General features: G+C 33.2%; 50 protein-coding genes, 1 riboswitch and 1 other annotated feature (1 of these 52 running past the window's edge). Of the genes, 10 read left to right on the top strand and 40 right to left on the bottom strand.

Annotation, left to right across the window (positions count from 1 at the left end; genetic code table 11):
• The 3 genes from arsB to HMPREF3058_RS06475 form a co-directional block, all read left to right on the top strand.
• Positions 1 to 935: the 3' portion of an arsenite efflux transporter membrane subunit ArsB gene (arsB, locus tag HMPREF3058_RS06485; RefSeq protein ID WP_002445751.1), read on the top strand. It extends 358 nt beyond the left edge of the window; only the last 935 of its 1,293 coding nucleotides appear in the window; its start codon lies off the left edge, out of view; its stop codon occupies positions 933 to 935.
• A gap of 16 nt (positions 936 to 951) precedes the next feature.
• Entirely contained in the window at positions 952 to 1,350 is a 399-nt protein-coding gene (arsC, locus tag HMPREF3058_RS06480; RefSeq protein ID WP_002445750.1) for an arsenate reductase (thioredoxin), read from the top strand.
• Positions 1,351 to 1,720: 370 nt separating this feature from the next.
• Complete coding sequence (locus HMPREF3058_RS06475) at positions 1,721 to 3,223, top strand: glycosyltransferase (protein WP_002491411.1); 1,503 nt, start codon at positions 1,721 to 1,723, stop codon at positions 3,221 to 3,223.
• Positions 3,224 to 3,587: 364 nt separating this feature from the next.
• On the opposite strand, the gene sdrG is transcribed toward HMPREF3058_RS06475, so the two are convergent.
• The 4 genes from sdrG to tadA form a co-directional block, all read right to left on the bottom strand.
• Positions 3,588 to 6,500, bottom strand: coding sequence for an MSCRAMM family adhesin SdrG (sdrG, locus tag HMPREF3058_RS06470; RefSeq protein WP_070731218.1), 2,913 nt, complete (start codon positions 6,498 to 6,500; stop codon positions 3,588 to 3,590).
• Positions 6,501 to 6,942: 442 nt separating this feature from the next.
• Positions 6,943 to 7,509, bottom strand: coding sequence for an NADPH-dependent FMN reductase (locus HMPREF3058_RS06465; protein ID WP_002490265.1), 567 nt, complete (start codon positions 7,507 to 7,509; stop codon positions 6,943 to 6,945).
• Positions 7,510 to 7,513: 4 nt separating this feature from the next.
• Positions 7,514 to 8,392: a Cof-type HAD-IIB family hydrolase gene (locus HMPREF3058_RS06460; RefSeq protein ID WP_002486812.1), complete on the bottom strand. Its 879-nt coding sequence runs from the start codon at positions 8,390 to 8,392 to the stop codon at positions 7,514 to 7,516.
• Between the two features lie 167 nt (positions 8,393 to 8,559).
• Positions 8,560 to 9,066, bottom strand: coding sequence for a tRNA adenosine(34) deaminase TadA (gene tadA, locus HMPREF3058_RS06455; protein ID WP_002491445.1), 507 nt, complete (start codon positions 9,064 to 9,066; stop codon positions 8,560 to 8,562).
• 66 nt (positions 9,067 to 9,132) lie between these two features.
• Between tadA and HMPREF3058_RS06450 the strand changes: the two genes are divergently transcribed.
• The 4 genes from HMPREF3058_RS06450 (at position 9,133) to HMPREF3058_RS06435 (ending at position 12,865) form a co-directional block, all read left to right on the top strand.
• Positions 9,133 to 9,750 carry a deoxynucleoside kinase gene (locus HMPREF3058_RS06450; RefSeq protein ID WP_002456016.1) on the top strand — a complete coding sequence of 206 codons (618 nt, stop codon included), beginning with the start codon at positions 9,133 to 9,135 and terminating at the stop codon, positions 9,748 to 9,750.
• Complete coding sequence (locus HMPREF3058_RS06445; protein ID WP_002491461.1) at positions 9,743 to 10,405, top strand: deoxynucleoside kinase; 663 nt, start codon at positions 9,743 to 9,745, stop codon at positions 10,403 to 10,405. The genes HMPREF3058_RS06450 and HMPREF3058_RS06445 overlap by 8 nt, the downstream gene beginning before the upstream one ends.
• Before the next feature lie 154 nt (positions 10,406 to 10,559).
• A riboswitch (TPP riboswitch) is annotated at positions 10,560 to 10,659 on the top strand.
• Between the two features lie 100 nt (positions 10,660 to 10,759).
• Entirely contained in the window at positions 10,760 to 11,512 is a 753-nt protein-coding gene (locus tag HMPREF3058_RS06440) for a 3-oxoacyl-ACP reductase (RefSeq protein ID WP_002491425.1), read from the top strand.
• Between the two features lie 48 nt (positions 11,513 to 11,560).
• Positions 11,561 to 12,865 carry an NtaA/DmoA family FMN-dependent monooxygenase gene (locus tag HMPREF3058_RS06435; protein ID WP_002499559.1) on the top strand — a complete coding sequence of 435 codons (1,305 nt, stop codon included), beginning with the start codon at positions 11,561 to 11,563 and terminating at the stop codon, positions 12,863 to 12,865.
• Positions 12,866 to 12,953: 88 nt separating this feature from the next.
• On the opposite strand, the gene HMPREF3058_RS06430 is transcribed toward HMPREF3058_RS06435, so the two are convergent.
• From HMPREF3058_RS06430 to HMPREF3058_RS06405, 6 genes are all read right to left on the bottom strand, one after another.
• Complete coding sequence (locus HMPREF3058_RS06430) at positions 12,954 to 13,649, bottom strand: HAD family hydrolase (RefSeq protein ID WP_002491423.1); 696 nt, start codon at positions 13,647 to 13,649, stop codon at positions 12,954 to 12,956.
• Between the two features lie 369 nt (positions 13,650 to 14,018).
• Positions 14,019 to 15,713 carry a CDP-glycerol--poly(glycerophosphate) glycerophosphotransferase gene (locus HMPREF3058_RS06425; protein WP_002491421.1) on the bottom strand — a complete coding sequence of 565 codons (1,695 nt, stop codon included), beginning with the start codon at positions 15,711 to 15,713 and terminating at the stop codon, positions 14,019 to 14,021.
• A 16-nt stretch (positions 15,714 to 15,729) separates the two neighbouring features.
• Positions 15,730 to 16,761 (bottom strand): alcohol dehydrogenase catalytic domain-containing protein, encoded by a 1,032-nt coding sequence (locus tag HMPREF3058_RS06420; RefSeq protein WP_002445745.1) that lies wholly within the window; start codon positions 16,759 to 16,761, stop codon positions 15,730 to 15,732.
• Positions 16,754 to 17,470, bottom strand: a complete 717-nt coding sequence (locus tag HMPREF3058_RS06415) for an IspD/TarI family cytidylyltransferase (RefSeq protein ID WP_002491432.1) — start codon at positions 17,468 to 17,470, stop codon at positions 16,754 to 16,756. The genes HMPREF3058_RS06420 and HMPREF3058_RS06415 overlap by 8 nt, the downstream gene beginning before the upstream one ends.
• Before the next feature lie 269 nt (positions 17,471 to 17,739).
• Positions 17,740 to 18,816 (bottom strand): branched-chain amino acid aminotransferase, encoded by a 1,077-nt coding sequence (locus HMPREF3058_RS06410; protein WP_002458636.1) that lies wholly within the window; start codon positions 18,814 to 18,816, stop codon positions 17,740 to 17,742.
• 458 nt (positions 18,817 to 19,274) lie between these two features.
• Complete coding sequence (locus HMPREF3058_RS06405; RefSeq protein WP_002491479.1) at positions 19,275 to 20,231, bottom strand: NAD-dependent epimerase/dehydratase family protein; 957 nt, start codon at positions 20,229 to 20,231, stop codon at positions 19,275 to 19,277.
• A gap of 260 nt (positions 20,232 to 20,491) precedes the next feature.
• Between HMPREF3058_RS06405 and HMPREF3058_RS06400 the strand changes: the two genes are divergently transcribed.
• The gene (locus HMPREF3058_RS06400; protein WP_002499557.1) at positions 20,492 to 20,701 is read left to right on the top strand and encodes a hypothetical protein; all 210 of its coding nucleotides are present in this window, start codon (positions 20,492 to 20,494) and stop codon (positions 20,699 to 20,701) included.
• A gap of 87 nt (positions 20,702 to 20,788) precedes the next feature.
• Here the strand turns inward: HMPREF3058_RS06400 and HMPREF3058_RS06395 are convergent, their stop codons facing one another.
• The gene (locus tag HMPREF3058_RS06395; protein WP_002491426.1) at positions 20,789 to 21,739 is read right to left on the bottom strand and encodes an ornithine cyclodeaminase family protein; all 951 of its coding nucleotides are present in this window, start codon (positions 21,737 to 21,739) and stop codon (positions 20,789 to 20,791) included.
• Positions 21,740 to 21,993: 254 nt separating this feature from the next.
• Positions 21,994 to 22,503 carry a GNAT family N-acetyltransferase gene (locus tag HMPREF3058_RS06390; protein WP_002499556.1) on the bottom strand — a complete coding sequence of 170 codons (510 nt, stop codon included), beginning with the start codon at positions 22,501 to 22,503 and terminating at the stop codon, positions 21,994 to 21,996.
• 531 nt (positions 22,504 to 23,034) lie between these two features.
• Between HMPREF3058_RS06390 and HMPREF3058_RS06385 the strand changes: the two genes are divergently transcribed.
• Positions 23,035 to 24,204 carry a M20 family metallopeptidase gene (locus HMPREF3058_RS06385; RefSeq protein ID WP_002494717.1) on the top strand — a complete coding sequence of 390 codons (1,170 nt, stop codon included), beginning with the start codon at positions 23,035 to 23,037 and terminating at the stop codon, positions 24,202 to 24,204.
• 124 nt (positions 24,205 to 24,328) lie between these two features.
• Here HMPREF3058_RS06385 and tuf read toward each other — a convergent pair whose 3' ends face one another.
• The 28 genes from tuf to HMPREF3058_RS06245 form a co-directional block, all read right to left on the bottom strand.
• On the bottom strand, positions 24,329 to 25,513 hold the full coding sequence (gene tuf / locus HMPREF3058_RS06380; RefSeq protein ID WP_001832289.1) for an elongation factor Tu: 1,185 nt from the start codon (positions 25,511 to 25,513) through the stop codon (positions 24,329 to 24,331).
• A 218-nt stretch (positions 25,514 to 25,731) separates the two neighbouring features.
• Entirely contained in the window at positions 25,732 to 27,813 is a 2,082-nt protein-coding gene (gene fusA, locus HMPREF3058_RS06375; protein WP_001832287.1) for an elongation factor G, read from the bottom strand.
• A 119-nt stretch (positions 27,814 to 27,932) separates the two neighbouring features.
• Complete coding sequence (rpsG, locus tag HMPREF3058_RS06370; protein ID WP_001137495.1) at positions 27,933 to 28,403, bottom strand: 30S ribosomal protein S7; 471 nt, start codon at positions 28,401 to 28,403, stop codon at positions 27,933 to 27,935.
• A 70-nt stretch (positions 28,404 to 28,473) separates the two neighbouring features.
• On the bottom strand, positions 28,474 to 28,887 hold the full coding sequence (gene rpsL, locus HMPREF3058_RS06365) for a 30S ribosomal protein S12 (RefSeq protein ID WP_001833079.1): 414 nt from the start codon (positions 28,885 to 28,887) through the stop codon (positions 28,474 to 28,476).
• 91 nt (positions 28,888 to 28,978) lie between these two features.
• Positions 28,979 to 29,239, bottom strand: a complete 261-nt coding sequence (locus HMPREF3058_RS06360) for a ribosomal L7Ae/L30e/S12e/Gadd45 family protein (protein ID WP_002475490.1) — start codon at positions 29,237 to 29,239, stop codon at positions 28,979 to 28,981.
• Positions 29,240 to 29,566: 327 nt separating this feature from the next.
• A complete protein-coding gene (rpoC, locus tag HMPREF3058_RS06355; RefSeq protein WP_162152231.1) occupies positions 29,567 to 33,163 on the bottom strand; it encodes a DNA-directed RNA polymerase subunit beta' in 3,597 nt (1,198 codons plus the stop codon).
• Between the two features lie 158 nt (positions 33,164 to 33,321).
• Entirely contained in the window at positions 33,322 to 36,873 is a 3,552-nt protein-coding gene (gene rpoB, locus HMPREF3058_RS06350) for a DNA-directed RNA polymerase subunit beta (protein WP_001833083.1), read from the bottom strand.
• A 215-nt stretch (positions 36,874 to 37,088) separates the two neighbouring features.
• The gene (locus HMPREF3058_RS06345; protein WP_002496963.1) at positions 37,089 to 37,697 is read right to left on the bottom strand and encodes a class I SAM-dependent methyltransferase; all 609 of its coding nucleotides are present in this window, start codon (positions 37,695 to 37,697) and stop codon (positions 37,089 to 37,091) included.
• 191 nt (positions 37,698 to 37,888) lie between these two features.
• A complete protein-coding gene (gene rplL / locus HMPREF3058_RS06340) occupies positions 37,889 to 38,257 on the bottom strand; it encodes a 50S ribosomal protein L7/L12 (RefSeq protein ID WP_002491456.1) in 369 nt (122 codons plus the stop codon).
• A 37-nt stretch (positions 38,258 to 38,294) separates the two neighbouring features.
• Positions 38,295 to 38,795 (bottom strand): 50S ribosomal protein L10, encoded by a 501-nt coding sequence (gene rplJ / locus HMPREF3058_RS06335; RefSeq protein ID WP_001832306.1) that lies wholly within the window; start codon positions 38,793 to 38,795, stop codon positions 38,295 to 38,297.
• 39 nt (positions 38,796 to 38,834) lie between these two features.
• Positions 38,835 to 38,982: a sequence feature (ribosomal protein L10 leader region), on the bottom strand.
• Between the two features lie 87 nt (positions 38,983 to 39,069).
• Positions 39,070 to 39,765: a 50S ribosomal protein L1 gene (rplA, locus tag HMPREF3058_RS06330; protein ID WP_001832314.1), complete on the bottom strand. Its 696-nt coding sequence runs from the start codon at positions 39,763 to 39,765 to the stop codon at positions 39,070 to 39,072.
• A 213-nt stretch (positions 39,766 to 39,978) separates the two neighbouring features.
• On the bottom strand, positions 39,979 to 40,401 hold the full coding sequence (rplK, locus tag HMPREF3058_RS06325; protein ID WP_001832298.1) for a 50S ribosomal protein L11: 423 nt from the start codon (positions 40,399 to 40,401) through the stop codon (positions 39,979 to 39,981).
• A gap of 330 nt (positions 40,402 to 40,731) precedes the next feature.
• Complete coding sequence (nusG, locus tag HMPREF3058_RS06320) at positions 40,732 to 41,280, bottom strand: transcription termination/antitermination protein NusG (RefSeq protein WP_002458643.1); 549 nt, start codon at positions 41,278 to 41,280, stop codon at positions 40,732 to 40,734.
• A 10-nt stretch (positions 41,281 to 41,290) separates the two neighbouring features.
• A complete protein-coding gene (secE, locus tag HMPREF3058_RS06315) occupies positions 41,291 to 41,473 on the bottom strand; it encodes a preprotein translocase subunit SecE (RefSeq protein WP_002438679.1) in 183 nt (60 codons plus the stop codon).
• A gap of 62 nt (positions 41,474 to 41,535) precedes the next feature.
• Entirely contained in the window at positions 41,536 to 41,679 is a 144-nt protein-coding gene (gene rpmG / locus HMPREF3058_RS06310; RefSeq protein ID WP_001832285.1) for a 50S ribosomal protein L33, read from the bottom strand.
• Between the two features lie 123 nt (positions 41,680 to 41,802).
• A complete protein-coding gene (locus HMPREF3058_RS06305; RefSeq protein ID WP_002499553.1) occupies positions 41,803 to 42,378 on the bottom strand; it encodes a sigma-70 family RNA polymerase sigma factor in 576 nt (191 codons plus the stop codon).
• 69 nt (positions 42,379 to 42,447) lie between these two features.
• Entirely contained in the window at positions 42,448 to 42,975 is a 528-nt protein-coding gene (locus tag HMPREF3058_RS06300) for an NYN domain-containing protein (RefSeq protein ID WP_001832317.1), read from the bottom strand.
• Positions 42,972 to 43,721 carry a 23S rRNA (guanosine(2251)-2'-O)-methyltransferase RlmB gene (gene rlmB / locus HMPREF3058_RS06295; protein WP_002458646.1) on the bottom strand — a complete coding sequence of 250 codons (750 nt, stop codon included), beginning with the start codon at positions 43,719 to 43,721 and terminating at the stop codon, positions 42,972 to 42,974. The genes HMPREF3058_RS06300 and rlmB overlap by 4 nt, the downstream gene beginning before the upstream one ends.
• 7 nt (positions 43,722 to 43,728) lie before the next feature.
• Entirely contained in the window at positions 43,729 to 44,115 is a 387-nt protein-coding gene (locus HMPREF3058_RS06290; RefSeq protein WP_002458647.1) for a Mini-ribonuclease 3, read from the bottom strand.
• 4 nt (positions 44,116 to 44,119) lie between these two features.
• Positions 44,120 to 45,520, bottom strand: coding sequence for a cysteine--tRNA ligase (cysS, locus tag HMPREF3058_RS06285; RefSeq protein ID WP_002491468.1), 1,401 nt, complete (start codon positions 45,518 to 45,520; stop codon positions 44,120 to 44,122).
• Positions 45,504 to 46,133 carry a serine O-acetyltransferase gene (gene cysE / locus HMPREF3058_RS06280; protein WP_002438669.1) on the bottom strand — a complete coding sequence of 210 codons (630 nt, stop codon included), beginning with the start codon at positions 46,131 to 46,133 and terminating at the stop codon, positions 45,504 to 45,506. Before cysE ends, cysS begins: the two co-directional genes overlap by 17 nt.
• 408 nt (positions 46,134 to 46,541) lie before the next feature.
• Positions 46,542 to 47,996 (bottom strand): glutamate--tRNA ligase, encoded by a 1,455-nt coding sequence (gltX, locus tag HMPREF3058_RS06275; protein ID WP_002491462.1) that lies wholly within the window; start codon positions 47,994 to 47,996, stop codon positions 46,542 to 46,544.
• Positions 47,997 to 48,405: 409 nt separating this feature from the next.
• The gene (locus HMPREF3058_RS06270; RefSeq protein ID WP_002491417.1) at positions 48,406 to 49,464 is read right to left on the bottom strand and encodes a PIN/TRAM domain-containing protein; all 1,059 of its coding nucleotides are present in this window, start codon (positions 49,462 to 49,464) and stop codon (positions 48,406 to 48,408) included.
• Positions 49,465 to 49,517: 53 nt separating this feature from the next.
• Complete coding sequence (radA, locus tag HMPREF3058_RS06265) at positions 49,518 to 50,891, bottom strand: DNA repair protein RadA (protein WP_002458651.1); 1,374 nt, start codon at positions 50,889 to 50,891, stop codon at positions 49,518 to 49,520.
• Between the two features lie 706 nt (positions 50,892 to 51,597).
• Entirely contained in the window at positions 51,598 to 54,051 is a 2,454-nt protein-coding gene (locus HMPREF3058_RS06260) for an ATP-dependent Clp protease ATP-binding subunit (RefSeq protein WP_002458652.1), read from the bottom strand.
• 13 nt (positions 54,052 to 54,064) lie between these two features.
• Positions 54,065 to 55,072 carry a protein arginine kinase gene (locus HMPREF3058_RS06255; protein WP_080033635.1) on the bottom strand — a complete coding sequence of 336 codons (1,008 nt, stop codon included), beginning with the start codon at positions 55,070 to 55,072 and terminating at the stop codon, positions 54,065 to 54,067.
• Positions 55,062 to 55,625 (bottom strand): UvrB/UvrC motif-containing protein, encoded by a 564-nt coding sequence (locus HMPREF3058_RS06250; protein WP_002491465.1) that lies wholly within the window; start codon positions 55,623 to 55,625, stop codon positions 55,062 to 55,064. The genes HMPREF3058_RS06255 and HMPREF3058_RS06250 overlap by 11 nt, the downstream gene beginning before the upstream one ends.
• Before the next feature lie 20 nt (positions 55,626 to 55,645).
• A complete protein-coding gene (locus HMPREF3058_RS06245) occupies positions 55,646 to 56,107 on the bottom strand; it encodes a CtsR family transcriptional regulator (protein WP_001832288.1) in 462 nt (153 codons plus the stop codon).
• Positions 56,108 to 56,263: 156 nt separating this feature from the next.
• On the opposite strand from HMPREF3058_RS06245, the gene HMPREF3058_RS06240 reads away from it, so the two are divergent.
• Positions 56,264 to 57,478, top strand: a complete 1,215-nt coding sequence (locus HMPREF3058_RS06240) for a NupC/NupG family nucleoside CNT transporter (RefSeq protein ID WP_002458655.1) — start codon at positions 56,264 to 56,266, stop codon at positions 57,476 to 57,478.
• Positions 57,479 to 57,671: the final 193 nt, after the last annotated feature.

Genomic DNA, 57,671 nt, shown 5'->3' with positions numbered 1-57,671 from the left:
TGACGCCTATTGTTTTAGCAATGATAAGAAATTTAGGTTTCAATAATAAGTTAGTATTTCCTTTTATTATAGCTTGTGGGTTTATAGCAGATTCCACCTCATTGCCACTTGTTGTAAGTAATTTAGTTAACATTGTATCAGCAGATTACTTTGGTATTAAATTTGTTGAATATTTAATGCGTATGTTTATACCTAATTTATTTTCTCTATTAGCTAGTATCTTAGTTTTATGGTTTTACTTTAGAAAATCCATCCCTAAAACTTTTGATATATCAAGTATTTCTGAACCTAAAGATGCTATACGAGACACACGATTATTTAAAATTTCATGGATTATTTTAGCTTTATTACTTATAGGTTACTTAGTGAGTGAGTTCATACATATACCTGTATCATTTATCACTGGAGCTATAGCTGTGATTTTTATATTATTAGCGCGTCAGTCTAATGTAGTGCATACGAAACAAGTTATCAAAGGGGCTCCGTGGAATATCGTGATATTTTCTATCGGTATGTATCTTGTTATTTTTGGCTTAAAGAATGTAGGGATGACATTGATTTTAGCAGATATTTTATCATCAATAGCTCAGCACGGACTTTTTAGCAGTATTATGGGCATGGGATTTGTATCCGCATTTCTTTCAGCAATTATGAATAATATGCCTACCGTACTTATTGATGCAATAGCCATCGATCAATCGCATGCTATAAGTTCTATAAAAGAAGGAATGATTTATGCCAATGTGATTGGAGCAGATTTAGGACCAAAAATCACACCCATTGGATCTCTTGCTACATTATTATGGTTACATGTTTTAGTTCAAAAAGGAGTTAAAATTTCTTGGGGTACTTACTTTAAAACGGGTATTGTAATTACTATACCTGTATTATTCTTTACTTTGTTAGGTCTTTACCTAACACTTATTATCTTTTAAATTAGGAGATTTTTTTATGCAAAAGAAAACTATTTATTTTATTTGTACTGGTAATTCTTGTCGCAGTCAAATGGCTGAAGGTTTTGGAAAATTAATATTAGGTGATAAATGGAATGTATATTCTGCTGGCATTGAAACACATGGTGTTAATCCGCATGCTATAAAAGCTATGAAAGAAGTCGGTATTGATATTTCACATCACACTTCTGACCTGATAAACAATGACATTTTAATAGCGTCTGATATAGTTGTCACATTGTGTAGTGATGCAGATGCAAACTGTCCAGTTTTACCTAAAAACGTCACTAAAGAACATTGGGGATTTGATGATCCTGCTGGTAAAGATTGGTCAGAATTTCAACGTGTAAGAGATGAGATTAAAGCAGCGATCGAAACATTTGCTCATAGAGTGTAACTTAACTCAAAACTTAAAACTCACTATTATTTATACTTTTCAACAAATTTAACAACATACTTCGCTATCATACTGATGAGTGAAACTACAATAACAGAAATATACTAAGTGGAGTAATCATGATAAACAACTAAAATCGTTTATTGTGGGTGCTATCACAATAGTTGTATTCACACACAATAAATTTTATTATAAGCTCGTTTGTAAGTGACTCGTTATTTTAAATTTTTTGATTATAAAGAGGTAAATATAGTTAGTAGTATGTATTTTCGTATAAATTATTTTTAAATGTTTATTAGTTTTATTAATATTATAAGTTTTTATTATGTTACAATGTTTGTAAAATAAACTTAACTATATGAGGTAAATTATGTACTATTTTGTAGGTAATAACATCGGTCATAAAACTGCTGGTATAGAAAAAGCAATGATTAATCGATTAAACCTATTTAAAGCATATCATTATCAAGCTAAAATCTTATTACTAGCATGGAATCGCTATTTAACTCAAACAGCATCGCAATATATTAATAGCGAAGATTATATAAACATGTATGATTATTTTCAAGAAGCAAGTAACGTAACATCAGTGTTCAGTAAAAATTGGATTCATTACTGGAGAAATGAATGTGGCTATACTATAAAACCTGTTTCTGAGACAAATGACGTTCGGATTTATGATCAACAACAATTTATAATGTATGCGCATTTTGCTGATGAAGCTTATCAAAAAATTGATTATATTAATTACTTTGATACATCTAGAAGAAAAATAAAAAGAGAGTTATACGATACACGTGGATTTTTAAGTTGCGTTAGAGTTTTATCAACGGACCAAAAAATACAAGCAGAGTACTATCTTTCTCCTCAAGGAAACGTGAAAATTGAAAAGTATTATGATATTAATTCAAATCATCCCTATGTGGCAAAAAAGATTATATTAAATCATTTAGGTAAAACGCACTTTTTAAACAATGAAACTGAGCTAGGTGCTTTTTTTATTGAAACAATATATCAAAGTAATGACTTATTCTTTAGCGATCGTAACCTTGTTACATCACATATATTTAACATAGTTGCATCTTACATCCCTGTTATTGCAGTGTTACATAGCACTCATGTTAAAGATGTTACTGATTTAACGCATTCACCAATCAAAAATGTTTATAAAGGGGTTTTTGAACATTTACAAAGGTATAAAGCCATCATTGTTTCAACACAACAGCAAAAAGCTGACGTAATTGAGAGAATCAGAGGAGTCATTCCAGTATATGCTATTCCAGTTGGTTATTCATCTTTTGAAATGAACGATGACTATAATAAAAATAACTATGTTTTACCTAAAAAAATTATTTCTGTCGCAAGATACTCACCTGAAAAGCAATTGATACAACAAATTGAACTTATTAATAGGCTTAAAGATACGTTTCCAAATATCGAACTACATATGTATGGTTTTGGTAAAGAAGAACAACATTTAAAAGAACGCATTCAAGAATTAGGACTAGAAAAACACGTAATATTAAGAGGTTTTTTAAAAGATTTAACTGATGAGTATCAAGATGCATATCTAAATTTAATAACAAGTAATATGGAAGGCTTTTCCTTAGCATTATTAGAATGTGAATCACATGGTGTACCTTCTATCAGTTATGATATTCAATATGGTCCAGGTGAATTGATACAGGACGGTAAGAATGGATATTTAATAGAAAAGAATAATCAACACATGCTATTTGAAAAAGTAAAATTATTGCTCAACAACCCCCAACTTCAACAATCTTTTTCTCACCATTGTATTGAAACTGCACAAAAGTATTCTCAAACACAAATCATGTTACTGTGGAAAAATTTACTTCAACATTTTAACTAAAGCATAAAAACATAAGTCAAATTTTGCTATGAAGTCATTTATCATTAAATGGTTTCATAGTATTTTTTTGTATTACATAAAAGAATTTTTATTCATTCGATAAAAAGGAACCATGAATTCATTTAAAATTCACGGTTCCTCTATTAAATCACTGTCAGATTGTGAGTTACATCTGTTTCTCTAAAAATTATACATTTCAGTCATTTTTAATAAAAATGACCTTGTTTGCATCGTCTTTTTCACAAGATATGATAAACGTGAAAGTTATATTATAGTTTTAATCAACACCTTATATTTGTTGGACTAAATATACTTTCTATTCAAATGTCGTATCTGCTTCTTTCACTAATTTCATTTGAATAATTTAATTTTTATTTTTTCTATTTTTGCGACGCTTCCCTAATAATAACGCTCCTAAACCTGCAAATAAAGCTCCAAGTAATGTGCCTTTAGAATCATGATCTTCATTAGCTCCTGTATCCGGTAATTTATCTTTTGTATTCTTATCTGAGCTATTGTCTAATCCTGAGTCACTGTCTGAGTCGGAGTCGCTATCGGAATCTGAATCACTGTCTGAATCTGAGTCACTATCGGAATCTGAATCACTATCTGAGTCTGAATCGCTGTCTGAATCTGAATCACTATCGGAATCTGAGTCGCTGTCTGAGTCGGAATCGCTATCGGAATCTGAGTCACTGTCTGAGTCTGAATCACTATCGGAATCTGAGTCGCTATCTGAGTCTGAATCACTATCGGAATCTGAGTCGCTGTCTGAATCTGAGTCACTGTCTGAGTCTGAATCCGATTCGTCATCATAGTATCCATTATCTATACTAAAGTCATCATGATCAGTAATTGTTACATGGACTTCTTCCCCATCAGCATCCTGTTCGTCATCATCACCAGAATCTGTTGTTGTTTGAGTCATACCTGAAGGTTTATCAAAATGAACAATATAATTACCACTATTTAAATTATCAAATTGATACTTTCCATTTTCATCAGTTGTTGTTGTACTAATGATATTTCCGTTTTCATCTTTTAACGTCACTTTTACTCCAGGGATTCCTTTTTCATCATCACCTTGAATACCATCTTTATTAGTGTCATACCATACATAGTTCCCTAAGCTATATTTAGGTGTTTGATAAAATCCGCTATCAATAGTCATATCGTCTTGTCCGTTAATAGTTACCCATACAGAATTGCCTTCTGAGTCTAGTGCAGGATTTGTTCCTGAATGTTTAAGCGTCGGCGTATATCCTTCCGGTGTTTCGAATGTAATTTTATAAGTCAATCCGTTTTTTAACCCATCAAATTGATATTTCCCCTCTTCATCTGTTCTGACTGATTTTGAAGTTCCATCAGGATACGTCAAAGTTACCAATACATTACTAAGCGGTTTTTCATTATCATTTGTATTTTGAATACCATCTTTATCTACATCTTCCCATACGTAATCTCCGATTTTATAAGTTTTTTCAGGAGGCAAGTCACCTTGTCCTTGACCTGAACTTGTAGAGAAAGCAATTGTATTATCATAGGATGCTGTTCTAAACTCACCAGTATACTCATTTATAGTCGTTTGCATTGTCACAGTTTGCTGTATCGTCGTGTAATCGTCCTTATTAGGGTCATATTTACTAATAACTTTAATAATATATGGTGAATCTATATTACCAAAATTAATATTCACGTCATTATTATTTCCTAATTGGGCATAATCATCATTTGTGACATCTTCATATTCACTGTAATCATAAATTCTGTTACTATCTGGTAAATTTTGATTATCTCCAACCTTATAAACTTTAATGATTGTACTATCGTCGATAATTGTTGAACCTTCATCACCATTCCCTGAAATATTTACATTTGTTTCTTTGGCTGAATAACGAAGAGGGTTAATATAAATCGTTTGCTCAACTGTATGGTTTTTCGTATCTATGTTTGTGAACATACTTTGAAGGTTAGCAGTCCGATTTTCGTTAGGTTTTTGATATTCAACCGTAATTGTTTTATTTACTGATGAAAGGGCCGTCTTATATTCTACATCTAACTTAGTGTTATTATTTGGAACCTTTGATTTATCAATGTATGATGTTAATTTAAGGTGCGCTTTGATATTTTCATATTTATCTACATAATCTGTAAAAGTGTAGGTAATTTGTTTATTTGTGTTGTCATAAGTACCTGTAGCGATGATTTCTCCAGAATTATCTTTTATTTTTGGTATTGCAAAACTATCGGTTAAATCTGATGGAACTGTATTCTTATCTATATTCACTGTCATCGTATCACCAGATTTCACCTTATCATCTACTTCAAAAGTTACATCATAGATTAAGTTTTCAGCATCATGTGCTTTAATAATACCATCACTATCATCATATCCTTCAGTAATACTTTGATCAGTAACTTTAATTAAATGATTAACATTCGAACCTTGTTCTGCTGCTAATTGATTTACGGTTACACGCTTGATGGGTGATTGGGCAGATGTTGTAGATAATGGTCTAGCCTTATTTTCATATTCATTTATTGGTAAATTTAATAACTCATCTTGATTTGAAATTTTTTCATCTATATTTCTATAGCTAGACGGCTGACTTGTTGTTGAATCTTCTCTTACTTTATTAGGTTGCTCTATAGTATTCTCTTCTTTATCGGATTCAGTGTTAATTTCTTTTATTTTAGAGTTAGCAAAATCTGATACGCGTGAATTTTCTTCATTATCACTTGTTTGAATAGATGCTTCACTATTTATTGTTGTATGAGATGGTTGTTGGGCAGTATCCATTGATGAATTTGAGGATTCGACTGATGAGGGTTCTTTTACCACTTCTTCTTTAAGCTGAGTATTATCTTGAGGGGTCTTTTGTAAAAATGTTGCTTCGTTTTCATCTACATTTGTTGTTGACTGTGTTATATCTTTAGAGCGATTTTCTATGGCATCGTTGCTATTCGTTTCTTCTTTTTTATTTATTTGGTTATCATCATCGGTGTTTATTGACTGACTATTATTGATTACATCATTCTTTTCTTCATTACTGGACTGATCATTGCTATCTGATAATTCATCATCCGTATTCGAATCTTTAACGTCTTGTACTGTATTCTCCTCAGCTTTGGCCTCATTATGACCTAAACCAAACAATAATGTTGCACCTATTACAATAGACGCTGTACCTACTGTGAATTTTCTAATTGCATATTTATTGGATTTATTTGCTATAGGTTTCTTTTTAGTTAGTAAATTATTTTTTTTATTAATCATAAAAATTCCTTATCTTTGACTATTTCAATGTAATTTTCAAGTAAAAATCGTTTCTAGAGTAAAATACAATATAGTATATAAGTCTTTTTTGCAATATTTTTTAAATATGTTAACAAACATTTAATAAACAGTTAATTAATTCGCTCTACATTTCTTAAAATTCTAATAACATAAATAGTTGAAATTATTACTATATTCATCAAAAAAACTGTCACCAAACTATTTCAAATGATAAAAATATAAATAACCGCTGTGTTTCATATTAGTATTATGCACATCTCTGTCACAGTGTTTTATGGAATATTTTAAAGTTAAATCTCAAAAATCATGTATATGTTTTATTAAGGCAATAAATATAAAGACTCCCTTTAATGTTTACTAAAAACATCAAAGGGAGCTAATTTAATGATATTGCTTGATAAAAACAAATCATAAAATATGATTATTTTAAGTGTTCATATGGACTATTTGTTACGAAAGATACAATTTGATCAACGAACAATTTTGCGCGTAGTTGAAATTCATTATCTTCTAAGTATAAGGTACCATCTTCTAATTTAGCATAATCAGAGTCATGTGTAGCAATTTGCGTTGGTACAGCAATACCAAGTAAACTACGTACGATGACTCTTAAGTGTGATAATGGCTCAGAACTTACTATTCCTCCACTATTGCAAATGAGTCCCACGGGTTTCATTTTGAAATGGTCCATATTAAGGTGGTCAAGTGCATTTTTAAGAATACCTGAAAACGATCCATGATAATTTGGCGTTCCTAAAATTAAGAAATCTGCTTCCATTGCTTTATTTTGTAAAGATTTGACATTGTTTTTAATTTCATCAACTGCTTGTGTTGTACCAGCAAAATCCAATTGATGAATGGGTTTCTCAGCTAGGTCAAAGATTTCCACCTCAACATCGTGTTCACCGAGTTGCCCTTTTAAATACTTCGATAAAGCGTTCGTATGAGACCCTATTTGAGCACTCCCTATAATAATTAAACCTTTCATTATTTTACACCTCTAAATTATTTTCCTCTTTTAATATTTTCATGATTGCTTTTCCAACTCCACTATTTTCGTTGGTTTCTGTGACATATTTAGCAATATGTTTAACTTCGTCTGTAGCATTATTCATTGCTACTGGATAACCTACTCGTTCTAGCATCGAAATATCATTTAAATTATCTCCTATTGCTACCACATCTGTTAAATTTATACCCAATTGATGAGCAATAGCTGATAAGGCAATGCCTTTTTGAGCGTCTGAATGAGTGATTTCTAGATTACCTCTTGATGATGAGGATACTGCTAAATTTGGTGATGATGCTAACTCTTGACCCACTTTGTCGATTTTACTTAAATCTGCATCAAAAGCTAACACCTTCATAATAAGTTCTCCAGGAATATCTTCAATTGAATCATAATTATCTACAACTTTTAAAGTACCGTTATCTATGCGTTTTTGTATATTATTTCGTATCTTGGCTACATCTGCTTTTTGACCCGCACGTTCTGCAATATCTATATAGATTGCTAAATCACGTTTAGGATCTTCTGTATATATGCCACGGTTTGTGTAAATTTGATAATAAATATGATTATTTTTAAGTGCTGTCGTAATTTTGTGTACTAAATCATGATTAAGATGCGATGTACTCGTTATATTAAATGATTCATCACGAACTTCTGCACCATTCAAACATATGTAAGGTACTTTTAAGTCTGTTTCAGCAACAGGTGTTTGTGCCTCGTAAAACGCTCTGCCAGTTGCAATAACTACTGTAATGCCGTTCGCTTGCGCAAATTTTATCGCTTCTTGATTCATAGTGGTGATTTCATGACCAGCGTTAAGTAATGTTCCATCCATATCAGTTGCTATTAGCTTTATCATTAGTTGACCTCGTTTCCACTTATTTTAAAGTGATGCTATATGAATTTTTTTAATTGATTTAAAATTAATGTGTGTAGCATGTGTCTTAACTTCATCATTGTTATATGTTATCACACAATCTTTAACGATTTACTAGACTTCAAAAATACGTTTATTTATGTACGACATCATTTTAACAAATTTATATCCTTTTGTATCTTCCCCTGTTTTTCTGCTTTTTTCTTTTCACGTATTTCCTTAAAAAAACTTCTCAATAGTTCTGCACACTCTTCTTCTAAAATTCCTTTTTCTACGATTGCCCTATGATTAAACTGGGGTTGTTCTAATAAATTCATAAGACTTCCTGAACAACCTCCTTTGGGATCAGTAGCACCATACACAACCTTGGGAATACGGCTCATAATAATAGTGCCCGCACACATGACACAGGGCTCTAATGTAACATACAACGTACATTCTTCTAATCTCCAACTGCCGACAACTTCTGACGCCCGTTCTATCGCTATGTGCTCTGCGTGGGCAGTAGGTTGCTGCAATGTTTCCCTTAAATTATGTGCACGTGCAATGACTTGATCCTCTTTAACAATAACTGCTCCGATTGGAACTTCTCCTAATGCTTTGGCTTTGTATGCTTCATTAATTGCTAAGCGCATGTAATCATGATTTTTTTTCATATGTGTTGGAACACCTCACTTATGGTACAATACTCATTGTCTATCTTAACATTTGGAGAAGTGATTATGAATAAACCATTTATTGCAATCGAAGGACCTATAGGTGTTGGTAAATCCTCTCTTGCTCATCGTTTAAGCAAGACGTTTGGTTTTTATGAAGAGAAGGAAATTGTTGATGAAAATCCATTTCTATCTGATTTTTATGATGATATAGAAAAATGGAGTTTTCAAACTGAAATGTTCTTTTTATGTAACAGATATAAACAGATTAGAGATATTGAGTCGCTAAATCAAGGTATAGTTAGCGATTATCACATTCATAAAAATAAAATTTTTGCTAAAAATACTTTAGATGCTAAAGAATTTGATAAATTCAGTCGTATTTTTGATATTTTAACTGAAGATATCGAAATGCCAAATACAATTATCTTTTTAGATGCTGATTTAGATGTATTAAAATCTAGAATTGCACAACGTAATCGTAGCTTTGAATCTCAAATAGAAGATGACTATTTACTTACTTTAAAAAAAGATTATCTTGCTTATTATGAATCATTAAAGAATGACGGTGCAAATGTCATTCGAATTGATACGTCGCAACAAGATTTCGTTAAAAATGATTACGATTACCAAAATATTTTAAATTTAGTAAAACCTATGATTGGAGAAAATAAAGATGAATAATTATGGTATTCCTAAAAATGCAGTAATAACCATTGCTGGTACTGTAGGGGTTGGTAAATCTACGTTAACACAAGCACTTGCTGACAAGTTAAATTTTAAAACTTCCTTTGAGAATGTAGACCATAATCCTTATTTAGATAAATTTTATCATAATTTTGAACGTTGGAGCTTTCATCTTCAAATTTACTTTCTTGCTGAACGTTTTAAGGAACAAAAACGCATGTTTGAGTATGGTGGCGGATTCGTTCAAGATCGTTCAATTTATGAAGATGTGGATATTTTTGCAAAAATGCACGAAGAACAAGGAACAATGAGTGCTGACGACTACCACACGTATTACGAATTATTTAATGCAATGGTTATGACACCTTATTTTCCAAAGCCTGATGTTCTGATTTATCTAGAATGTGATTATGATGAAGTGATTGATCGTATTCAACAGCGGGGACGTGACATGGAAATCAATACAGATCCAGAATATTGGAAAAAACTATTTAAACGGTATGAAAATTGGATTAACAATTTTAATGCATGTCCTGTTGTTCGACTTAATATTAACGAATATGACATACACGAAGACGTAGACTCCCTTGATCCAGTCATTGATAAAATTGCTCAAGTTATTAAAGCATACCGACAAGTGGATACGAGATAATATATCTAATTATAGAAAGTTAGAGCTCATATTTATATACTTTCACAAGTTATTTCATATACCTTTTACTCAAATATTAAAATAACAGATATAGCTATTATTAAGAATGTTGACAATATTTTATAAAAATTCTATGTTTATACTATAAGTGAATTATATGCACTAGGGGTGTTTTTTAACTGAGATGGATATCATCCAAACCCTTTGAACCTGAACTAGCTTATACTAGCGGAGGAAAGTGTTGAATCTCATCTAATTATCATTCTGTCTTTATATATTGATTTGGATGCACAACTTTTCTCATGAAGGTTGTGCATTTTTTCTTATACAAATAAAAATATTGGGGGCATGAAGATGAAAAAAACTGCAATTATCACAGGAAGTAGTCGTGGATTAGGCGCTAAAATTGCAATAACTTTACTAGAAAAAGGCTACAATGTTGTTGTTAATTACAAACAAAATAAGGATAAAGCTGAAAAATTAATTAGAAATTATAATCAAAGTAGGGCTATAGCTCTTCAAGCTGATGTGACAGACAGAAACGATGTGAATCGAATGATTCAAACTGCCACACAACATTTTGGAAAAATAGATATAGTCATTAATAATGCACTTGTTGGTTTTAAATTTGATCCAAATCAGCAAAAATCGTTTAAAGATTTAACTTGGGAAGATTATCAACAACAACTTAATGGTACTTTAAAAGGAGCATTTAATGTGACTCAAAGCGTCATACCACAATTTATAGAACAACAAAGTGGATGCATTGTTAGCATTGGAACCAATTTGTATCAAAATCCAGTCGTACCTTATCATGAGTATACAACAGCAAAGGCAGGTCTCATTGGCTTTACTCGTAATATTGCTGCAGAACTTGGACAATATGGTATTACAGCAAATGTTGTTTCTGGAGGATTACTCAAAACGACTGATGCAAGTGCAGTCACTACACCTGAAGTGTTTGATTTAATTGCTCAAACTACACCTCTTAGAAAAGTAACATCACCTCAAGATGTAGCCAATATGGTCGTATATCTCGCTTCAGATGAAGCACGTGGCGTAACAGGTCAAAATATTACCGTTGACGGTGGTTTAACAATGAACTAATTGTTTGTGTATTTTTTACAAAAAGATAATAATTAATGAGGTGTTCATATGACAAATAATCACTTTCTTAACATAGGTGTGTTACTGTACGGATGTGGTCATCATCAAGCGGCATGGCGTACGAAAGATTCTAATATTGAGGATATCGGCAACATATCTTATTATCAGCATTTAGCTCAAATAGCTGAAAAAGGTCTTTTGGATATCGTCTTTTTTGCAGATAATCAAGCCTTTAATGCAAGTGATAATACTACTATGCCCGCTTTTTGGTTTGATCCTATAATTAACTTATCAGCTATTGCACAAGTTACATCACATATAGGATTAGTGCCAACAATATCGAGTACATTTTCAAATCCATTCACCGCTTCTCGTCAATTATTAAGTCTAGACTACTTATCTCATGGCCGTGTGGGTTGGAATTTAGTCACATCCATGACAGATATTGAAGCCCAAAATCACAGTCTTCAATGCTTACCAGAAAGACATGAGCGCTACAAAAAAGCAGATGAATTTGCATCGGTAATGAATCAGCTATTCACTTCTTGGTCAACTGCATCTTATGTACCAGATAAAAACAACAACAAAATTATTGAGTCTAAAGATATTAAACCTTTTTATCATGAGGGAGACTATTTTCAAGTACGAGGACCACATACAACACCACAAAGTCCTCAAGGTAAACCAGTATCTATGCAAGCCGGTGCGTCAAAAGAAGGTATTGCATTAGCAGCAAAATATGCTGATGCTGTTTACTCTGTTTCATGGGATATCAAGCAAGCACGTAGTTATAAAAAGAAATTGTCTGATGCTATTTCTAAAACTCAACATCCAGATAGAAAAATTAAAATTTTCCCTGGTTTAGTAACTTATGTAGGTGAAACCCATGAAAAAGCATTATCAAAAAAAGCAGAACTTGATCAAAAATTACCCATTGAAGATGCTTTAAAGCAACTCAGTTTTTTTGTTCAACAAGATTGTTCAGATTGGGAATTAGATGAACCAGTTCCTCCCTTACCTCCTGTTAAAAATTTCAAAGGTCCAATTGGTCGATATGAAACAGTTTTAGCCATTATAAAAGATAAACAACCGACTGTAAGAGAATTATTAGGTTACTTAAGTGCCGGTGGTGGTCATCTTACTCTTATAGGTACACCTGAGGAGATAGTGGATGAGATGGAGCAGTGGTTTAATGAAGGCGTTGCAGACGGCTTTAATCTGATGCCACCTTCATTACCCCATAGCCTTGAAGATTTTGTAAAATACATTATACCAGAACTACAACGTCGTGCTTTATTTAAAAATTCTTATAATCAATCTACACTACGTACATTATTAAATCTCGACTCATAAAACCGATGTTTTTTTGTATTATTAAAAGAAAAAGGACGTAGACGTGCGAATCGACTCACACATCTACGTCTTACTCAATTTTAAAATTTTATTTTCCGTATTGCTCTATAACTTGTTTAACATCTTTTGCACTATTAATGATGACATCTGCGTCGTAGAGTTCCTCTTTTTTAGCCACGCCTGTTAGCACACCGATAGCTAATCCTAAATTTGCATTAATCGCGGTTTTCATATCGTTGGCCGTATCTCCTACTATTGCTACCTTTTCTGGTTCAACATCAAAAGCATTAAATAGTGGATCTAAAACTTTAGGATGTGGCTTTTCTTCTGCGTGTGTCTCTGTAGAAATTACTAAATCAAAGAGATTTCTAGTTTGCGTTTCCTCCAGAAATTGATCGACTCCTTTTTTAGTATCACTTGTTACTATACCTATGTGATATCCTTCATTTCTAAGAGCTTGAATAGTTTCTTGTACACCATCAATCCAATTGTTTTCAGGCACTCTTGAATCAATGAGTTCCTGACTCGTATCCTTTGTCCAATCTGATGTTTCTTTACCTGTTACACCATTAAAAGACTCTATAATTTCACCTAATGAACCCGATCCCATAACAGAATCTGGCTTAATTTTTTTATCGATAATGCCTAATTGGCGATGTGCCGCTTCCTTATCATGTACTGGAAAGGTTTCTAAAAGTTGATCAACGAGACGTACGCCAATTTTTTCCCAACTACTGTCAAACTCAATCAATGTACCATCTTTATCAAATAATATCCATTCCACTTTTAATTCTCTCCTGAAAATGATTTTTATATTAATTATAGTTACATCAACTATTATATTATAGATTGCATGACAATTATAGGAAACTGAACTTTATTTAAGTATAAAAACTAAAATTGGGTTCAAAATTAAAAATGGCTATTTTTCTTTAGGTACTTTTATTAATTAATACATACTTTAAAAGACTCTATTCATAATACGTATTGTACATCACTAATCTAGAACTTGCTAAAAACGAAATGACTTAACTATACTTTGAAAATTTACTAGACATAACTAGATTTAGAGTTGTTTCACTATGATATAAATTTTCTAACTTGTTATTTATCTATTGTTACAATTAGCATAAATTAGAACCTTTAAATTCTTTTACTGAAAAAATTTGTTAAATAAATCTTTAACTAATCGTTCACTCGATTTACCATCTTTATATTTAAAATTCTTATTTAAAAACGGTTTTACCTTTTCAAATTCAAAATCATTATTTTCTAACGCTAAAATAAGTTCATCAAAAGTTTTCACTATTTTACCAGGAACAAAGGTTTCATAAGGTTCATAAAAATCTCTCGTGTAAATATAATCTTCCAAATCAAAAGCATAAAAAAGCATTGGTTTTTTAAAAACTGAAAATTCATAGATTAAAGAAGAATAATCAGAGATTAAAATATCCGTAATGAACAATACATCATTTACTTCGCGGTAATTTGAAATATCTAAAAAATATTTATTATAAATTGCTGGGATATTTAATTTATTTCTAACAAAAGGATGCATTTTAAACAAAACAGTAGCTTGATGTTTTTCACAATAACTAGCTAATCTTGCAAAATTAATTTTAAAGAAAGGATAGTGTGCTGTGCGATGTCCACTTCCTCTAAATGTAGGTGCAAAAAGAATGACTTTTTTATTTTTTATAATTGGTAATTTTGTTTCTAAACTTTGTTTAATGCGTGTTTTATAAGATTCATCGAACAAGACATCCGTACGTGGAACACCTGTTGGAATAACCTTATGTTCTTCAATTCCAAAAGCTTCAGCATAGTAAAGAATATCATTATTTGACGAAACATAAGCTTTACTATAATTCCTATGGCCAATAGAGTCTATGAAAGGTCCTCCCTTTTTCCCAGTTCTACTAAATCCTACAGTCTTGAAAGCACCCACGGCATGCCATACTTGAACTATTTCTTGGTTTTCTCTAAATTGAAGTTTATATATCATCGGATGATAATCATCAACCAAAATATATTTAGATTTTCCTAAAAAATATGGGAATTTTAATTTATCAATAAACGATCTCCTATTTGCTATATTAGGTTTAAAAATGGAATGAATGACAAGTGTTTTGTCCAATTGTTGTTTAAGCATTTCTTCGTATATAAATTTAAAATTTCCTGACATATTTGCTCTAGAATCTGATGTAAACAAAACATGATTTTTATTATTCTTATATACTGTTTTGGAAATGTTAAATATCGACAAATAGATTTTATCTCTCACATTGAAACTAATTTTCTTCAAAGTTTTATGTAATATGAATGATAAATGCTTAAGTTTACTTATTTTCTTTATTTCAGATTTATATTGAACTTTAAAAATAAACTCATTAACTTCTTGGGAAATTGCTGGAACAATGACGTAAGATTTAATCTCTTTGTTATTATATCTTTGAAAACTCTTACCATATTTTTTTAATAAATAACTTTTTTGTAACGATTGGGTCTCAAGTGAGTCGTAATCTCTTAACTCCTCTAAAGTCATTTGCTTTTTTTTATCATTCAAAAATTTTGGATTAATTTGGCAGACGTATTCATCTTCTTGTCGGTTGATTAATATATAATTACCTGTACTTAAAAAATTGCCTTTTTCTAAAATAGCAATATTAAATCTTGCCTCAAAAGTTGATTCTTGAATATTAACATGATTAGCATTTAATAGCTTTGTTTCTGTTAGGTTTCTAAGAAGGAAATTTCTTGTAGGTTTTACTCCGTCAAAATGTCCTTTGACGTAGAGTTGGACACGTTCCCAATAAATGTCATCTATAAATATATTTTGCTTTGTCATAGTTGTTTCCTTTTCTTTAAATATTCCATTTTAAAACTGTTTTTCCCCATGCGTTAGAAATATCATATTCGAACGCTGTAATGAGGTCTTCTATGGTATTTATTTCAAATTCTTTACCTTTAAGTAATGCTAATTGATTAAGAACTTCAGGATATTTACGATACAATTCAATAGTTTTTTCAAAATCCTTTAAACCACTTCTGCTACTACCAATTATAGTTAAACCTTTTTCTAAAACCATTCTTGTATTCACTTGTATAGACAATTCGCTCACTCCTAATAAAGCGATACTCCCTTCAGGATTAATAATATTGATAATTTGTTCAATAGCCTGCTGACTTCCTTTACCACCCACACATTCAAATGCATGATCAATTTTGATATGTTGAGGAATATTGTCAATTTGAATGATTTCATCTACAAATGAAAAACGGCTTAATTTATATAATGTTTTTCCAAAAACTATAATTTTAGTAGTAGGATATAGTTTTTTTAGTAAAACTGCAGTGATATATCCTAAATTACCGTCCCCCCATATCCCCAATGATTCAAATTGTGGTATTGCTTTTGCTTTAAAACGATCTATTGCATGAACACTAACTGTAACTAATTCAGTATACGACGCTACACTCAAATCAATTTCTTGTGGTAAAGTGACTACTCTATCAGGTTTCATGACTATATAATCTTGCATAAAACCATCATAACCACTTGACTTAAAATGACTAGAAGTTAAATAATTTTCTGCAATGATATTATGCGATTTAGACGGTGTATTGGGAATCATAACAACTTTAGTTCCATTTTTTAGTCGATGTTCAGAGTCGTATACAATTTCACCTACACTTTCATGAATCAATGACATAGGTAATTTCTTAGATAAAATTTTGCTATCTCTATTTCCACAATAATATCTCAAATCGGCTGCACAAATTGACAAATATAAGGGTCGAACAATAACTTTGCTATTATGATTATGTAAATCAATAGTTTTAAATGTTGCTTCAAATTGTCTTGGACTTACTAATTGATATACTTGATTAATCATTATCAACAGCTCCAGTAATAATTGAATTCGCAACTTTTAAATCATATGGTGTTGTAATTTTTATGTTAAATAACTCTCCTTTGACTAATTTTACTGGCTTACCCAATTCTACGAGTATTTTACACGCGTCAGTTAATATTTCCTTTTGAGATTCAGTTAACGATAAATAGCTATCCTTTAACTCTTTTATTTTAAAAGTTTGAGGCGTCTGTCCTTGATACATCTCACTTCTAATTGGAATCTCAGAAATAAATTGTGCATCATTTGAAGAAATGATAGTATCAACAGCATTAACAACCGTATCTACAGCGCCATATTGACTAGCATATTCCACATTCTCTCTAATAATTCGATTTGTTAGAAATGGTCTAACTGCATCATGGGTAACGATTATATCTTCATCATTTAATTTTTTATGTTGCTCAATGCTTTCTATAATATTCATTATAGTGTGATTTCTGTCGTCGCCGCCTTGTATTACTTTTATTTTCTTATCGTCTAATCGATAATTGTTTAGCAAATCGAGCATATAATTGATCCACTTTTGAGGCGTGGCAATAATGATTTCATCAAAGTCCTTATACATTAAAAATTTTTCTACTGTATGAATAATAATAGGTTTTCCTTGTAATAATAAAAATTGTTTGGGTAATGGAACATTTCCCATTCTAGAACCAATACCACCTGCTAATATACCCGCATAAATCATTTTATCTCTCCTTATTCTTAGTTGTGTAAATAAAAAAAGACAGAAAAAACATACGTTAAAAAGTTTCTCTGTCTAAATTTAATTGATTTATATTCATTTTATATCAATTGTATTTTACCACACACAACAAAAATATGAAGTGATTAATTAATTAAAAAATATTTTTATATAAACGGATTTTAAAAAGCAGATCGAAATTTAAAAAATCAATCTGCCAAATAATAAATATACTATAGATGCTATTTAATAAATAATTGAAAACTCTATTGTTAATACTTAGGAACTTCTACTCTCCATCCGTATTTATCTTCCAATTTGCCACTTTGAATACCAGTATATGTGTCATATAATTTTTGAGTGATTTTACCAGGTTCATTGTTATTAATAACAATTTCTCTATCTTCATAGCGAAGTGTACCTACAGGAGAGATAACAGCTGCTGTACCTGAACCAAATACTTCTGTAAGTTCACCTTTATCATATGCGTTAAACAGCTCTTCTATAGAAACTCTTCTCTCTTCAACTTCATAACCTAAATCTTCAGCTAATTGAATAATTGACTTTCTAGTAATACCAGGCAAGATACTACCGTTTAATGCTGGCGTAACTACTTTGCCATTTTCTACGAAGAAAATATTCATACTACCAACTTCTTCAACATATTTTTGTTCAACACCATCAAGCCATAATACTTGGTCATAACCTAATTTATTAGCGTTTGTTTGTGCGAGTAAGCTGGCCGCATAGTTACCTGCAACTTTAGCGAAACCTACACCTCCGCGTACTGCACGTACATATTCATCTTCGACATAAATTTTAGTTGACTTTAATGTGTCACCACCATAATAAGCCCCTGACGGAGATAAAATAATTAGTAATTTATATTGATGTGAAGAACGTACACCCAAAATACCTTCAGTAGCAAATACAAAAGGACGAATATATAACGACTGACCTTCGCCTTCAGGTACCCAATCTCGTTCAACATCGATAAGCTGCTTCAATCCTTCTAATAATGCTGCTTCATCAACTTCTGGCATTTCTAAACGTGCTAAAGAATTATTAATACGTTTGAAATTTTGGTCTGGACGGAATAATACAACTTCGCCATTATGTTTATAAGCTTTAAGGCCTTCAAAAACTGCTTGCCCATAATGTAACCCTTGCGCTGCTGGTGAAATTTCAAATGGTGCGTACGGCACAATCTTCATATCATGCCATCCTTGATCAGCGTCATAATCAACACTTAGCATATAGTCTGTGAAATATTGTCCAAATCCCAAGTTTGCTGTATCAGGCTTTTCTTTTAAAGACTCTCTTTTTTCGAATTTTATTTTTTCTGACATGACTGTTGCCTCCTAATATAATTCCAATTAAATAGATACACTAAATTATATCAATCGTGATTCTACTATTCAATGAATTTTCTAAATATTCAAAATAGATATTCACTTTATTATGTATACAGTATAAGTAAAACACTACCTTTATTAAGTTACAAGTTATGTTATTATCAACACTTAATTTTTCCGTAATTAAATTTGTGTTCTAATCGAAAATTAGCTTCTTTAAAAGTAAACTTGGAACTAAGATAGAGTTTTCTTTACCCTACATCCTATCATTCACTTTGACCATTTGAATCTAAAAAAATATCTGTATGAGGGGATATATAAATCGGACAATTTGTGCAATGTAGTTACTCGACAAACTGATTCGAACTTCACTTGTCATTCATTTTTTTGAAGTAGTATCTTTTATTAAAGTTTTAAAAGATAGCTACATATTTTAAAAAGTACGTATGGGCTCAGTATTCTTTTTGTTTTTTCTCAATTGCCTCTAACATCACTTTAGTCATAGTTGGTAAATCATATTTAGGATCAAATCCCCACTCATCCTCAGCACAGCTCGTATCTATACTATCTGGCCAACTTAATGCAATATCTTGACGCTCTAAATCAATGTCATAGTCTAAGGTAAAATCTGGATAGTATACTTGTATAGCTTGTTTTAACATTTCAGGTTCAATACTCATTGCACTTAAGTTATAGCCATTTCTTGTTTTTAATTTAACACTGTCTTCTTCCATTAATTTGATAATCGCATCAATAGCGTCTTCCATGTACATCATATCCATATAAGTGTAACGATTAATATAGCTTGTATAATGTCCTTTTTTAACTGCCTCAAAATACATATCAACTGCATAATCCGTTGTGCCACCGCCAGGTTCTTTAACATGTGAAATTAACCCAGGAAATCTAACGCTACGTGTATCCACTCCAAATTTGACATAATAATACTGACATAATAATTCTCCAGTTACTTTGTTTATACCATACATAGTCGTTGGTTGTTGTATTGTTAATTGAGGTGTATTTACTTTAGGTGTCGAAATACCAAAAGCTCCTATTGAACTTGGCGTAAAAAATTTTAATTGATACCTTCTTGCTGCTTCAAGTGTATTTATAAGTCCCCCCATATTCAAATCCCAGGCAACTAGTGGTTTCTTTTCCGCTGTAGCAGAAAGCAGTGCAGCCATATGCATAAGTGTATCGGCATTGAAATATCTCACTGTTTCAAATAAACGATTTCTATCTGTAACATCTAAGATTTCAAAAGGACCGTCTTTAACTGGAGAGTGTGGTTCTGGCTTTCTTATATCAGTAGCTAATACATTTTCAGTTCCATATCTTTCTCTACACTTAATAACTAATTCAGTACCAATTTGACCGAGTGCTCCAGTGATTATTATTTTTTTCATAAACTAATCTCCTTATATTAAAATATAAAACACAGCCTTTGTAGAATGAACAATCCATTTACTTAAATAAAATATAATAATATGACGGTAATTTCTTTATAAAATATGCCCTTTATTTGCAAAGTCACGCGTGCGTTAGTCTGACGTTTGTCTGAGGGTACAGTGACTGACGACTAAAAAGGTGGATTTGAACTTTGTTAGTAACATACGATAAAATACATACTAAAAGAATTGAATGATAGAGAGGATTTGTATTGTAGATGAAAAGAAGCTCATACATACGTCATCAATCAAATTTAATTATATCTATGAATATTTTCGTTATTTTTATAATTGTAGATATCAATGTACTTATTTATAAACATCAAGTTGCACCTTTGCTATTATCAAGTATCAGTTTAATTATTTTTATCATGTTATTTGTAGTTGCATTGTTCAAATGTATAACTAATTATAAACATCAATCCTAGATAAAAGTAATTTCTCTATCGTCAGATAAAAAATAAATAGAGCAGTTACGACTCTACCTGCTCTATTTTCACTAACATTGATTTAACCTAAGATTGTATTAATTTTTTATAAAAATATTGTGCCACAATGATATCCACAATTGCTAGACCGACCGATTTAAAGACTGTCACTTCTTCTTCAGTTTCGCGACCCACTTTTTTACCAGAAATAATGTCGCCTAATTCACTATGTAGCATATTTTTAGTTAATATTCCTTCTGATTGAGGAATTTTTAAATCACCTGTTTCTTCTAAAGCTGCTTCCATAGATTCAACAACAATTTTATTAGCAACAAGCATTGTTTCTGAAGGTATTTCTTGCATATCTGGTTTAAAGGATCCGACTGCATTTAAATGCACGCCTGGATGTAAAGAATGGGTATAAACGGGCTGACTTGCATTTGTTGCTGTAACTACAATATCTGCACTGTCTATCGCTTCATCTGCCGATTTAAATACACTCACTTTAATATTAAATCGATTTCGTATATTTTGAGCAAAATTTTCTGCTTTTTCAAACGTTCTACTAGCGATGTGAATGTTTTCAATATCCCTAACAGCAAGTATCGCTTCAATCAGACCTTCAGCTTGTACACCTGCCCCTATTACACTAAGTGTTTTAGCGTTTTCTTTTGCTAGATATTTAGTAGCTACACCTGAAATTGCACCTGTTCTTACTTTAGTAAGAAAACCACCATCTAATATAGACAATGTTTCTCCTGTTTCATAGTCACTTAAAATAACCGATCCAGTAATAGTCGCTTTCTCTTTTTTTGAATTTTCAGGTGCAAATGAGACTGTTTTAAGTCCAACGATATTTAATTCATCGGATAATGCTGGCATCACTAAATAACGATTTTGCTCATTAAATGGCAAAACATATCTTAATGGTGTTATCGTCTTATTCTCTGAAAAAGCTTGCAAAGCTTTTTCTACTTCTAAAATGACTTCATTCATGTTTAATAATTGAGCTTGTGTTTGCTCATCTATATATTTCATTATTATGAATCCTCCTACGCGTTTAATATATTATAATAGGATTATTTAGATGATTAACTTTTTCACAAAGTGTAATATAACAAGATGTTGTTAAATCATAATTCTCTATTAAAATTCTTTTGCTATAAATAAACTTAAAAGTCTAAGCTCCCATCTCAAATAATATTGACTTTAAAAAGCTCTATTTTTCTAATCATTTTAAAAATAAAAATCATATATTTAGCTTTATCACAATATCTTCTTAATAATCATGATTATTTTGTATTAGGTATATGATATCGATGAACAGGTTTACCATTTTTTTTAATATAGGATTCAATTTGATATCCACCACATTTCTTCATCACTGTTTGAGAAGCAAAATTAAGTGGATTACATGTCATAAGTACGACCTCTACATTTAATCTCTTAAGTTCATCTAAAGCCTTTTCTAGAAGGATAGTAGCGTAACCTTTCCCTCTATAAGATTTAGCTACACCGTATCCCACATGACCACCAATATTTGATAGTTTATCATTTAATTGATGTCTGATATCAACAGCACCTATAATAATTGAATCTTTAAAATAAAATAGTGTTGTAGTCGGTACAAAGCCCTCATCAACTTCACTAGAATTAAGCCGATCAACCATATTGTTAAATGAATTATAATTGGCAATGTCTGTATTCCCTGGTATCACTTTTTCCTCATTTTCATACCACTCTTGAATATAATAATAGTATGCCTCTTTATCTTGATAGGTTATTGGTCTGATTTCTTCCACTTAAATACCCCATATCTTATATTATTGATAACTCTATTTTAATGTGACTAAGTATGAACATCAAAAATTATAACAAACTGTCTCATCATAATTTTCTTACTTTTTAATTTTTCCCACTCCTAATAAGCTATAATTACTAATTCTAATATTCCTTTAGCAAGATGTTCATATTATATTAAAATGTCTCATACCAATTAAATTCTTAGAAATATGACTAATTCACATCACTTCCTAGTATTTTAGTATTCTACATATTTTTGAATACTTTTACATAAACATTATCTTTTATTGTAACAGTTGATAACAAAAACTTTATGGATGATTTATTCTTATTAATTTAAGTGTGGTTTTATGATTTATGTTGTATTTTTATGAGGGCTATCCCTTTATATTTAATCATTTTAATGTTTCCAAATGTTATGAGATAGTGTGAAAAAATGTTAGATATCGTATTAACAAAACAAAGTCTATTTAAGCTAAAATAATAATGATATACTAATATCAATAATTAAGATGGAAGAAGTGATACATGTGTTTGATTGGTTTCAATTAGCAAGTAATAAAGAAAAGAGAATGGTGCAATTACGACGATATTTGCATCAATACCCAGAACTTTCTTTTGAGGAAAAACGCACGCATGATTTTATTGTAAATCAATTGAGCCAATTAGCATGCACAATAGAAACACCAGTTGGACGTAATGGAATAAAAGCAACTTTTAAAGGATCTGATTCAAATGGCCCAACGATTGCATTGCGAGCAGATTTCGATGCATTACCTGTTCAAGAATTAAATGATGTACCCTATCGTTCAAAAAATAAAGGGTGCATGCATGCTTGTGGACATGATGGCCATACAGCTATTTTACTTGGAGTAGCTGAAATTGTTCACGAACATCGTCATTTATTGAAAGGTAATGTTGTTTTTATATTCCAGTATGGTGAGGAAATTATGCCAGGTGGTTCTCAAGAAATGATTGATGATGGCTGTCTACAGAACGTCGATAAAATTTATGGCACACACTTATGGAGTGGTTATCCGTCTGGGACAATCTATTCTAGGCCTGGAGCAATAATGGCTTCACCAGATGAATTTAGTGTAACTATATATGGAAAGGGTGGTCATGGTGCGAAACCACACGAAACAATCGACCCTATTGTCATTATGGCTGAGTTTATTTTAAGTGCCCAAAAAATTATTTCTCGAACAATTGATCCAGTAAAGGAAGCTGTTCTTACTTTCGGAATGATTCAAGCAGGATCAACAGATAGTGTTATTCCAGATACAGCTTTTTGTAAAGGGACTGTACGTACTTTTGACACAAAATTACAAAGTCATGTTCAAAATAAAATGGATAAGCTCTTACAAGGTTTATCTTTATCAAACGATATTACTTATGAATTGGAATACATTAAAGGTTATTTACCTGTACACAATCATCAACAATCATATGATGTAGTCAAACAAGCTGCTAATGATTTACATTTAAGATTTAATGAGTCAGACTTAATGATGATTGGTGAGGATTTTTCACATTATCTTAAAGTACGACCTGGTGCATTCTTCTTAACTGGTTGTGGTAATAAAGACAAAGGCATTACTGCACCCCATCATAATCCTCATTTTGACATTGATGAATCTTCATTAAAATATGCAGCCAGTGAATTTTTAAAAATATTAGAAATTGAAAATGTTTTTTAATAAGAGGATAACTAAGTATATTAAATCATTTAAATAAAATAGCATAATGAACAATGAATGAATTATATTCAGATATATAACAAAAAAGACTCCCTAATGGGAGTCTTTTTTGATGAATAATATATTATTCAAAAATTTCAGTTACAACGCCTGATCCAACAGTACGTCCACCTTCACGAATTGAGAAACGAGTTCCGTCTTCGATAGCGATTGGAGCGATTAATTCAACTGTCATTTCAACGTTGTCGCCAGGCATAACCATTTCTGTACCTTCTGGTAAGTTTACAACACCAGTTACGTCAGTAGTACGGAAATAGAATTGTGGGCGATAGTTAGTGAAGAATGGAGTGTGACGTCCACCTTCATCTTTAGATAATACGTATACTTCAGCTTTGAATTTTGTGTGTGGTGTAATAGAACCAGGAGCAGCTAATACTTGACCACGTTGTACGTCTTCACGTGCAACACCACGTAATAAAGCACCGATGTTGTCACCAGCTTCAGCGTAGTCTAATAACTTACGGAACATTTCTACACCAGTAACAGTTGTTTTAGAAGTTTCATGCATACCGATGATTTCAACTTCTTCACCAACTTTGATTTGACCACGTTCAACACGGCCTGTAGCAACAGTACCACGACCAGTGATTGAGAATACGTCCTCAACTGGCATCATGAATGGTTTGTCAGAATCACGTTCTGGAGTTGGAATGTAATCATCAACTGCTTGCATTAAGTCTAAGATTTTTTGTTCGTATTCAGCATCGCCTTCTAATGCTTTTAATGCAGAACCAGCGATTACAGGTACATCGTCACCTGGGAAGTCATATTCGCTTAATAAGTCACGAACTTCCATTTCAACTAATTCTAATAATTCTTCGTCGTCTACCATGTCAACTTTGTTTAAGAATACAACTAATGCTGGTACACCAACGTTACGTGATAATAAGATGTGTTCACGAGTTTGTGGCATTGGACCGTCAGCAGCAGATACAACTAAGATACCGCCGTCCATTTGAGCTGCACCAGTGATCATGTTTTTAACATAGTCAGCGTGTCCTGGGCAGTCAACGTGAGCATAGTGACGTTTGTCAGTTTGGTATTCGATATGTGCAGTATTGATTGTAATACCACGTTCTTTTTCTTCTGGAGCGTTGTCAATCATATCGTATGATTGTGCAACAGTGTCACCATTTTTAGCTAATACAGTTGCGATAGCAGCTGTTAAAGTTGTTTTACCATGGTCAACGTGACCGATAGTACCAATATTGGCATGTTCTTTTGAGCGATCAAATTTTTCTTTTGCCATTATTAAATCTCTCCTATTCTTAATAAAAGTTATTTCAAATTTATCTCTCATGATAGTTTCTCACCATCATGAGAAGAAAATTGATTGAGTATAGCATAAAAGAATTTATAATTTTTTTATAATGCATTTACCCCTAAAAATCAAATCATAAAAATGTCAGCTTATAAATAAGCTCAACCTGTATTTTAACCTAGCTTAGCTAGTCTTAACAAGTTATATTATTCACCTTTATTTTTCTTGATGATTTCTTCAGCAATTGATTTAGGAACTTCTGCATAGTGGTCAAAGTACATTGTGTAAGTACCGCGACCTTGCGTGTTAGAACGTAATGAAGTTGCATAACCAAACATTTCTGAAAGTGGTACATATGCGTTAACAACTTGAGCATTACCACGTGGTTCCATACCGTCTACACGTCCACGACGAGCAGTTACGTCACCCATGATATCACCCATATACTCTTCAGGCATTTCGATAGTAACTTTCATCATTGGTTCTAAGATAACTGGATCACATTTTTTAGCAGCTTCTTTAAGCGCTAATGAAGCAGCAATTTTGAAGGCCATTTCAGATGAATCGACATCATGATAAGAACCATCAAATAATTTAGCTTTAACATCAATTAATGGATAACCAGCTAAGACACCATTTTCCATAGCATCTTTAAGACCTTGTTCAACTGATGGAATGTATTCACGAGGAACTACACCACCAACAATAGCGTTTTCGAATTCGAAACCGCCACCTGTTTCGTTAGGAGTGAATTCAATGTGAACATCACCATATTGACCACGACCACCAGATTGACGTGAGAATTTACCTTGAACTTGTGCAGGTTGTTTAAATGTTTCACGATAAGAAACCATTGGAGCACCTACGTTACATTCAACGTTGAATTCTTTCTTCATACGGTCAACTAAAATATCTAAGTGTAATTCACCCATACCACCGATGATAACTTGTCCAGTTTCTTCATCTGTGTGTGCATGGAATGTTGGGTCTTCTTCTTGTAATTTAACTAAAGCTTGAGTCATTTTATCTTGGTCAGCTTTAGATTTTGGTTCAACTGATAAGTGGATAACTGGTTCTGGGAATTCCATTGATTCCAAGATAATGTCATTTTTCTCTCCACATAAAGTATCACCAGTACCTGTTTCTTTAAGGCCAACTGCAGCTGCAATTTCACCTGAGTAAACAGTGTCAATTTCTTGACGTGAGTTCGCATGCATTTGTAATAAACGTCCAACACGTTCACGTTTATCTTTAGAAGAGTTCTTCACATATGACCCTGAAGACAATGTTCCAGAGTATACACGGAAGAATGTTAATTTACCAACATAAGGGTCAGTCATAACTTTAAATGCTAAAGCAGCAAATTCTGCTGAATCATCTGGTTTAGCAACAACTTCTTCATCAGGGTTGTTCGCACGATGACCAATAATTGGTTTAACATCTAATGGTGAAGGTAAATAATCAATTACTGCGTTAAGCATTAATTGAACACCTTTGTTTTTGAACGCTGTACCACAAAGTACTGGGTAGAATTCTACGTCAGTAGTAGCTTGGCGGATAGCATCTTTTAATTCATCAACTGAAATCTCTTCATCCCCAAGATATTTCTCCATTAAATCGTCGTTGTTTTCAGCAACAGCTTCAATTAATTGAGCACGAGCTTCTTCAGCTCTCTCTTTATGATCTTCTGGGATTTCGATTTCATCGATTTCTGTACCTAGGTCGTTTGTATATTTAAAGCATTTCATTTCTACTAAGTCAATGATTGCTTCAAATTCATCTTCTGCACCAATAGGTAATTGGATAGGTGCTGCATTTGCTTGTAAACGATCATGTAAAGTGCTTACTGAATATTCAAAGTTCGCACCTAATTTGTCCATTTTGTTTACAAAAACAATACGAGGTACACCATAAGTTGTTGCTTGACGCCAAACTGTTTCAGTTTGAGGTTCTACCCCTGATTGTGCATCAAGTACAGTAACGGCACCATCAAGTACACGTAATGAACGTTCAACTTCAACTGTGAAGTCTACGTGTCCAGGAGTATCGATGATGTTTACACGGTGACCTTGCCATTGTGCAGTTGTAGCCGCAGATGTGATAGTAATACCACGGTCTTGCTCTTGTTCCATCCAGTCCATTTGTGAAGCACCTTCATGTGTTTCACCAATTTTATGGATACGACCTGTGTAGTAAAGAATACGTTCAGTCGTAGTTGTCTTACCAGCATCAATGTGAGCCATGATACCGATATTACGAGTATTTTTCAAAGAAAAGTCTCTTGCCATGTATTTTTTCTCCTTCCAGTATTTACTGAATAAGTACTATAGATATGGCGATGCCCTAAGCATGAGCCATTTATTGGTAAACCACATAACGGAACACACTCAGGGTAATAGCTTTAATCTTACCAGCGGTAGTGAGCAAATGCTTTGTTCGCTTCAGCCATTTTGTGAGTGTCTTCACGTTTTTTGACTGCACCACCTGTATTATTTGCAGCATCTAAGATTTCGTTAGCTAAACGATCTTCCATAGTTTTTTCACCACGAAGACGCGCATAGTTTACTAACCAACGTAATCCAAGAGTAGTACGACGTTCTGGGCGCACCTCAACTGGTACTTGGTAGTTAGAACCACCTACACGACGAGCTTTAACTTCTAATACTGGCATAATATTATTAATTGCTTCTTCGAACACTTCTAATGCATCACGACCACTACGTTGTTCAACAAGATCAAATGCAGAATAAAGAATTCTTTGAGCTGTTCCACGTTTACCGTCTAACATAATTTTGTTAATTAATTTAGTAACTAACTTAGAGTTATGAATTGGATCTGGTAATACATCTCTTTTAGGTACTGATCCTTTACGAGGCATAATCTAAATCCTCCCTTCCTATTATAGTATATTATTAAAAGATATATTTAAAATTTACGTAATCTTAAACTTAATTTTTTGGTTTTTTAGTTCCGTATAATGAACGTCCTTGTCTACGTCCATCAACACCTGAAGTATCAAGTGCACCACGTACGATATGGTAACGCACACCAGGTAAGTCTTTCACTCGTCCACCACGAACAAGTACAACACTGTGTTCTTGTAAGTTGTGTCCGATACCAGGAATGTATGCGTTAACTTCAATGTTATTTGATAAACGCACACGTGCATATTTACGTAACGCAGAGTTAGGTTTTTTAGGTGTCATTGTACCTACACGAGTACATACACCACGTTTTTGAGGTGAGTTTAAGTTAGTAAATTGTTTCTTTTTACTATTGAAACCTCTGTTTAAAGCTGGTGAATCTGATTGTTTCGTTTTGCTTTTTCTTGGTTTACGTACTAATTGGTTAATAGTTGGCATTGAATATGTCCTCCTCTCTTCGTTTTTTTAATCCCACACATCCAGGTGGTTCATTTTAAGGTTAAATAAAATTTAGTAAGTAAAACACTTACTAATTCTCACTTATTAATGCAACTATTGTCGCATTAACATTAATACCTACATATTTTCCTAACGCATGTTGGCTAGAAAAAAATGAGACTGGTATGTTTTTATGATTGATATAGCTTAACACGCGAGTTAGTAAATGAACTTCAACGTCTTGAGCAATAATCAATGATGTAACTTGATCTTTCTTTAACGCTTTAAGCGTTTCTTTAAGACCAACTACATATTGTTGTTTGTTAAAGCGTGCAACTTTTTCATTAGACATCTACATATCCTCCAAAGTTCTGCTTGCATCAACCTTTAATATATTAACATTATTTGTTACTAATAGTCAACAACTTATATTTGCATTTATAAATAAAATACAAAGCACTTCAAAATTTCATAGTAATTATTACAACATCTATAATTTATAGCAAAAAGAAGAGAGTGGGACATAAATTAAGCTAAACGCATCGTCCCACTCTTGAATGATATCTCTAGCACAAATATTTTCGTCTGAAAATCTCTGTACTAGAATTTTATGGTTCATAATTTTCGGCCTAATGCATGATTTGTGATAATGTCATAAATCAAAGTCTAATTAGACTCATTAATCTATCGTTTCAACTTCTTCACTTGTTTCTGTTACTGGTGCAGTAGCTTTATCGTATTGAATATCACTATAACGTCTCATACCAGTACCAGCAGGAATTAACTTACCAATAATAACATTCTCTTTAAGACCAAGTAAATCATCACGTTTACCTTTAATAGCTGCATCAGTAAGCACACGTGTTGTTTCTTGGAATGAAGCTGCTGATAAGAAGCTTTCAGTTTCCAGAGAAGCTTTAGTAATACCAAGTAATACTGGTTTAGCTGTAGCTGGACGTTTACGATGTTTGAATGCATCTCTGTTAGCGTCAGTAAAGTTATGAATATCAACTAGTGAACCTGGTAATAATTTAGTGTCACCAGCTTCAATGATGCGAACTTTACGTAACATTTGTCTTACCATAACTTCAACGTGTTTGTCGTCAATTTCAACACCTTGCATACGGTAAACTTTTTGTACTTCTTTTAATAAGTAACTTTCAGTTGCATTTAAGCCTGCTACAGATAAATAGTTTTTAGGTTCAATTGAACCTTCTGTTAGAACTTCACCACGTTCAACAGATTGACCTATTTCAACTTTAAGTCTTGAAGTACCTGATGCTAGATAAGATCTAGTTTCATTAGCACCTTTAACAATTATTTCTTGTTGGCGATCTTTTGCTAACTTAATATCATCAACTACACCTTCGATTTCAGTAATCACAGCTTGACCTTTTGGATTACGTGCCTCAAAGATTTCTTGGATACGAGGAAGACCTTGAGTGATGTCACTTCCTGCTACACCACCAGTGTGGAATGTACGCATTGTAAGTTGGGTACCTGGTTCACCGATAGATTGAGCGGCAATTGTACCAACTGCTTCACCCACTTCAACTTTTTCACCAGTAGCAAGGTTTTTACCATAACATTTTTCACATACACCATGACGTGTGTTACATGTAAATGCTGAGCGTATATACATTTGCTCAATACCTGCATCAGTGATTTGTTTTGCAATATCTGGTGTAATTAATTCGTCTGGGCGAATAATTACTTCGTCTGTTTCAGGATGTCGAATTGTTTCTTTAGAATAACGACCTTCGATACGTTCGATAAATGGTTCAATCATTTCAGTTCCTTCTTTTATATCAGAAACTAATAAACCACGGTCTGTACCACAATCTTCTTCACGAACGATAACATCTTGTGCTACATCAACAAGACGACGAGTAAGGTAACCAGAATCAGCTGTTTTAAGTGCTGTATCGGCAAGACCTTTACGCGCACCGTGTGTAGAAATAAAGTATTCTAATACCGTTAAACCTTCACGGAATGAAGATGTGATTGGTAATTCAATAATCTTACCAGATGGTGCTGCCATTAATCCACGCATACCAGCTAATTGAGTGAAGTTTGATGCATTACCACGGGCACCAGAATCACTCATCATAAATATTGGGTTAGTTTTTTCAAGAGACTGCATTAATTCGCCTTGAATTTGGTCTTTTGCGTCAGTCCAAATTTCTACAACAGCATTGTAACGCTCGTCTTCAGTGATTAAACCACGATTATACTGTTTAGTCACACGTTCAACTAATTTTTCATGTTCATCTAAAATGTCTTGTTTATCTGGAAGTACAACAATGTCAGAAACACCAACAGTAATACCAGCTTTAGATGAGAATTTGAATCCTAAATCTTTCATTCTATCAAGCATCATTGAAGTATCAGTAATGCTAAATCTATTGAATACTTCTGCGATGATATTTCCTAAGAACTTTTTGTTGAAAGGTTCAATAAGTTCTGTATTATCAAAGTATTCTTTTAGTCCACCTTCACCTAATTGTGTAGGATCAACAAAGTATTTATCAGGTGTCGTTCTTTCTAGGTTAGCTTGACTTGGTTCATTAATGTATGCAAATGAATCAGGAATAATTTCATTGAAAATAATTTTACCTACTGAAGTAGCTAAAATTTTGCTATTTTGCTCATCAGTAAACGTTGGATTATTAAATGAATTAGCATGAACACCAATACGAGTGTGTAGATGTACATAACCATTTGCATAAGCTTTTAAAACCTCATTAGTATCGCTAAAGATTGCACCAGTATTCACGGCATCTTTTCGCTCTAATGTTAGGTAATAGTTACCTAAAACCATATCTTGTGATGGTGTTACAACTGGCTTACCATCTTTAGGGTTTAGGATGTTTTGTGCTGCAAGCATAAGCATACGTGCTTCAGCTTGAGCTTCTTTTGATAATGGAACGTGAACAGCCATTTGGTCACCATCAAAGTCTGCATTATAAGCAGTTGTAACAAGAGGGTGAAGGCGAATTGCACGACCTTCTACTAGAGTAGGTTCAAATGCCTGAATACCTAGTCTGTGTAGTGTTGGAGCACGGTTTAATAGTACTGGGTGCTCAGTTATAACATCTTCAAGCACATCCCAAACTTCATCGTCCATACGTTCAATTTTACTTTTAGCATTTTTAATGTTTGTTGCAATTTCACGCTGAACTAACTCTTTCATAACGAATGGTTTAAATAATTCAAGCGCCATTTCTTTTGGTAAACCACATTGATACATTTTCAAGCTTGGTCCAACTGCGATAACTGAACGTCCTGAATAGTCAACACGTTTACCTAGTAAGTTTTGACGGAAACGTCCTTGCTTACCTTTAAGCATATGTGAAAGAGATTTCAATGGACGGTTACCTGGTCCCGTTACAGGGCGACCACGACGACCATTGTCAATTAAAGCATCGACTGCTTCTTGTAACATACGTTTTTCATTTTGAACAATGATGCCTGGTGCTCCAAGGTCTAATAAACGTTTCAAACGGTTGTTACGATTGATAACTCGACGATACAAGTCATTTAAATCACTTGTAGCGAAACGTCCACCATCTAATTGAACCATCGGACGAATTTCAGGTGGTATAATAGGTAATACATCTAAAATCATCCAAGAAGGATTATTCCCAGAATTTCTAAATGACTCAACTACCTCTAAACGTTTAATCGCACGAGTTAATCTTTGACCTGTTGCAGATTCAAGCTCATCACGTAACTCTTTTAATTCTTCATCTAAATCAATTTCTTCTAATAGGTCTTTTATACCTTCTGCACCCATTTTGGCAACAAATTGATTTGGGTATTTGTCATAATATTCTCTGAATTCAGCTTCAGATAATAATGTTTTCTTTTCAAGTCCAGTTGGTCCTGGATCAACTACAACATATGAAGCGAAGTATATTACTTCTTCCAATGCTCTAGGAGACATATCTAATAATAGCCCCATACGACTTGGAATTCCTTTGAAATACCAAATGTGAGATACGGGTGCTGCTAATTCAATATGACCCATTCTTTCACGACGCACTTTTGATTTCGTTACTTCAACGCCACATCTATCACATACCATACCTTTGTAGCGTACACGTTTGTACTTACCACAACTACATTCCCAATCTTTAGTAGGTCCGAAAATTCTTTCACAGAATAGACCATCTTTTTCAGGCTTAAGTGTACGGTAATTTATTGTTTCAGGTTTCTTAACTTCACCATAAGACCAAGAGCGAATTTTTTCAGGTGAAGCCAATCCTATTTTCATATAATGGAAATTATTTACATCAATCAAGGAGCCTACCTCCTTCAATTTAGATTAGCTGTGCTATTTGATTGATTACATTCATTGAAATTAAATACCTTAAAGAGGTTGAAATGACTAACATTTCATACCTCTAAGGTTTCAGTTATCTTAAGTGCTTATTAATCGGTAGTTTCTTTTTGTGATTCTGGAGCACTCTTTTGTTGTAAATCTACTTTGCGTTCTGCTGCATCTTCGTCATCAACATCGGCCATTTCGATTTCATTATCATGCTCATCCATCACTTTAACATCTAGACCTAAACTTTGTAGTTCTTTCATCAATACTCGGAATGATTCTGGAACACTAGGTCTAGAAATATTCTCACCTTTAACTATAGACTCGTAAGTTTTAACACGACCTACAGTATCATCAGATTTATAAGTTAAGATTTCTTGTAAAGTATAAGCAGCACCATAAGCTTCAAGTGCCCATACCTCCATCTCACCGAAACGTTGACCACCAAATTGTGCTTTACCACCTAATGGTTGTTGTGTAACAAGTGAGTATGGTCCAGTAGAACGTGCATGTAACTTATCATCTACCATGTGTGCAAGTTTAAGCATATACATGACACCAACTGAAATACGATTATCGAAAGGTTCACCAGTTCGTCCATCGTATAGGACAGTTTTACCATCACGCGCCATTCCAGCTTCTTCGATAGTTGACCAAACATCATCATCGTTGGCACCATCAAACACTGGAGAAGCAACGTGGATTCCTAAGTTTTTAGCTGCCATACCTAAATGTAATTCTAATACTTGTCCAATGTTCATACGTGATGGTACACCTAATGGGTTTAACATAATGTCGATTGGTCGACCATCTGGTAAATATGGCATATCTTCTTCTGGAACAATCTTAGAAATAACACCTTTGTTACCGTGACGACCACACATTTTGTCACCAACATGTATTTTACGTTTTTGGACAATATATACACGTACTAATTGGTTAACTCCAGGAGATAAAGTATCGTCTCCTTCTTCACGATTAAAGACTTTAACATCTAAAACGATACCGCCAGCACCATGAGGTACACGTAATGATGTATCACGAACCTCACGTGCTTTTTCACCAAAGATAGCGTGTAATAATCTCTCTTCAGCTGTTAATTCTGTTACACCTTTAGGCGTTACTTTACCTACTAAGATGTCACCGTCTTTAACCTCTGCACCAACGTAAACGATACCACGATCATCTAAGTTCTTAAGTGCACTTTCAGATACGTTTGGAATATCACGTGTGATTTCCTCAGGTCCTAATTTCGTATCACGAGCTTCTGACTCATACTCTTCAATATGAATAGATGTATATACATCATCTTTAACTAATCGTTCACTCATAATTACAGCATCCTCATAGTTGTAACCGTCCCATGTCATGAAACCAACAACTACATTTCGTCCTAATGCCATTTCTCCTAATTCCATTGAAGGACCGTCCGCTAAAATCTCATTATATTCAACAACATCACCAATTGATACAATCGGACGTTGGTTATAACAAGTACCAGAGTTTGAACGCTTGAATTTCGCTAAAGGATAACGATCTAATTCACCTTCATGCTCAGTTCCATTTTCTTCAACTAAACGACGAACTAAAATTTCATTAGATTCAACATGTTCAACGCGTCCTCTATGCTTAGCAGTGATTGCAGCACCAGAATCTCTTGCGGCTACATGTTCCATACCTGTACCCACAAATGGAGCTTCAGGATTCATTAAAGGCACTGCTTGACGTTGCATGTTTGCTCCCATTAACGCACGGTTAGAGTCGTCATTTTCTAAGAATGGAATACATGCTGTTGCTGCTGAAACAACTTGTTTTGGTGAAACGTCCATGTAATCCATTTTCTCTTTAGCCATAACAGTGTTATTACCACGGAAACGACAAACAACTTCATCATCTAAGAAACGTCCATTTTCATCAAGTCTAGAATTAGCCTGTGCAACAACATAGCTATCCTCTTCATCAGCTGTCAAATAATCTATTTGATCGGTGATTGAGTTTGTATCTAAATCCACTTTACGATATGGCGTTTCAATAAAACCAAATTCATTCACTCTAGCATAACTTGACAATGAGTTTATTAAACCAATATTAGGACCCTCAGGTGTTTCAATTGGACACATACGCCCATAGTGAGAGTAGTGAACGTCACGCACTTCCATTTGAGCACGTTCACGTGTTAATCCACCAGGCCCTAAAGCAGATAAACGACGTTTGTGCGTTAACTCTGCTAACGGGTTAGCTTGGTCCATGAATTGAGATAATTGTGAACTACCAAAGAATTCTTTGATTGATGCAATAACTGGTCTGATATTAATCAGTTGTTGTGGCGTAATAGAATCTGTATCTTGTATTGACATTCTTTCACGAACAACACGTTCCATTCTTGATAAACCGATACGGAATTGATTTTGTAATAGCTCACCGACAGAACGTAAACGACGATTACCTAAATGATCAATATCATCTGTATAACCAATGCCATTCAATAAGTTGAAGAAATAACTCATTGAGGCAACAATATCTGCTGGAGTAATACATTTAACTTCAGAATCAGGTAGTGCATTACCAATGACAGTAGTCGTACGACCTTCTTCATCGTTAGGCACATATACTTTAATAGATTGGATTTCTACAGGTTCGTCAATTACGCTACCTTCAAGTTCAAATACTTCGCTATTAGCGTTTGTTTCTAATACGTCCATGATTTCGTCAAGTTTACGACGATCTAAAACTGTTCCTTCGTCAACGACAATTTCACCAGTTTCACTGTTAACAATTGGCTCTGCTAATTTTTGATTGAACAAACGATGTTTTAGGTGTAATTTTTTGTTCGCTTTATAACGACCTACACTAGCCAAATCATAGCGTTTAGGGTCGAAGAAACGAGAATATAATAAACTTTTAGCATTTTCTACTGTTGGTGGTTCGCCAGGACGTAAACGTTCATAAATCTCTAATAAAGCTTGTTCTGTATTTTCTGTCCCATCTTTTTCTAATGTATTACGTAAATACTCGCTGTCTCCTAATAAGTCAACAATTTCTTGATCAGTTGAGAAACCTAGCGCACGTAGTAATACAGTCAATGGTAATTTACGTGTTCTATCGATACGAACATATACAACATCTTTAGCATCCGTCTCATACTCTAACCAAGCACCACGGTTAGGAATGATTGTTGCATCATAGTTTTCACGTCCATTTTTATCGATTTTCTCATTAAAATACACGGATGGTGAGCGAACTAATTGAGATACGATAACACGTTCAGCACCATTAATTACGAACGTACCTGTATCTGTCATCAGTGGAAAATCACCCATGAAGACTTCTTGTTCTTTAACTTCACCAGTTTCTTTAATAATAAGACGCACTTTCACACGAAGAGGTGCAGCATAAGTAGCGTCACGGTTTTTTGATTCTTCTAAATCATATTTAGGTTCACCTAATCTGTAATCTACAAATTCTAAAGATAGGTTGCCAGTGAAATCTTCAATTGGAGAAATATCTCTGAACATTTCTAATAAACCTTCTTTAAGGAACCAATCATAAGATTTTGTTTGAATTTCTATTAAGTTTGGTAATTCTAATACTTCTGAAATTCTCGCGTAATTTCTACGTTTACGATGTCTTCCATATTGGACAACTTGACCTGCCAAACAGATTCACCCCTCAAAAATTGTGTGTTCACCCTTACTTTTCAATTGAATATAATAAATAATATAAAAGACAAAAAGAAAACGGCAACACATATGATGACACCATTTTCGATTTCTATTTACACTTAATTAATTTATCCATTTTACGTAAAAGTACACACTTATTGAACATAAATTTTTACATTTTATAACTATATCAGAATACCATTTCGAAATCAACCTTTTATACTTTTCAAAATATAATATCCTTTACTCTTAGCTATAATTTCTACATTGCCAAATAGTTCTTCTATTTTCTTTTTAGCTGAAGGCATACCTTGCTTTTTTTGAATGACGACATAAAGTTCACCTGTAGTCTTGAGTCTGTCAAACGCTTGTTCAAAGATTCGATGAACAATGTCCTTACCAGCTCTAATAGGGGGATTAGTTAAAATGTAATCAAAGCACTGATGATTGACAGCAGATAAACAATTACTTTCCATAATCGTTACATTATCCACTTGATTTTTCGTCTTATTCATTTCTGCCAACGCCAAGGCTCTATTGTTAATATCCAACATTGTAATCTGATGGTGTGGAGATGCTTTTCCTATTGCTAAACCGATAGGACCATATCCACATCCTACATCCGCAATGGTTTTACTTGGACCTGGAGGATGTTCTTTTAAAAATGTTTTAATTAGTAAGTCTGATCCAAAATCCACACTATCTTTTGAAAACACTCCAGCGTCAGTAGTAAGTTCTAGTTGCACATTTTTTATTTGATAACTAATTCTTTTTGGGTTACTTTTAACATCAGGTTGCTCATCGTAATAATGACTCATTTCTTCACCTCTATTTTTATCATTCAATCCAAAAGCATTTAGTATGCTTGTATTAATTAATTGAAAAACCCCGTTATTAGAATAACGGGGTTTTAACTTCTCAAAGAATTCAGGTTGCATTTGCATTGAAATCTATATTAAATAGGTTAAACATACATTTTCAACCTAACTATTTAATTAGAAAGTAGAAACTATTTTAATTCTACGCTAGCTCCAACTTCTTCTAATTGTTCTTTAAGTTTTTCAGCATCTTCTTTAGGCATAGCTTCTTTAATTACTTTAGGAGCTCCGTCTACTAATTCTTTAGCATCTTTTAATCCTAAGCCAGTTGCTTCTTTAACTGCTTTAACAACTTTAATTTTTGAAGATCCAGCTGAAGTTAATTCAACATCAAATTCAGTTTTTTCAGCTGCATCATCTCCGCCACCAGCTGCACCTGCTGCTGCTACTGGAGCTGCTGCAGTTACACCAAATTCTTCTTCAATTGCTTTTACTAAATCGTTTAATTCTAATACTGACATTTCTTTAATTGCTTCAATGATTTGTTCTTGATTAGCCATTTTATATTTCCTCCATTAATTTAATTTTTATGCGCAATTATTCAGCGCTTTCTTCTTTTTGTTCTCCAACAGCTTTAACTGCATAAGCGAAGTTGCGTACAGGTGCTTGTAATACAGATAAAAGCATAGATACAAGACCATCGTGTGAAGGTAATGAACCAACTGTTTTAACTTCTTCAGCAGAGATAACGTTACCTTCCATAACGCCTGTTTTAACTTCTAAAGCTTCATGTTCTTTTGCAAATCCCGCAATAACTTTTGCTGGTGCAACAACATCTTCAGTAGAAGTTGCGATTGCTGTAGGACCTGTTAAGAATTCATCCAAGCCTTCGATACCTGCTTGTTCAGCAGCACGACGAACCATAGTGTTTTTGTATACTTTATACTCAACACCAGCTTCACGTAATTGTGAACGTAATTCAGTAACTTCTGCTACAGTTAAACCACGGTAGTCAACGATAACTGTTGAAACTGAATTTTTAAGTTGTTCAGCGATAGTATCGACTTGTTGTTTTTTTGCTTCAATGATAGCAGACATTCAGACACCTCCATTTAAATTTATTGGGTGCTTTTTTTAATCACAATAAAAAAAGCACTTTCTACCCACGGCAAAAAGTGCTTGAAAGATCATTAATCATCACGTTCAAGTCAATTTTAGCCTCGGTAGGATATTGTTTTAAGTTATTAATAACTCCTACTGTCTTAGGTAAAATAATCACAAGTATTAATATAACTGCTTTAGTATAAAAAGTCAACAAAAAATTACAGACTAAAATTGATAGTTAGCCTGTAATTTGTTTTCTATTTAAAATTTATAGTTTGAAAGATGAAGTATCGACTTTCACTCCAGGACCCATTGTTGTTGTAACAGCAACAGATTTGAAGTAAGTACCCTTAGCAGAAGCTGGTTTAGCTTTCGCTAATACATCTTGTAAAGTTCTGAAGTTATCAACTAATTTTTCTTCATCGAATGACACTTTACCAATTGACGCATGTACAATACCTGCTTTTTCAGCACGGTATTCTACCTTACCTGCTTTGATTTCTTCAACTGCTTTTTTAACATCCATTGTTACAGTGCCAGTTTTAGGGTTAGGCATTAAACCTTTAGGTCCTAATACTCGACCAAGTTTACCAACTTCACCCATCATGTCAGGTGTAGCTACAACTACATCAAAATCAAACCAACCTTGTTGGATTTTTTGTACGTAATCTGCTTCACCTACATAATCTGCGCCTGCTTCTTCAGCTTCAGTGATTTTATCGCCTTTAGCGAAAACGAGTACACGTTGTGATTTACCAGTACCGTGTGGTAATACTACTGCACCACGGATTTGTTGGTCATTTTTACGTGTATCAATTCCTAAACGGAATGCAACTTCAACAGAAGCGTCGAAATTAGCAACGCTAGTTTCTTTAGCTAATTTGATTGCTTCTTCAACACTATAATATTGAGTGCGGTCAACTTTACTAGCTGCTTCTTGATACTTTTTACCTTTTTTAGCCATTTATAGTTCCTCCTTTAGTGGTTTTAGCGGAATTTCCTCCCACATTCACTTGCGCCTTGCAAGTTAAGAGCAGATAACAGAGATGAACGTTAACATCACTACTTTGCAATGTTAGCAAACCAATAGACAATATTCATTGTATACCTATCTGTTACCTGCTTTTTATCGTCTAAATTAAGTTTATTTCAAATTAATTTAAAAAGTTTTGCTTTATTATTGTACAGTGATACCCATGCTACGTGCAGTACCTTCAATAATACGCATTGCCGCTTCTTCGTCTGCAGCATTTAAGTCTTGCATTTTTGTTTGAGCAATTTCGCGTACTTGATCTTTAGTTACTGTTGCAACTTTAGTTTTATTAGGTTCACCAGAACCTTTTTCAACACCAGCTGCTTTTTTAAGTAGTACTGGAGCCGGTGGAGTTTTTGTAATGAATGTAAATGAACGGTCTTCATAAACACTGATTTCTACCGGAATGATTAAACCTGCTTGTTCTTGCGTACGAGCATTAAATTCTTTACAGAATCCCATAATGTTCACACCTGCTTGACCTAATGCTGGACCAACTGGTGGTGCTGGATTCGCTTTACCTGCAGGAATTTGCAATTTAACTACTTTTTCTACTTTTTTAGCCACGATGTGCACCTCCTTGATATCGTGATGTGGTCACAGGGCTTAGTTTTGCCCTCCCACTCTTAAACATTTCGTGACGAAATGAGCGCTATAAAAGCGCGACCACATTATTTTAACACTCATATTGATAAAAAATCAATAGTAAAATTTCATCTTTACTAACTACGCTATTATTATTTGTTTTATTTTATACATTCATAACGTTTGTTTATGTACATCCATCACTTATAAATAAAGGGATATACTTTTCTAACCTACAATTCTATTTTCTTTTATTGAATATATTTTTTGATCTATTCAAATGTGTTTTGAATAAATTTAAACAAAATAGTTTTATAATTTTTCAATTTGGTCAAATTCAACTTCTACAGGTGTTTCGCGACCAAACATATCCACAAGTACAGTAAGCTTGAATTTATCCGCTTCAATCTCTTGTACTTCTCCAACTTGATTAGCAAAAGGACCTGATTGGATACGAACTTGTTCTCCAACATCGAGTTCAACATCTATTGTTTTCTCTTTAAGACCCATTTGCTTAAGAATGAAGCGTACTTCTTCAGGAAGTAGTGGGTTAGGTTTTGAGCCTGCACCTGCAGATCCGACAAATCCTGTAACTCCAGGAGTATTTCTAACTACATACCACGACTCATCTGTCATGATTAACTCAACTAACACATATCCAGGAAATGTTTTCTTCACAAGCTTTTTAGCTTTCCCGTCCTTAACTTGAGTTTCTTCCTCTTCTGGTATGACAACTCTGAAAATTTGTTCAGTCATATTCATAGATTCTACTCTTTTTTCTAAATTCTTTTTAACTTTATTTTCATATCCAGAATAGGTATGTACAGCATACCAACGCTTAGCGCCTACTTCTTCAGACATGTCTTCACTCCTAACCTAAAAATAATTGTTTTAATGCATTAATTCCTATGTCTAAGGCATAGAAAAAGACTAAGAAGAATATCACTGTAGATACAACTATTATTGTATATTTAAATAATTCTTCCTTAGTTGGCCAACTCGTCTTTTCCATTTCTGACTTAACGCCTTTAAAGAAACTTTCTTTTTTAGCCATCATAAGACCTCCACACTCTATGACTTTCTAATGAAAGTCATATTCAATTAATTGATATCATCTTATTTTGATTCTTTATGAACTGTATGCGCGTTACATCTTGGACAGTATTTTTTTAAAGTAAGTCTCGTTGCTGAGCCTTCTTTTTTAGGAACATTGTAATTCCGATTGCCACAATTCTCACAATTCAAAGGTACTTTCTTCACAATTATTCACCTTTACTCATTATAATACCAATATACTATACATAAGTATTGTATTAAATGTCAAACTTATACGCCACGCTATAATTTCCTCACTATACAGTATACTATTTACATATTATTTTCTTATTTAAAACTTCTTTTAAGTTTCCATTTACTACGTTGAATCGCATTATAAACAACTTTGGATTCTAAATTTAAAACCATGGCAATCTCTTTTGGCTTGTAATCATTAAGTAGTAATCGAATAATACGTCTTTCCATTCGACTGAGTTTGTCTTCGCTTCTTTTAAAAGCTAATGTTAATTCATTTCTAATTATCGATCTTTCTATATCGTTTAATGCCAAAGTAGCATTATATTCAACAATACATTCATTAACAAGTAGCGGTTGACGTTTATAATTCGCTCTTACTTTTCTAAGATAGTCATATTTAACCGAACGAATTAAGAAGTAAATATAATGTTCTATTGGTACACCTTGTTGATGGTCGAATTTATGCAAGGCACGGTAGAATTTAATAACAATCTCTTGATACATGTCCTCAATGTCATACTTATTATGGGAGATATACCTTATTTTTTTGTAAATCAGTGGCTTTAGTTCTTCTATTAAAGACTCAAATAGTTCTTCAGAACATTTATTTTCTGTTTGCGATAGACACATTGCTGTATATTCTTGTTGCTGTTTATTCAGATTCATATATCTAACCTTTCGAGTAAGTTGAAATTAGTTTATATGAAATCTATCTAAAATCACAACAGAGCAAAATTAGTCTTTTTTCTGATTGCCACGTCTAATCTTTTCAAATTCTTCAAGTATCTCATTAGATAACGGAATTCTAATTCTTGGTTTCTTTTCGCTAAAATCATCAAGTGACTTGTTAACAACAACCTCATTTTCTTTTAATTCACGCCACATTTCTCTTGAAGAAATACGATATGCACCTGAACCAAAAATAGCATGTTGTTCACTCATATCACTTGTTACAACGGTAATGTGTGTCGTGTGTTTATTATATAGTTCATACACGTAGCGTTCTATAAAACTATCTGCAGTTTCTTTTTCTTTAGTAAAGATTGTTTTGACGCCATGATAGAAGTATTCCCTTTCTATCCCTGACTGTTCATAGGCATCAAATACACAGACAATTTCATCTGCTATTAATGCATTGTAGTTGGCAATTGTGTCTAATAATTGCTCTCTAGCTTCTTCTAAATTCTCTTTAGCAACAGTGCTAAGTGTTGAGGATTGGCCAATCATATTGTAGCCATCTATAATTAAGTATCTTTTCTTCATGACTTTTCCTCTAACTGATGACGTTTACGATATACTTCATACATCATTAAACTTGCAGCCACAGAAGCGTTCAAGCTATTGACATGTCCAACCATTGGAATCTTAATATGAAAATCACACTTATCACTCACTAAACGACTCATACCTTGCCCCTCACTACCTATAACAATACCTAGTGACATATCTGCTTGTAAATCTCTATAATCCGTTGCATTACTAGCTTCTGTACCCGCAATCCAAAAGCCGCTGTCTTTTAATTCATCGATAGTTTTCGAAAGATTAGTAACTCTTATGACCGGAACATGCTGAATCGCTCCTGTAGAAGCTTTGGCAACAGTCTGTGTTAACGCAACTGATCGTCTTTTAGGTATAATAACCGCATCAACACCAGAAGCATCTGCTGTTCTTAATATAGAGCCAAGATTATGCGGATCTTCTAAACCATCTAAAATGATAACAGTTGAATAACGGTCTTTTTTCTTTTGTTTTTGTAAAAATTCATCGAAGTTTGCATATTCATATGGGGCTACTAAAGCAGCCACACCCTGGTGAGGTGCATTTGCTAAAAAATCTAATTTAGATTTTGGTACCGTTTGTACAATTAATTTTTGTGATTTTGCATTTTTTAAAATGTCGTTAATTTGTTGCTTTTTTATACCATCTTGAATCAAAATCTTATTTATGGCGTGACCTGATATAATTGCTTCTTTAACTGCGTGTCTACCTACTATCACTATATCTTCCACATTCACACTACCTTTCATCCACTATCCTAACAATTGTTTCTAATAAGTTTTCTAATCGTTCTGATTGATGATCTAAATATAAAAATCCGATAACAGCTTCTAACGCTGAACTTTTACGATAAGTTTGAATGTCAGTATTTTTAGCCTTTGTATAACTTTTAGCGTTACGTCCTCGTTTTAAAACACTTAGCTCTTCCTCTGTAAACCAGTCAATATCTAACAAATACTCTAAAGTCTCAGCTTGACTTTTCGCTGAAACGTAACTTTTCGATACTTGGTGCAAACGATGAGGTTTACTTTGTAATTTTAGCACGATATATTCACGCACATGTTGATCAAGTACTGCATCACCCATATATGCCAATGTTAAAGGATTAAGAAGTTTTACATTCATATGTTTAGCCACGTTTAAATCTTACACCTTGTGGAGTATCTTCTAAAATGATATGACGTGCTTTTAACATATCTCTAATTTCATCTGCTCGAGCGAAATCCTTATTTTTACGTGCTTCATTACGCTCCTCAATCAATTGTTCAATGTCTTCATCTAGTAACTCCTCTGTTTCTTCACTCTTAAGTGGGATACCAAGGACGTCACTAAAAATGCTATACACTTCTTTAAATCTATTTAAAACTTTTGTTGAAGTTGTGTTTTCTAATACATATTTATTTGCAAGTTTAGCTAAGTCATACCATGCAGTTACTGCATTAGCAGTATTAAAGTCATCATCCATTACTGTTTCAAATTGATTTAGTATTTTATCTATTTGTTGTATATATTCTGATTGTTCTTCCAAATCTGTAGCAATTTGTTCTCTTTCCTCAATTAACTTGTAGCTATTACGTATACGTTCAAGACCACTTCGCGCCGCACCTACTAATTCTAAATTGTAGTTTATTGGGCTACGATAATGCACACTAATCATAAAGAATCGTAATACGTCTGGATCGACTTCTTTAATGATATCGTGAACTAAAATGAAATTTCCTAGAGACTTGCTCATTTTCTCATTATCAATATTAATAAAACCATTATGCATCCAATAATTTGCGAAAGGTGCGTGATTATGAGCCTCTGATTGAGCAATTTCATTTTCATGATGCGGAAATTGTAAATCTGAACCACCTGCGTGAATATCTATTGTAGATCCTAGTTCATGATAGGCCATTACTGAACATTCAATGTGCCAACCTGGTCTACCTTTACCAAATGGACTATTCCAACTAATTTCCCCTGGCTTAGCTTTCTTCCATAAAGTAAAATCTAACGCATCTTCTTTTTGTTCTCCAGCTTCAATACGAGCGCCAACTTTCAAATCATCTAATGATTGATGACTTAACTTACCATATCCATCAAATTGACGTGTTCTAAAATAGACATCACCGTCACTTTCATATGCATAACCTTCATCTACTAATTCCTTAATAAAATCGATAATTTCACCCATATGATGCATCACACGTGGATTAGATGTAGCCTTTTTCACATTCAAAGCACCAACGTCCTCATAAAAAGCTTTAATATACTTTTCAGCAATTTCAGGAACACTTTCATTGAGTTCTTTCGAGCGATTAATGAGTTTATCATCAACGTCTGTGAAATTAGAAACATAAATGACTTCATATCCCTTATATTCGAAATATCTTCTGACTACATCATAATTAATAGCAGGTCGTGCATTTCCAATATGAATATAGTTGTAAACTGTCGGCCCACATACATACATTTTGACCTTACCTGGTTCAATGGGCTCAAACGTCTCTTTCCGACGTGTTAAGGTATTATATAATGTAATCATCTTGAATCTCTCCATTCTTAGCTTTTTCAAGCTGTCTTTCTAAGTGTTTAATTTGTTCATAAAGTGGATCTGGTAAGTTACGGTGATCAAATGTTTTACCAATTCGTCTACCTTCTTGTTTAACAATGTGACCTGGTATACCTACTACAGTTGTATAACTAGGAACAGACTGTAATACTACAGAATTAGCTCCAATATTCACATTTGATTCAATTTTTATATTACCTAATATCTTAGATCCAGCTGCTATCAAAACATTATCACCAATATCAGGATGGCGCTTTCCTTTTTCTTTACCTGTACCACCTAAAGTAACTCCTTGATAAATAGTGACATTATCACCAATTGTACATGTTTCTCCAATAACTACACCCATGCCATGGTCGATAAATAAACGCTTACCGATTTTTGCACCTGGATGTATTTCGATTCCGGTGAAAAAACGTGATAATTGAGAAATCATTCTGGCTGCTACATAACGTCTATTTTTATATAATTTATGGGCAATTAAGTGGCTCCAAACTGCATGTAATCCAGCGTAAGTAGTTATTACTTCTAAAGTCGAGCGCGCTGCAGGATCCTGTTCAAACACCATCTTTATATCGTCTCTCATTCTTTTTAACACGAACGTCTCCCCCTTAGTCTAATCAAATTAATTTCAACACGTTTAAATCACTACACGGAATATCATTAGTAACATAGTTTAAAAATATGAAAAGAGCACCTCTAACATACGTTGCTAGAGGCGCTCTCGCACGGTTCCACTCTTCATTTAATAGCAATACTCATATTTGATTTATTACTATTCTCATCTCAATTATTTATTTTTATTAACAAAGGTGCATTCATTAATATTTATGATGTGCTCACAGCTCCCGCACACTCTCTGACACATAAACATTTAACTACTAATCCTTTGAATCATTTTATATTTATAATCATATGTTGTCACTTGTAAAATTTCAAGTCGTAAACACTTTATGACTTAATATTTATTAAATAAATAACTAATCCTATTTATTTAAACAAGTTTTTTTAAGCGTGACAATACTTTATCTTTGCCTAATACTTCAATTGTGTTAGGTAATTCAGGACCATGCATTTGTCCAGTAACAGCAACACGAATAGGCATAAATAATTGTTTACCTTTAATACCAGTTTCTTTTTGAACTTCTTTAATCATTTTTTTAATTTCAGTTGCCTCAAATGATTCTAAAGATTCTAATTTACCATATAAATGGTTCATTAGTTCTGGCACTTGTTCTCCTTGTAATACCTCTTGTTCATCTTTTCCTAGTTCCGGCATTTCATGGAAGAACATTTCTGATAATGGAACAATTTCACCAGCGTAACTCATTTCTTTTTGATACAACGATATTAATTTACGTCCCCATTCTCTATCCTTTTCTGATGGGTTTTCAGGTATAAGATTAGCCTTGATTAAATGAGGTAATGCAAGTTCAAATACTGTTTCTGTATCTTTTGTTTTCATATACTGGTTGTTAACCCAAGCAAGTTTTTGTCTATCGAACATAGCTGGAGACTTAGACAAGCGTTTTTCATCAAAAATCTTTATAAATTCTTCTTTAGAAAAGATTTCCTCTTCACCTTCAGGTGACCAACCTAATAATGTAATAAAGTTAAATAATGCTTCTGGAAGATATCCTAAATCACGATATTGCTCGATAAATTGTAGGATTTGACCATCCCGCTTGCTTAACTTTTTACGCTCTTCATTAACAATGAGTGACATATGACCAAAACGAGGTGCTTCCCATCCAAATGCTTCATATACCATTAACTGCTTAGGTGTATTCGAAACATGGTCATCACCACGTATAACATCTGATATTTGCATATAATGATCATCTACGGCAACTGCAAAATTATAAGTCGGAACACCATCTTTTTTTACAATTACCCAGTCTCCGATATTGTCAGATTCAAAGGAAATTTCTCCTTTAACCATGTCATTGAACGTATATGTTTGATCTTTAGGCACACGGAAACGAATTGATGGTTTACGCCCTTCCGCTTCGTACTGTTGACGCTGTTCTTCTGTTAAGTGCGCATGTTGTCCACCATATCTTGGCATCTCTCCACGGGCAATTTGAGCTTCACGCTCTGCTTCTAACTCTTCTTCAGTCATATAACATTTATATGCTTTGTCTTCCTCTAATAGCTGTTGAATTAGTGGATTATAGATTTCTGCACGTTCAGATTGACGATAAGGTCCAAAACCTTTATCTTTATCGACGGATTCATCCCAATCCAAACCTAACCATTTTAGATTATCGAATTGTGAAGATTCACCATCTTTTAAATTACGTTTACTATCTGTATCTTCTATGCGAACAACAAAATCACCATTATAATGTTTAGCAAATAAATAATTGAATAATGCTGTTCTTGCATTACCAATATGCAAATATCCTGTTGGACTTGGCGCATATCTTACTCTGATACGTTCACTCATTATTTTCACTCCTACTATTAATTGTGTGGATAATAAATAGCCAAATATTAATTAAAATACTTTGCAAATTATACATCAATAAAATGATAAATATGACCACTAACAAAATATGCAAATAAATGCAGTAGTTTATTGTAAGTCGTTTAATTTTAAAAAAGTTATTCAAACGATAAGGATACGCTAAAGTATACCTTGATGAATAACTTGATTAAATATTGAATATTCTAATCCACCTAACATTTCAATAATATTGTAGCACTTAAAGGCCTCTTTGATAAGTCACATGTTTAATATGTATAACCTGTTAAATAAAACCAATTTGAAATATTTCAATTAAATATAGCACCTAAATTCGTAAGGTACGTTTCACATGAAACCCTTATTCTAACAAAGATAATCTATTAAATTTTCAGTCAACAAATTTCGCAAAAACAATTCTTCCTGATGATGTTTGTAACAAACTTACGACCTCTAAATCAACCTGTTGACCAATGTAACTCTTCGCGTTATCAACAACCACCATTGTACCATCATCTAAATATCCTACGCCTTGTCCTGGCTCTTTACCTATCTTCGTTAATAAAATACTTAACTGGTCGCCTTGATGTACATTAGGTTTGATTGCTTCCGATAAATCATTAACGTTGAGTGCAGTAATTCCTTGAACATGACATACTTTATTTAAATTAAAATCAGTCGTAATCACATGTGCGTGATACTGTTGTGCTAATTTAATTAATAATGTATCTATATCACTATGGGATTGAGTTGGATGTATAACGCGTGTAGGATAATCTAAATCATAAAGTTGATTCAAAATATCTAATCCTCTTTGACCTTTTTCACGTTTCACGCTATCTTTAGCATCCGCTATAACTTGTAATTCATTTATAACGCCTTGTGGTATTAATATATCACCATCGATAAATCCGCAACGTATAATATCTAATATCCTTCCATCGATAATTGCACTTGTATCTACAATCTTAGGTGTCGCTCTTCGTGTATTATTAGACATCGAACGTGCCATATTCTCTGGTAAAAACATAAGCATTTCATCTCTTTTTTTCAGACCAAATTGAAAGCCTAAATAACATAAAATAATAGTGATAATCATAGGTACAAAGTGATTTAATATGGAATTACCTATCATTTCTAAGATAAAAGAAACCATCACTGAAATAAATAAACCAATAATTAAACCAATTGTAGCAAATAATATTTCTACCGCACTGCGTCTCATGATTAATTGTTCAAATTGTTTAAAAGCATATGTTAATTTATTAATGAATAATCCAAATATAATAAAAAATATAATAATGCCTATGAAACTATCTACATAATAATTAGTGATAACCGCATGGTGATGAATGCCAAGATCTTTAACAACTTCGGGTATAATTATAACACCAAGAGCTGCACCAACAATGATATAGATTGCTACAACAATTGCTTTTGTTATATTCAACTTATATCCTCCTTCCATTGATGTTATATCGTAGTATGGCTTAATAATACGGCTTATCTCGGTTTTGAATGTAATGCATATTTTAAAGCTTCATGTACTGATGAAACACCAACGACTTGGATGCCTTCTGGGAATGTCCAACCTCCAATATTTGTCTGTGGAATAATAGCTCTTTTAAACCCTAGTTTGGCCGCTTCTTGAACACGTTGCTCTATGCGAGATACTCTGCGTACTTCACCTGTTAATCCAACTTCACCCACAAAACAATCTAATCCATCAACAGCTTGATCTTTAAAACTTGATGCTGTCGCAACAATAATACTTAAATCAACAGCAGGTTCTGTTAATTTGACGCCACCTGCTACTTTAATATAGGCATCTTGTTGTTGGAGTAAATAGTTTTCCTTTTTTTCTAGAACCGCCATAAGTAAACTTAATCGATTATGATCTATACCTGTAGCCATTCGTCTAGGATTATTAAATGTAGTTGGTGTAACAAGCGCTTGGACTTCAATGAGTAGTGGTCTTGTTCCTTCCATAGTGGGGACGATTGTAGAGCCCGGAACATTTGTAGAACGTTCCTCTAAAAACATTTCAGAAGGATTAAGTACACCTTTTAATCCACTTTGCTTCATTTCGAAAATCCCCATCTCATTTGTAGAACCAAATCTATTTTTTACTGCTCTAAGGATACGATAAGCGTGATGCTCGTCTCCTTCAAAATAAAGAACTGTATCAACCATATGTTCCAATAATCTTGGTCCGGCGATTTGTCCTTCTTTTGTTACGTGTCCCACAATAAATGTGGCAATATTCATCTGTTTAGCAATGTTCATTAAACTCTGTGTACTCTCTCTTACTTGTGATACCGATCCAGGTGCAGAACTAATTTCCGGATGATAGATTGTTTGAATCGAATCAACAACAAGTAAGTCAGGTCTCTCTTCTTTTACAGTTTGATGTATCACTTCTAAATCAGTTTCGGCTAAAACATTAAGATGACTAGAATCTTCTTCCAAACGATCAGCGCGCAACTTAGTTTGATTAATAGATTCCTCACCAGTAATATATAAAACATTCTTATTTTGTGACAGCGCAGCACAAATTTGTAGCAATAAAGTCGACTTACCAATACCTGGGTCTCCACCTATTAGTACTAATGAACCACTTACAATACCTCCACCTAAAACGCGGTTAAATTCCTTTGATTCTGTAAGTAGTCTAGGGGTAGCTTCATGCTTAACACTATTTAACTTTTGTACCTTACCTGCTGTTTCTTTTGTTTTTACACCATGTTTAGGATGAGCAACCTTTTCTACTATTTCTTCCATTTGATTCCACGCGCCGCAGTTAGGGCACTTACCCATCCACTTAGGAGATTGATAGCCACATGCCATACATTCGAATATTACTTTTTTCTTGGCCATTGAGACACCTCCGATTTAATATGAACAAATCTATTTTAAACTGACAAGTTGAATCTGACAAATTAAAAATAAATAATGATGTTGATAACACTTATAAGTCTATAACCCTTTCATAATATTTCTATAATGAACCTATAACATTTATCATATGCTTATCTGTTTATACATTCTGGCAATTACCTTAATGATGATTTAGCAAAAATATAAGTGAATTTTTAAATAAAAACTAGGAACCTTTGATTTAGCGGTCTATTAATTTTATAAAAAAGCAATATTATAAAGATAATCATGTCATCGATAATTAATAAGAAATAAAACAATAACCTATGAAAAATATCATAATACTGTTTTCATTTAATATGTGAACCAATGATTAAAAGCGATTCATTATTTAGTAATGAACTAAAATATTATGATTAACAAATATTGTTAAGTACATCATTAAAAATTTTAAATTGATTTCCCTCATTCTGTGTTACTTATCTTAGTAAATAAAATGCCTGAGACAACGATTGTCCCAGGCATTTTATTTATTGGCAATTGACAACCGAGTTGTACTTAGTCTAATCTCAATTTTCAACTCTAGTCCTCATTGCCAAGTGAGACAGCGAATTACTTAAGCTTTCTATCTCACTCTTTTTAATTTAATATTTAACGTTATAATTGTAGTAATTCAATATGTGAAATTAAAGTTATAAAAATTTAATTATGATTCTGTTGTTTCTTTTTTGGTTGTACTTTCATGAATATCATACTTAAATTCTTTACCATCATGATCAATTGTTACTTCTTTACCTTCAATTTTATTTCCATCTAAAATCAATTCACTTAAATTATCTTCAACCGTTTTTTGAATTGCTCTAATGAGTGGTCTAGCACCATATTCAGGATCATATCCTTCTTCTGCAATTTTTTCTTTCGCTTTATCAGTAACAACAATATTAATATTTTGCTCTGAAAGACGGTGTGTAAGTTTATTTACCATCATTGTAACAATTTCTTTTAATTCATCTTTTGTAAGTTTATGGAAGACAATAATGTCATCAACACGGTTTAAGAATTCTGGTCGGAATGAATTTTTTAATTCTTTCATCATTGTTTTTCTGACAGTTTCGTAGTCACTACCTTCTGAAGCACCTCCAAAACCAGCAAAGCGTTGGTCTTGTAATTCTTGAGCTCCCACATTAGAAGTCATAATAATCACAGTATTACGGAAGTCCACAGTACGACCTTTAGTATCTGTTAAATGACCATCATCTAAAACTTGTAGAAGAATATTAAAAACGTCAGGATGTGCTTTCTCAATTTCATCAAATAAAATGACAGAGTATGGTTTACGTCTAACTTTTTCAGTCAATTGACCGCCGTCATCATGTCCTACATATCCTGGAGGTGCACCAACTAATCGACTGACAGCATGTTTCTCCATAAATTCACTCATATCTACGCGAATCATTGCATCATCTTCACCAAACATAGATTCAGCTAAAGCACGTGCTAATTCAGTTTTACCGACACCTGTAGGTCCTAAGAAAATAAAACTACCGATTGGACGTTTTGGATCTTTAAGACCAGCACGAGCTCTTCGAACAGCTTTACTAATTGAATTCACAGCATCGTTTTGTCCAATGACACGTTTATGAAGTGTATCTTCAAGATTCAATAAACGATCTGATTCAGTTTCATTAATTTTAGTTAGAGGAATACCCGTCCAACCAGCTATTACTTCAGCGATATTTTCTTCAGATAAGGCAGTATCTAAACCACCTTGTGCATTTTTCCATTCATTTTTAGCATCTTCATATTGCTTTTCAAGTTTAGATTGCTTATCTCTTAAATTAGCGGCATTTTCAAATTCTTGGGCATGAACTGCAGCATCTTTTTCATTTTTTACTTTATCAATTTCTTGTTCAATCTCTTTTAAATTACTTGGAGTTGTATGACTTTTAAGTCTAACTTTTGAACTTGCCTCATCAATTAAGTCAATGGCTTTATCGGGCAAGAAACGATCTGAAACATAGCGATCACTCAATTTAGCAGCCGCTTCTAAAGCTTCATCTGAAATATTAATTCTGTGATGAGCCTCATAACGGTCACGTAATCCTTTTAAGATTTCAATCGTGTCTTCAACTGTAGGTTCATCCACTTGAATTGGTTGGAAACGACGTTCTAGTGCAGCGTCTTTTTCTATATTTTTACGATATTCATCTAATGTTGTGGCACCTATACATTGCAATTCTCCGCGAGCTAAAGCAGGTTTTAAAATATTAGATGCATCAATTGCTCCTTCTGCGCCACCAGCACCAACTAAAGTATGAAGTTCATCGATAAATAGAATAACATTACCAGCTTGATGAATTTCCTCCATTACTTTTTTCAATCTTTCTTCAAATTCACCACGATATTTAGTGCCAGCTACGACTGTGCCCATATCTAATGACATTACACGTTTGTCTTTTAAAGTTTCTGGTACTTCATTTTTAACAATTGCTTGCGCAAGTCCCTCAGCAATTGCTGTTTTACCAACACCGGGTTCACCAATTAGCACAGGATTATTTTTAGTACGACGACTTAAAACTTCAATTACACGAGTAATCTCTTTATCTCGTCCTACAACTGGATCTAACGTTCCATCTTTAGCAATAACAGTTAAATCTCTAGCTAATCCATCTAAAGTAGGCGTGTTATTAGACTTATTAGCTTGCGCATTTTTATTACTCATTTCTGGACTTCCTAAAGCTTTTACAACTTGGGCACGTGCTTTAGTAATATTTAAATCTAGGTTTGCAAACACACGTGCTGCAACACCTTCATTTTCTCTAATTAAACCTAATAGAATATGCTCTGTTCCTACAAAGTTATGATGTAGCTTTCGAGCTTCATCCATAGACAGTTCAATTACTTTTTTTGCTCTCGGTGTATAATGTAGTGTGCCCATTTGCTCTTGACCGTGACCGATAAGTTTTTCAACTTCTTCGATGACTTTATCTTCAGTAATATTAAAACTTTCTAATACCTTTGCAGCTATACCTTCTGGCTCTTTCATTAAACCAAGCAAAAGATGTTCTGTTCCAATATTAGAATGGTTCAAACGAATTGCTTCTTCTTGTGCATGTGCCAACACACGTTGTGCACGCTCTGTCAATCTACCAAATAACATGTATTAATACCTCCTATTTTATATGCTCTCTTAATAAATCAGCTCTTTTTTCATTTACTGTTCTATTATCTTCGTCATCTATTAAAAATGGCGACTGTATTGCTACCATTAATTCATTAAATTTAAAATTTTCAAGCAAAATATAATTCAAATCAATACCTAGTTTCACTTCGCTTAAACGATATGAGGCTTCTTCCATAGAAATAATTCTACTGTTTTGTAGTACACCTAATGATCGATAAACTCTATCTAGTGTCTCTACAGGATTGTGTTTATCAAGTCTTTCTCTTATTTGCTTTTCTTCATTTATAATTTGATTTACGACTTCAGTTAAGCTATCGATGATGTCTTCTTCTGTTTTCCCTAATGTAAGTTGATTTGAAACCTGATAAATATGACCATATACTTGTGACCCTTCTCCGTATATACCTCGAATTGTAAATCCAAAACGGTTAATTGTTTGTGCAATTCTGTTCATTCTTTTCATAATGGAGAGTCCAGGTAAATGTAACATCACACTTGCACGCATTCCTGTACCAATATTAGTAGGACAGGTAGTTAAATATCCTAAATGCTCATCATAACTAATGTCTAACGCTTTATCTAATTCATCATCGATTTTAGAAGCACGTTGATATAAATCCTTTAGCGATAAATCAGTTCCTAGAGCCTGTATTCGTATATGATCTTCTTCGTTTATCATGACACTTACCGATTCATCATCATTTAACATTACTGCTGAAGCAGGTTGTTTCACTAGTTCAGGACTTACAAGATGTTTCGCAACCAATTTCATTTTACTTTGTTGATCCATCGTATCTAATCGATTCAAAGTTAAGTTGGGAAGCGCATCTTGAACTTCATTAATCACTCGATATCCTTCTTGTTCTGAAGGGAACATAAGTGGATGGACATGATTTTCAAGATTTCTAGCTAATCGTATTCTAGAAGAAATAATAACAGGTGTCTCCTCAGACATCTTCATCCACTCACTAATATTAGTATGGATATTACTCATCATGAGACACCTCGCTTTCACTTTTTAAAGCTTTAATTTCATCACGAACAATCGCTGCCTCTTCAAACTCTTGATCATTTATCAATTTATTTAGATATTTTGATTTTTCTTCAATTTGCTTTTTTATTGCAAGTTTCTTATACGATGTTTGTGGTGTTTTTCCTACATGCTCAAATTGACCACCTTGAACACGTTGAACTATATCAATGATGTCTTCTTTAAACGTAGCATAACAATCAGCACACCCAAACTTACCAACATGTGCAATATCCTTAAGTGTCATCTGACATGTTGGGCATCTTTTTTCTTCTTTAAATGCCATCTCATGAAAATTAATACCATGTTTTGCAGCAAGGTGTTGGAGTATCTGTTTCACCACAAATGCTTCTTCTATATCGTCTTGGTGTGTATGATACGTATTATCATCGTTAGAATGTAACCAGGGATTTTCTCCTTGGGCACATACTGAACATACCCATTTTTCATGCGTACTATCTATACCTTTAACAGTAAGTTTAACTTCCGCTTCATTAAAATGGCAATTTTCACAAAGCAATTTTAAACACCTCACCTAACCTAGTAATAATTAATAACTGGTAGTAATCGTTTTAAGATATTAGCTCTTATAATATCGCGTGCAACAACATCCATTTTTAAAGTTTCTCTATCGATAATGGTCTGTATCATTTTAGCTTCTCTTTCATTAATCAAACCTTTATCTAACAAACCATCTATGACATAATACCCTTGTTGTTGAGAAATAGATGGACCTATTAATTGTAGTAAGTGATTAATATAACCTGTTGCATCTTTATTTTCAATTTTAGTGATTCGAATGTAGCCACCGCCACCACGTTTACTTTCAATTTCATAACCATGTTCATTGGTGAAACGTGTCTTAATAACATAGTTAAGTTGAGAAGGAACACAATCGAAACGTTGAGCAATATGAGCGCGTTGTATTTCTACAACATCTTCATCTGCTTCTTCAAATAACCGCTTAATGTATTGTTCTATGATGTCGGACATATTGTGCATAGATATCACCTCTTTTTTGACCTTCTTTGACTATATTATATGACCATCTTTGACCTTTTTCAACCAATTTGATTTTAAAATTTCAAATTAATGATGTTAGCGTGTTCATTTTGTTGTATGATAGACAATAGAAAAAATTTAAAGGAATGAAAAAATATGCATATTGTGATTGGGATATTAGGAATCATTTTCTTTTTAGCACTAGCAGTTTTATTTAGTTCAGACAGAAAAAATATTCGCTGGCGATATGTTGGATTACTATTAGTAATTCAATTAATATTTGCATTTATATTACTCAAAACTAATTTGGGAATTTCAGTTATTGGGGGTATTTCAGATGGTTTTAATTATTTATTAGCTAAAGCAGCGGTCGGTGTCAATTTTGTATTTGGTGGCTTTAAATTTGTTGATCCTAAACAACCACCATTCTTCTTTAGCGTTTTGTTACCTATTGTTTTTATTTCAGCATTGATAGGTATATTACAATATACACGAATACTGCCACTAATTATTAACTTACTGGGATTTTTAATTTCAAAGATTAATGGAATGGGCCGTTTAGAATCTTACAATGCGGTCGCAGCAGCAATTCTAGGACAATCTGAAGTCTTTATCTCATTAAAAAAACAATTACCTTACATACCTAAACAACGCTTATATACATTAACTGCTTCAGCGATGTCAACAGTATCAGCATCAATTATAGGCGCTTATTTTACACTTATTGAACCAAAATATGTTGTGACTGCAGTAGTGCTTAACTTGTTTGGTGGTTTTATCATTGCATCTATCATTAATCCTTATAAAGTCAATGAGGAAGACGACAAATTATTAATTGATGAGAACGAAACAAAAAAACAATCTTTCTTTGAAATGCTTGGGGAGTATATTCTAGATGGATTTAAAGTAGCAGTTATTGTAGGCGCTATGCTAATAGGTTATATTGCAATTATTGCTTTATTAAATGGAATGGTGAGTGGAATCTTAAGCTTTGTGTCTGGCGGTGCTATTAAATGGAACTTCCAAACGCTTATTGGATTTATTTTTGCACCTTTCGCTTTTTTAACTGGAATACCATGGCAAGATGCAGTTCAATCTGGTTCAGTAATGGCTACAAAATTACTATCTAATGAATTTGTAGCAATGCAAGATTTAGGTAAAGCGACTGGATTATCGGAACATGCTAAAGGAATTACCTCTGTCTTCTTAGTATCATTCGCAAACTTTAGTTCAATTGGTATTATTTCAGGAGCTATTAAATCATTGAATGATGAAAAAGGTGACGTTGTTGCTCGTTTCGGAATAAAATTATTATTTGGTGCAACACTTGTTTCGTTTATATCAGCGGCTATTGCAGGATTCTTCATCTAATAACATACGTAGATTTAAGCAAGAGTAACGTTTTGTTTCTCTTGCTTTTATTTTAATTCAAATCGTAAAGATACATTTTTCTAAATTCCGAGCTTCTTCAATGACACTCAATCTGTCAATGTATTGAAAAAGACTGAGACAAGTGTTTGTCCCAGACTTCTTCCTACGATTAGTCAAGTACTTATAATTAAAA

It is taken from the genome of Staphylococcus sp. HMSC068G11 (assembly GCF_001815825.1).
In the GTDB taxonomy this organism is placed as follows: domain Bacteria; phylum Bacillota; class Bacilli; order Staphylococcales; family Staphylococcaceae; genus Staphylococcus; species Staphylococcus epidermidis.
Note: the sequence above shows the minus strand (reverse complement) of the source record. Positions and strands in the feature narration are given on the sequence as shown.

What these genes read in the sequence shown, in the direction of transcription:
- rpoC (WP_162152231.1), bottom strand. Translation starts at nt 33,163, where the DNA reads ATGAAAATAGGATTGGCTTCACCTGAAAAAATTCGCTCTTGGTCTTAT.
- arsC (WP_002445750.1), top strand. Translation starts at nt 952, where the DNA reads ATGCAAAAGAAAACTATTTATTTTATTTGTACTGGTAATTCTTGTCGC.
- HMPREF3058_RS06440 (WP_002491425.1), top strand. Translation starts at nt 10,760, where the DNA reads ATGAAAAAAACTGCAATTATCACAGGAAGTAGTCGTGGATTAGGCGCT.
- HMPREF3058_RS06410 (WP_002458636.1), bottom strand. Translation starts at nt 18,816, where the DNA reads ATGTCAGAAAAAATAAAATTCGAAAAAAGAGAGTCTTTAAAAGAAAAG.
- HMPREF3058_RS06405 (WP_002491479.1), bottom strand. Translation starts at nt 20,231, where the DNA reads ATGAAAAAAATAATAATCACTGGAGCACTCGGTCAAATTGGTACTGAA.
- rpsG (WP_001137495.1), bottom strand. Translation starts at nt 28,403, where the DNA reads ATGCCTCGTAAAGGATCAGTACCTAAAAGAGATGTATTACCAGATCCA.
- HMPREF3058_RS06475 (WP_002491411.1), top strand. Translation starts at nt 1,721, where the DNA reads ATGTACTATTTTGTAGGTAATAACATCGGTCATAAAACTGCTGGTATA.
- HMPREF3058_RS06460 (WP_002486812.1), bottom strand. Translation starts at nt 8,392, where the DNA reads ATGATAAAGCTAATAGCAACTGATATGGATGGAACATTACTTAACGCT.
- HMPREF3058_RS06420 (WP_002445745.1), bottom strand. Translation starts at nt 16,761, where the DNA reads ATGATTAATCAAGTATATCAATTAGTAAGTCCAAGACAATTTGAAGCA.
- HMPREF3058_RS06465 (WP_002490265.1), bottom strand. Translation starts at nt 7,509, where the DNA reads ATGAAAGGTTTAATTATTATAGGGAGTGCTCAAATAGGGTCTCATACG.
- HMPREF3058_RS06400 (WP_002499557.1), top strand. Translation starts at nt 20,492, where the DNA reads ATGAAAAGAAGCTCATACATACGTCATCAATCAAATTTAATTATATCT.
- fusA (WP_001832287.1), bottom strand. Translation starts at nt 27,813, where the DNA reads ATGGCAAGAGACTTTTCTTTGAAAAATACTCGTAATATCGGTATCATG.
- HMPREF3058_RS06245 (WP_001832288.1), bottom strand. Translation starts at nt 56,107, where the DNA reads ATGCACAATATGTCCGACATCATAGAACAATACATTAAGCGGTTATTT.
- HMPREF3058_RS06255 (WP_080033635.1), bottom strand. Translation starts at nt 55,072, where the DNA reads ATGATGAGTAATATCCATACTAATATTAGTGAGTGGATGAAGATGTCT.
- rplJ (WP_001832306.1), bottom strand. Translation starts at nt 38,795, where the DNA reads ATGTCTGCTATCATTGAAGCAAAAAAACAACAAGTCGATACTATCGCT.
- HMPREF3058_RS06260 (WP_002458652.1), bottom strand. Translation starts at nt 54,051, where the DNA reads ATGTTATTTGGTAGATTGACAGAGCGTGCACAACGTGTGTTGGCACAT.
- HMPREF3058_RS06305 (WP_002499553.1), bottom strand. Translation starts at nt 42,378, where the DNA reads ATGAATCTGAATAAACAGCAACAAGAATATACAGCAATGTGTCTATCG.
- tadA (WP_002491445.1), bottom strand. Translation starts at nt 9,066, where the DNA reads ATGAAAAAAAATCATGATTACATGCGCTTAGCAATTAATGAAGCATAC.
- cysE (WP_002438669.1), bottom strand. Translation starts at nt 46,133, where the DNA reads ATGAGAGACGATATAAAGATGGTGTTTGAACAGGATCCTGCAGCGCGC.
- HMPREF3058_RS06435 (WP_002499559.1), top strand. Translation starts at nt 11,561, where the DNA reads ATGACAAATAATCACTTTCTTAACATAGGTGTGTTACTGTACGGATGT.
- HMPREF3058_RS06415 (WP_002491432.1), bottom strand. Translation starts at nt 17,470, where the DNA reads ATGATTTATGCGGGTATATTAGCAGGTGGTATTGGTTCTAGAATGGGA.
- HMPREF3058_RS06345 (WP_002496963.1), bottom strand. Translation starts at nt 37,697, where the DNA reads ATGAGTCATTATTACGATGAGCAACCTGATGTTAAAAGTAACCCAAAA.
- radA (WP_002458651.1), bottom strand. Translation starts at nt 50,891, where the DNA reads ATGGCCAAGAAAAAAGTAATATTCGAATGTATGGCATGTGGCTATCAA.
- cysS (WP_002491468.1), bottom strand. Translation starts at nt 45,520, where the DNA reads ATGATTACATTATATAATACCTTAACACGTCGGAAAGAGACGTTTGAG.
- HMPREF3058_RS06445 (WP_002491461.1), top strand. Translation starts at nt 9,743, where the DNA reads ATGAATAATTATGGTATTCCTAAAAATGCAGTAATAACCATTGCTGGT.
- nusG (WP_002458643.1), bottom strand. Translation starts at nt 41,280, where the DNA reads ATGTCTGAAGAAGTAGGCGCTAAGCGTTGGTATGCTGTACATACCTAT.
- HMPREF3058_RS06300 (WP_001832317.1), bottom strand. Translation starts at nt 42,975, where the DNA reads ATGAAGAAAAGATACTTAATTATAGATGGCTACAATATGATTGGCCAA.
- rplL (WP_002491456.1), bottom strand. Translation starts at nt 38,257, where the DNA reads ATGGCTAATCAAGAACAAATCATTGAAGCAATTAAAGAAATGTCAGTA.
- HMPREF3058_RS06450 (WP_002456016.1), top strand. Translation starts at nt 9,133, where the DNA reads ATGAATAAACCATTTATTGCAATCGAAGGACCTATAGGTGTTGGTAAA.
- HMPREF3058_RS06395 (WP_002491426.1), bottom strand. Translation starts at nt 21,739, where the DNA reads ATGAAATATATAGATGAGCAAACACAAGCTCAATTATTAAACATGAAT.
- tuf (WP_001832289.1), bottom strand. Translation starts at nt 25,513, where the DNA reads ATGGCAAAAGAAAAATTTGATCGCTCAAAAGAACATGCCAATATTGGT.
- rplA (WP_001832314.1), bottom strand. Translation starts at nt 39,765, where the DNA reads ATGGCTAAAAAAGGTAAAAAGTATCAAGAAGCAGCTAGTAAAGTTGAC.
- secE (WP_002438679.1), bottom strand. Translation starts at nt 41,473, where the DNA reads ATGGCTAAAAAAGAAAGTTTCTTTAAAGGCGTTAAGTCAGAAATGGAA.
- HMPREF3058_RS06425 (WP_002491421.1), bottom strand. Translation starts at nt 15,713, where the DNA reads ATGACAAAGCAAAATATATTTATAGATGACATTTATTGGGAACGTGTC.
- HMPREF3058_RS06240 (WP_002458655.1), top strand. Translation starts at nt 56,264, where the DNA reads ATGCATATTGTGATTGGGATATTAGGAATCATTTTCTTTTTAGCACTA.
- sdrG (WP_070731218.1), bottom strand. Translation starts at nt 6,500, where the DNA reads ATGATTAATAAAAAAAATAATTTACTAACTAAAAAGAAACCTATAGCA.
- HMPREF3058_RS06290 (WP_002458647.1), bottom strand. Translation starts at nt 44,115, where the DNA reads ATGAATGTAAAACTTCTTAATCCTTTAACATTGGCATATATGGGTGAT.
- HMPREF3058_RS06360 (WP_002475490.1), bottom strand. Translation starts at nt 29,239, where the DNA reads ATGTCTAATGAAAAAGTTGCACGCTTTAACAAACAACAATATGTAGTT.
- rpsL (WP_001833079.1), bottom strand. Translation starts at nt 28,887, where the DNA reads ATGCCAACTATTAACCAATTAGTACGTAAACCAAGAAAAAGCAAAACG.
- gltX (WP_002491462.1), bottom strand. Translation starts at nt 47,996, where the DNA reads ATGAGTGAACGTATCAGAGTAAGATATGCGCCAAGTCCAACAGGATAT.